This window comes from Rhodopseudomonas sp. WA056 (genome assembly GCF_010906995.1).
Lineage (GTDB): Bacteria > Pseudomonadota > Alphaproteobacteria > Rhizobiales > Xanthobacteraceae > Rhodopseudomonas > Rhodopseudomonas palustris_G.
Map to the genome: position 1 here is coordinate 55,647 of NZ_QPFS01000001.1, position 55,973 is coordinate 111,619.

The 55,973-nt window shown below is 64.9% G+C and carries 53 protein-coding genes and 1 pseudogene (1 of these 54 only partly in view); 30 read left to right on the top strand and 24 right to left on the bottom strand.

From position 1 onward, the window contains the following. Positions 1 to 111 precede the first annotated feature (111 nt). Positions 112 to 372: a hypothetical protein gene (locus tag DU475_RS00290; RefSeq protein ID WP_013500822.1), complete on the bottom strand. Its 261-nt coding sequence runs from the start codon at positions 370 to 372 to the stop codon at positions 112 to 114. Positions 373 to 578: 206 nt separating this feature from the next. On the opposite strand from DU475_RS00290, the gene DU475_RS00295 reads away from it, so the two are divergent. From DU475_RS00295 to DU475_RS00320, 6 genes are all read left to right on the top strand, one after another. Beyond that, entirely contained in the window at positions 579 to 2,669 is a 2,091-nt protein-coding gene (locus DU475_RS00295; protein WP_164630030.1) for a M3 family metallopeptidase, read from the top strand. A gap of 4 nt (positions 2,670 to 2,673) precedes the next feature. Beyond that, positions 2,674 to 3,327, top strand: coding sequence for a DUF1007 family protein (locus DU475_RS00300; RefSeq protein ID WP_013500824.1), 654 nt, complete (start codon positions 2,674 to 2,676; stop codon positions 3,325 to 3,327). Beyond that, on the top strand, positions 3,324 to 4,490 hold the full coding sequence (locus DU475_RS00305) for a nickel/cobalt transporter (protein WP_164630032.1): 1,167 nt from the start codon (positions 3,324 to 3,326) through the stop codon (positions 4,488 to 4,490). Before DU475_RS00300 ends, DU475_RS00305 begins: the two co-directional genes overlap by 4 nt. 174 nt (positions 4,491 to 4,664) lie before the next feature. Next, entirely contained in the window at positions 4,665 to 5,702 is a 1,038-nt protein-coding gene (gene hemH / locus DU475_RS00310) for a ferrochelatase (RefSeq protein WP_013500826.1), read from the top strand. Between the two features lie 207 nt (positions 5,703 to 5,909). Beyond that, positions 5,910 to 6,911 carry an SPFH domain-containing protein gene (locus DU475_RS00315; RefSeq protein WP_013500827.1) on the top strand — a complete coding sequence of 334 codons (1,002 nt, stop codon included), beginning with the start codon at positions 5,910 to 5,912 and terminating at the stop codon, positions 6,909 to 6,911. Positions 6,912 to 6,927: 16 nt separating this feature from the next. Beyond that, on the top strand, positions 6,928 to 7,377 hold the full coding sequence (locus DU475_RS00320; RefSeq protein WP_164630034.1) for an NfeD family protein: 450 nt from the start codon (positions 6,928 to 6,930) through the stop codon (positions 7,375 to 7,377). 126 nt (positions 7,378 to 7,503) lie between these two features. Here the strand turns inward: DU475_RS00320 and DU475_RS00325 are convergent, their stop codons facing one another. Together DU475_RS00325 and DU475_RS00330 are read right to left on the bottom strand one after the other, a co-directional pair. After that, on the bottom strand, positions 7,504 to 8,388 hold the full coding sequence (locus tag DU475_RS00325) for a DUF3800 domain-containing protein (protein ID WP_164630035.1): 885 nt from the start codon (positions 8,386 to 8,388) through the stop codon (positions 7,504 to 7,506). 6 nt (positions 8,389 to 8,394) lie between these two features. Continuing rightward, the gene (locus DU475_RS00330) at positions 8,395 to 9,408 is read right to left on the bottom strand and encodes a KpsF/GutQ family sugar-phosphate isomerase (protein ID WP_164630037.1); all 1,014 of its coding nucleotides are present in this window, start codon (positions 9,406 to 9,408) and stop codon (positions 8,395 to 8,397) included. A 205-nt stretch (positions 9,409 to 9,613) separates the two neighbouring features. Between DU475_RS00330 and DU475_RS00335 the strand changes: the two genes are divergently transcribed. Beyond that, positions 9,614 to 11,326, top strand: a complete 1,713-nt coding sequence (locus DU475_RS00335; protein WP_013500831.1) for an outer membrane beta-barrel protein — start codon at positions 9,614 to 9,616, stop codon at positions 11,324 to 11,326. A 68-nt stretch (positions 11,327 to 11,394) separates the two neighbouring features. Here DU475_RS00335 and DU475_RS00340 read toward each other — a convergent pair whose 3' ends face one another. Next, entirely contained in the window at positions 11,395 to 11,667 is a 273-nt protein-coding gene (locus tag DU475_RS00340) for a DUF7662 domain-containing protein (protein WP_013500832.1), read from the bottom strand. Between the two features lie 173 nt (positions 11,668 to 11,840). Between DU475_RS00340 and DU475_RS00345 the strand changes: the two genes are divergently transcribed. Beyond that, complete coding sequence (locus DU475_RS00345) at positions 11,841 to 13,349, top strand: sensor domain-containing diguanylate cyclase (RefSeq protein ID WP_164630039.1); 1,509 nt, start codon at positions 11,841 to 11,843, stop codon at positions 13,347 to 13,349. Between the two features lie 27 nt (positions 13,350 to 13,376). Here the strand turns inward: DU475_RS00345 and galU are convergent, their stop codons facing one another. Next, positions 13,377 to 14,252, bottom strand: a complete 876-nt coding sequence (galU, locus tag DU475_RS00350; RefSeq protein ID WP_013500834.1) for a UTP--glucose-1-phosphate uridylyltransferase GalU — start codon at positions 14,250 to 14,252, stop codon at positions 13,377 to 13,379. Between the two features lie 123 nt (positions 14,253 to 14,375). Continuing rightward, positions 14,376 to 15,320: an alpha/beta hydrolase gene (locus DU475_RS00355; RefSeq protein WP_164630041.1), complete on the bottom strand. Its 945-nt coding sequence runs from the start codon at positions 15,318 to 15,320 to the stop codon at positions 14,376 to 14,378. A 216-nt stretch (positions 15,321 to 15,536) separates the two neighbouring features. Between DU475_RS00355 and DU475_RS00360 the strand changes: the two genes are divergently transcribed. Next, the gene (locus DU475_RS00360; RefSeq protein WP_013500836.1) at positions 15,537 to 16,013 is read left to right on the top strand and encodes an Hsp20 family protein; all 477 of its coding nucleotides are present in this window, start codon (positions 15,537 to 15,539) and stop codon (positions 16,011 to 16,013) included. 99 nt (positions 16,014 to 16,112) lie between these two features. On the opposite strand, the gene DU475_RS00365 is transcribed toward DU475_RS00360, so the two are convergent. Beyond that, a complete protein-coding gene (locus DU475_RS00365; RefSeq protein WP_164630043.1) occupies positions 16,113 to 16,889 on the bottom strand; it encodes a hypothetical protein in 777 nt (258 codons plus the stop codon). A gap of 414 nt (positions 16,890 to 17,303) precedes the next feature. Between DU475_RS00365 and gltB the strand changes: the two genes are divergently transcribed. Next, entirely contained in the window at positions 17,304 to 22,043 is a 4,740-nt protein-coding gene (gene gltB / locus DU475_RS00370) for a glutamate synthase large subunit (RefSeq protein WP_164630044.1), read from the top strand. 197 nt (positions 22,044 to 22,240) lie between these two features. After that, positions 22,241 to 23,695 (top strand): glutamate synthase subunit beta, encoded by a 1,455-nt coding sequence (locus DU475_RS00375; RefSeq protein ID WP_142881869.1) that lies wholly within the window; start codon positions 22,241 to 22,243, stop codon positions 23,693 to 23,695. A gap of 384 nt (positions 23,696 to 24,079) precedes the next feature. On the opposite strand, the gene DU475_RS00380 is transcribed toward DU475_RS00375, so the two are convergent. The 5 genes from DU475_RS00380 to DU475_RS00400 form a co-directional block, all read right to left on the bottom strand. Next, positions 24,080 to 25,864 carry an ATP-dependent nuclease gene (locus DU475_RS00380; RefSeq protein WP_205524147.1) on the bottom strand — a complete coding sequence of 595 codons (1,785 nt, stop codon included), beginning with the start codon at positions 25,862 to 25,864 and terminating at the stop codon, positions 24,080 to 24,082. A gap of 573 nt (positions 25,865 to 26,437) precedes the next feature. Next, a complete protein-coding gene (locus tag DU475_RS00385; protein ID WP_164630046.1) occupies positions 26,438 to 26,671 on the bottom strand; it encodes a DUF6429 family protein in 234 nt (77 codons plus the stop codon). Between the two features lie 120 nt (positions 26,672 to 26,791). Beyond that, complete coding sequence (locus tag DU475_RS00390; protein ID WP_164630048.1) at positions 26,792 to 27,322, bottom strand: REP-associated tyrosine transposase; 531 nt, start codon at positions 27,320 to 27,322, stop codon at positions 26,792 to 26,794. A 63-nt stretch (positions 27,323 to 27,385) separates the two neighbouring features. Beyond that, on the bottom strand, positions 27,386 to 27,859 hold the full coding sequence (locus DU475_RS00395) for a hypothetical protein (protein WP_246700198.1): 474 nt from the start codon (positions 27,857 to 27,859) through the stop codon (positions 27,386 to 27,388). A gap of 260 nt (positions 27,860 to 28,119) precedes the next feature. Beyond that, positions 28,120 to 28,887: a class I SAM-dependent methyltransferase gene (locus tag DU475_RS00400; protein ID WP_013501529.1), complete on the bottom strand. Its 768-nt coding sequence runs from the start codon at positions 28,885 to 28,887 to the stop codon at positions 28,120 to 28,122. Positions 28,888 to 29,135: 248 nt separating this feature from the next. On the opposite strand from DU475_RS00400, the gene DU475_RS00405 reads away from it, so the two are divergent. The 3 genes from DU475_RS00405 to DU475_RS00415 all read left to right on the top strand — a co-directional run bounded on the left by DU475_RS00405 (position 29,136) and on the right by DU475_RS00415 (position 31,403). After that, positions 29,136 to 30,584 carry a hypothetical protein gene (locus DU475_RS00405; protein ID WP_164630052.1) on the top strand — a complete coding sequence of 483 codons (1,449 nt, stop codon included), beginning with the start codon at positions 29,136 to 29,138 and terminating at the stop codon, positions 30,582 to 30,584. A 161-nt stretch (positions 30,585 to 30,745) separates the two neighbouring features. Beyond that, on the top strand, positions 30,746 to 31,030 hold the full coding sequence (locus DU475_RS00410; RefSeq protein WP_164630054.1) for a hypothetical protein: 285 nt from the start codon (positions 30,746 to 30,748) through the stop codon (positions 31,028 to 31,030). Positions 31,031 to 31,214: 184 nt separating this feature from the next. Further along, on the top strand, positions 31,215 to 31,403 hold the full coding sequence (locus tag DU475_RS00415) for a hypothetical protein (RefSeq protein ID WP_047309809.1): 189 nt from the start codon (positions 31,215 to 31,217) through the stop codon (positions 31,401 to 31,403). Positions 31,404 to 31,421: 18 nt separating this feature from the next. On the opposite strand, the gene DU475_RS00420 is transcribed toward DU475_RS00415, so the two are convergent. Further along, complete coding sequence (locus tag DU475_RS00420; protein ID WP_164630055.1) at positions 31,422 to 32,702, bottom strand: flavin-dependent oxidoreductase; 1,281 nt, start codon at positions 32,700 to 32,702, stop codon at positions 31,422 to 31,424. 295 nt (positions 32,703 to 32,997) lie between these two features. Here DU475_RS00420 and DU475_RS00425 point away from each other — a divergent pair, with 295 nt between their 5' ends. Continuing rightward, a complete protein-coding gene (locus DU475_RS00425; protein WP_205524148.1) occupies positions 32,998 to 33,549 on the top strand; it encodes a hypothetical protein in 552 nt (183 codons plus the stop codon). Here the strand turns inward: DU475_RS00425 and DU475_RS00430 are convergent. Beyond that, entirely contained in the window at positions 33,542 to 33,970 is a 429-nt protein-coding gene (locus DU475_RS00430; RefSeq protein ID WP_205524149.1) for a hypothetical protein, read from the bottom strand. The genes DU475_RS00425 and DU475_RS00430 overlap by 8 nt on opposite strands. Before the next feature lie 191 nt (positions 33,971 to 34,161). Here DU475_RS00430 and DU475_RS00435 point away from each other — a divergent pair, with 191 nt between their 5' ends. After that, a complete protein-coding gene (locus tag DU475_RS00435; protein WP_164630059.1) occupies positions 34,162 to 35,112 on the top strand; it encodes a YiiG family protein in 951 nt (316 codons plus the stop codon). 140 nt (positions 35,113 to 35,252) lie between these two features. On the opposite strand, the gene DU475_RS00440 is transcribed toward DU475_RS00435, so the two are convergent. Beyond that, positions 35,253 to 35,852, bottom strand: coding sequence for a hypothetical protein (locus DU475_RS00440; protein WP_013501521.1), 600 nt, complete (start codon positions 35,850 to 35,852; stop codon positions 35,253 to 35,255). A gap of 361 nt (positions 35,853 to 36,213) precedes the next feature. Here DU475_RS00440 and DU475_RS00445 point away from each other — a divergent pair, with 361 nt between their 5' ends. The 3 genes from DU475_RS00445 to DU475_RS00455 all read left to right on the top strand — a co-directional run bounded on the left by DU475_RS00445 (position 36,214) and on the right by DU475_RS00455 (position 38,802). After that, entirely contained in the window at positions 36,214 to 37,293 is a 1,080-nt protein-coding gene (locus DU475_RS00445; protein WP_013501520.1) for a zinc ribbon domain-containing protein, read from the top strand. A gap of 87 nt (positions 37,294 to 37,380) precedes the next feature. Further along, positions 37,381 to 38,016 (top strand): collagen-like domain-containing protein, encoded by a 636-nt coding sequence (locus tag DU475_RS24425; protein ID WP_164630061.1) that lies wholly within the window; start codon positions 37,381 to 37,383, stop codon positions 38,014 to 38,016. A 156-nt stretch (positions 38,017 to 38,172) separates the two neighbouring features. After that, positions 38,173 to 38,802 carry an SOUL family heme-binding protein gene (locus tag DU475_RS00455; RefSeq protein WP_164630063.1) on the top strand — a complete coding sequence of 210 codons (630 nt, stop codon included), beginning with the start codon at positions 38,173 to 38,175 and terminating at the stop codon, positions 38,800 to 38,802. On the opposite strand, the pseudogene DU475_RS00460 reads toward DU475_RS00455, so the two are convergent. After that, positions 38,803 to 39,485: pseudogene (locus DU475_RS00460) on the bottom strand (DUF1501 domain-containing protein); the annotation flags it as partial. It lies immediately after the preceding gene. 245 nt (positions 39,486 to 39,730) lie between these two features. Here DU475_RS00460 and DU475_RS00465 point away from each other — a divergent pair. Both DU475_RS00465 and DU475_RS00470 read left to right on the top strand, forming a co-directional pair. Next, positions 39,731 to 41,434, top strand: a complete 1,704-nt coding sequence (locus DU475_RS00465) for a methyl-accepting chemotaxis protein (protein ID WP_164630065.1) — start codon at positions 39,731 to 39,733, stop codon at positions 41,432 to 41,434. Between the two features lie 139 nt (positions 41,435 to 41,573). Then, the gene (locus tag DU475_RS00470; protein ID WP_013501516.1) at positions 41,574 to 42,116 is read left to right on the top strand and encodes a hypothetical protein; all 543 of its coding nucleotides are present in this window, start codon (positions 41,574 to 41,576) and stop codon (positions 42,114 to 42,116) included. A gap of 40 nt (positions 42,117 to 42,156) precedes the next feature. Here the strand turns inward: DU475_RS00470 and bfr are convergent, their stop codons facing one another. Beyond that, on the bottom strand, positions 42,157 to 42,636 hold the full coding sequence (gene bfr / locus DU475_RS00475) for a bacterioferritin (protein WP_013501515.1): 480 nt from the start codon (positions 42,634 to 42,636) through the stop codon (positions 42,157 to 42,159). A gap of 130 nt (positions 42,637 to 42,766) precedes the next feature. Further along, the gene (locus DU475_RS00480) at positions 42,767 to 42,967 is read right to left on the bottom strand and encodes a (2Fe-2S)-binding protein (protein WP_013501514.1); all 201 of its coding nucleotides are present in this window, start codon (positions 42,965 to 42,967) and stop codon (positions 42,767 to 42,769) included. A 376-nt stretch (positions 42,968 to 43,343) separates the two neighbouring features. Here DU475_RS00480 and DU475_RS00485 point away from each other — a divergent pair, with 376 nt between their 5' ends. Together DU475_RS00485 and DU475_RS00490 are read left to right on the top strand one after the other, a co-directional pair. After that, positions 43,344 to 43,688, top strand: a complete 345-nt coding sequence (locus DU475_RS00485) for a hypothetical protein (RefSeq protein ID WP_047309742.1) — start codon at positions 43,344 to 43,346, stop codon at positions 43,686 to 43,688. A 221-nt stretch (positions 43,689 to 43,909) separates the two neighbouring features. Then, positions 43,910 to 44,194: a hypothetical protein gene (locus tag DU475_RS00490; protein ID WP_142883144.1), complete on the top strand. Its 285-nt coding sequence runs from the start codon at positions 43,910 to 43,912 to the stop codon at positions 44,192 to 44,194. 75 nt (positions 44,195 to 44,269) lie between these two features. On the opposite strand, the gene DU475_RS00495 is transcribed toward DU475_RS00490, so the two are convergent. The 3 genes from DU475_RS00495 to tam form a co-directional block, all read right to left on the bottom strand. Continuing rightward, positions 44,270 to 45,460: a lytic murein transglycosylase gene (locus DU475_RS00495; protein WP_164630088.1), complete on the bottom strand. Its 1,191-nt coding sequence runs from the start codon at positions 45,458 to 45,460 to the stop codon at positions 44,270 to 44,272. A 53-nt stretch (positions 45,461 to 45,513) separates the two neighbouring features. Continuing rightward, positions 45,514 to 46,104: a TIGR00645 family protein gene (locus DU475_RS00500; RefSeq protein WP_013501510.1), complete on the bottom strand. Its 591-nt coding sequence runs from the start codon at positions 46,102 to 46,104 to the stop codon at positions 45,514 to 45,516. 183 nt (positions 46,105 to 46,287) lie between these two features. After that, on the bottom strand, positions 46,288 to 47,058 hold the full coding sequence (gene tam, locus DU475_RS00505) for a trans-aconitate 2-methyltransferase (protein ID WP_047309743.1): 771 nt from the start codon (positions 47,056 to 47,058) through the stop codon (positions 46,288 to 46,290). Positions 47,059 to 47,216: 158 nt separating this feature from the next. On the opposite strand from tam, the gene DU475_RS00510 reads away from it, so the two are divergent. From DU475_RS00510 to DU475_RS00525, 4 genes are all read left to right on the top strand, one after another. Beyond that, positions 47,217 to 47,453: a BrnT family toxin gene (locus DU475_RS00510; RefSeq protein WP_349644080.1), complete on the top strand. Its 237-nt coding sequence runs from the start codon at positions 47,217 to 47,219 to the stop codon at positions 47,451 to 47,453. After that, positions 47,440 to 47,697, top strand: a complete 258-nt coding sequence (locus DU475_RS00515; protein WP_047309744.1) for a BrnA antitoxin family protein — start codon at positions 47,440 to 47,442, stop codon at positions 47,695 to 47,697. Before DU475_RS00510 ends, DU475_RS00515 begins: the two co-directional genes overlap by 14 nt. 125 nt (positions 47,698 to 47,822) lie before the next feature. After that, positions 47,823 to 48,077 carry an AbrB/MazE/SpoVT family DNA-binding domain-containing protein gene (locus DU475_RS00520; RefSeq protein WP_047309745.1) on the top strand — a complete coding sequence of 85 codons (255 nt, stop codon included), beginning with the start codon at positions 47,823 to 47,825 and terminating at the stop codon, positions 48,075 to 48,077. Next, positions 48,074 to 48,475, top strand: coding sequence for a type II toxin-antitoxin system VapC family toxin (locus tag DU475_RS00525; RefSeq protein ID WP_047309746.1), 402 nt, complete (start codon positions 48,074 to 48,076; stop codon positions 48,473 to 48,475). Before DU475_RS00520 ends, DU475_RS00525 begins: the two co-directional genes overlap by 4 nt. 7 nt (positions 48,476 to 48,482) lie before the next feature. Here the strand turns inward: DU475_RS00525 and ettA are convergent, their stop codons facing one another. Then, a complete protein-coding gene (gene ettA, locus DU475_RS00530) occupies positions 48,483 to 50,132 on the bottom strand; it encodes an energy-dependent translational throttle protein EttA (protein ID WP_047309747.1) in 1,650 nt (549 codons plus the stop codon). 99 nt (positions 50,133 to 50,231) lie between these two features. Here ettA and DU475_RS00535 point away from each other — a divergent pair, with 99 nt between their 5' ends. Beyond that, positions 50,232 to 52,631, top strand: coding sequence for a P-loop NTPase fold protein (locus DU475_RS00535; protein ID WP_164630067.1), 2,400 nt, complete (start codon positions 50,232 to 50,234; stop codon positions 52,629 to 52,631). Positions 52,632 to 52,797: 166 nt separating this feature from the next. Then, positions 52,798 to 53,001: a hypothetical protein gene (locus DU475_RS00540; RefSeq protein ID WP_013501504.1), complete on the top strand. Its 204-nt coding sequence runs from the start codon at positions 52,798 to 52,800 to the stop codon at positions 52,999 to 53,001. 86 nt (positions 53,002 to 53,087) lie between these two features. Here the strand turns inward: DU475_RS00540 and DU475_RS00545 are convergent, their stop codons facing one another. Then, positions 53,088 to 54,254, bottom strand: a complete 1,167-nt coding sequence (locus DU475_RS00545; RefSeq protein ID WP_041807142.1) for a L,D-transpeptidase — start codon at positions 54,252 to 54,254, stop codon at positions 53,088 to 53,090. Positions 54,255 to 54,674: 420 nt separating this feature from the next. Here DU475_RS00545 and DU475_RS00550 point away from each other — a divergent pair, with 420 nt between their 5' ends. Continuing rightward, the gene (locus tag DU475_RS00550) at positions 54,675 to 55,655 is read left to right on the top strand and encodes a hypothetical protein (RefSeq protein ID WP_013501502.1); all 981 of its coding nucleotides are present in this window, start codon (positions 54,675 to 54,677) and stop codon (positions 55,653 to 55,655) included. Between the two features lie 9 nt (positions 55,656 to 55,664). Here the strand turns inward: DU475_RS00550 and sseA are convergent, their stop codons facing one another. Continuing rightward, positions 55,665 to 55,973, bottom strand: the 3' portion of a protein-coding gene (sseA, locus tag DU475_RS00555; RefSeq protein ID WP_164630069.1) for a 3-mercaptopyruvate sulfurtransferase. Its footprint extends 549 nt past the window's final position; the window shows 309 of its 858 coding nt (coding positions 550-858); its start codon lies beyond the right edge, outside the window; the stop codon is at positions 55,665 to 55,667.

Genomic DNA, 55,973 nt, shown 5'->3' on the forward strand with positions numbered 1-55,973 from the left:
GATCCACCACACCGGCAGCTACGAAGCTGAACGTTTGTTCAAGTTTTTCAATAACGACGGGGACAATTATGACGGCGGCGCGTCGGTCCCGAGGCTCCGGGCCGGATTGGATCAGGCGCGCCTGAAGAACGGTTCGATGCGCTGAGCGTTGCGAACGAAGCCGATCATGATCACCACGCCGAGGACGAACAGCACCGCCTGCAGGATGTGGGTGGCGTTGTCACCGAGGCCGAACAGGATTGCCAATGCCCACCCCCCGGCGAACGCGGCCCCGAACACCTCGGCGCCGATCAGGATCGCGGCGCTGATGACGGTGATGACGCTCGGCCAGGCGATCTGGCGAGATCCGGTAGCGGTGGCAGGCTTGCTCATGATTGGAAGGTCCTTCTGGCGGGCGCAATCTAGCGAAATCGCCCGCATCGGCAAGCGAAAGCGGATGATCTCCTAAAGTGTCAGCAGTGGGGCGTCCGGTTCAACCTGCGCAGATTACCCGCACGGCCACGGGAAACTGGGCGCAAAAAAGCCTCACCCGATGGTATATGTCGGACGTTTCCCAGACCCGAATTCAGGATGGATCGATGTCAGAGAGCTTCGGACCGATTGCCGCACCCGCTGACGTCGGCAATCCGCTGCTGGCCGCCTGGGCCACTCCGTTCGAGACGCCGCCGTTCGCCGAGATCATGCCCGAGCACTTCATGCCGGCGTTCGAGCAGGCATTCGCCGACCACTCTGCGGAGATCGCTGCGATCGTCAACGATCCGACCGAGCCGGACTTCGACAACACCGTCACGGCGCTGGAGCGATCCGGGAAGCTGCTGAACCGGGTCGCTGCGGTGTTTTACGATCTGGTGTCGGCGCATTCGAGCCCGGAACTGTTGAAGATCGACGAAGAGGTGTCGCTGCGGATGGCGCGGCACTGGAATCCGATCATGATGAATGCGGTGCTGTTCGGCCGGATCGCGGCGCTGCGCGACAAGCGCGACAGCCTCTGCCTGACGCCGGAGCAGAGCCGGCTGCTCGACCGCACCTATACCCGCTTCCACCGTGCCGGCGCCGGCCTCGACGAGACCGCCAAGGCACGCATGGCCGAGATCAACGAACGTCTGGCGCAGCTCGGCACCAGCTTCAGCCATCATCTGCTCGGCGACGAGCAGGACTGGATGATGGAGCTCGGCGACGGCGACACCGAGGGCCTGCCCGACAGCTTCGTGGCCGCGGCGCGCGCTGCGGCTGAAGAGCGCGGCCTGTCCGGAAAGGCGGTGGTGACGCTGTCGCGGTCGTCGGTCGAGCCGTTCCTGAAGATGTCGAGCCGGCGCGACCTGCGCGAGAAGGTGTATCGGGCCTTCATCGCCCGGGGCGACAACGGCAACGGCAACGACAACAACGCGATCATCGGCGAGATTCTCAGTCTGCGCGAGGAAAGCGCCAGGTTGCTCGGCTATCCGACGTTTGCGGCTTACCGCCTTGAAGACTCGATGGCCAAGACCCCGGAGGCGGTGCGCGGCCTGCTCGAGCGGGTCTGGAAGCCGGCGCGGGCTCGTGTGCTCGCCGACCGCGATGCGCTGCAGGAGCTGGTCGCCGAAGAGGGCGGCAACTTCAAGCTGGCGCCGTGGGACTGGCGCTATTACGCCGAGAAGCTGCGTCAGCGCCGCGCCAATTTCGACGACGCCGCGATCAAACCGTATCTGACGCTGGACGGCATGATCGCCGCGGCGTTCGACACCGCCACCCGGCTGTTCGGCATCGCGTTCGAGGAGCGCAAGGACGTGCCGGTGTGGCATCCGGACGTCCGGGTGTGGGAGGTGAAGGATCAGGACGGTGCGCACCGCGGTCTGTTCTACGGCGACTATTACGCCCGGCCGTCGAAACGCTCAGGCGCCTGGATGACGTCGCTGCGCGATCAGCAGAAGCTCGATGGCGCGGTGGCGCCGCTGATCATCAACGTCTGCAACTTCGCCAAGGGCGCCGGTGGCGAGCCGTCGCTGTTGTCGCCGGACGATGCCCGCACCCTGTTTCACGAGTTCGGCCACGGCCTGCACGGCATGCTGTCGGATGTGACCTACCCGTCGCTGTCCGGCACCAGCGTGTTCACCGATTTCGTCGAACTGCCGTCGCAGCTCTACGAGCACTGGCAGGAGCAGCCGCAGGTGCTGCGGCAGTTCGCCCGGCACTATCAGACCGGCGAGCCGCTGCCCGACGATCTGCTTCAACGCTTCATCGCGGCCCGCAAGTTCGGCCAGGGCTTCGCCACCGTCGAATTCGTCTCCTCGGCGCTGCTCGATCTCGAATTCCACACCCAGCCCGCCGCCGGCATCGGCGAGATCCGCGCGTTCGAGCGCAAGGAACTCGACAAGATCGGCATGCCGGAAGAGATCGCGCTTCGGCACCGGCCGACCCAGTTCGGTCACATCTTCTCCGGCGATCACTACGCCTCGGGCTACTACAGCTACATGTGGAGCGAGGTGATGGACGCCGATGCGTTCGGCGCGTTCGAGGAGGCCGGGGATATCTTCGCAGCCGACGTGGCGAAGCGGCTGCGTGACGACATCTATGCGTCCGGCGGCTCGCGCGATCCGGAGGAAGCCTATGTGGCGTTCCGTGGCCGCAAGCCGGAGCCCGACGCGCTGCTGCGCCGCCGCGGCCTGCTCGACACGCCGGAGGCCGCGTAGCCGCATGATCGGCCTCGTTCGCGGTGTCGCCGTCCGTTCCGCGCTGGTCGCGGCCGTGCTGGCCTTGGTCGGCTTCGGCACCGCCGACGCGCACCCGCACGTCTGGGTGACCTCGACGAGCGAACTGGTCTATGCGCCGGACGGCACGTTCACCGGCGTGCGGCATTCCTGGGCGTTCGACGACATGTTCACGGCGTATGCGATCCAGGGCATCGAGCCGAAGCAGAAGGGCGTCTACACCCGAGAGGATCTGGCGCCGTTGGCGCAGACCAACGTCGAGTCGCTGAAGGAATTCGCTTACTTCACCTTCGCCAAGGCCGGCGGCAAGAAGCAGAAATTCGGCGAACCGGTCGACTATTATCTGTCCTACAAGGACAGCGTGCTGACGCTGCACTTCTTCCTGCCGCTGAAGACCCCGGTGAAGAGCAACGAATTGTCGGTCGAGGTGTTCGATCCGAGCTATTTCATCGACTTCTCGTTCGTCGAGAAGAATCCGGTCGGATTGGTCGGCGCGCCGCCCGGCTGCACGGTGAGTTTCCAGCGACCGAACGACGGCACCGCTACCGCACAGCGGATGAGCGAGGACAACTTCCTGAGCGGCGACAATTCCAACTATGGCGCGATGTTCGCCAACAAGATCGCGGTGACCTGCCCATGACGTCTCATCGCCGGTTTGCGTTTGTCACCTTGTTCGTCTGCATCGCCGCGCTCGTGCTCGGCGACGCCACGCTGCATGCGGCATTCGCGCACAACCCGTTCGGTGCGCCGAAGGGTGCGCCGGAGCCGCAGGCCGGGGGCATCGTCGGCTGGCTGCTGGCGCAGCAATCGGCGTTCTACAAGCAGATGTCGGCGACGATCCGCGCCGCCAAGGCCGATGGCAGTGCGGTGTGGACGCTGCTCGGCATTTCGTTCGCCTACGGCGTGTTCCATGCCGCCGGGCCGGGCCACGGCAAGGCGGTGATCTCGTCCTATCTGGTCGCCAATGAAGAGACCGCGCGGCGCGGCATTGCGCTGTCGTTCGTCTCGGCGATGCTGCAGGCGGTGGTCGCGGTGACGATCGTCGGAGTCTGTGCCTGGCTGCTCAACGCCACCGCCAGCACGATGTGCAGCGCCGAGCGGGCCATCGAGATCGGCAGCTACGCGCTGATCGCACTGTTCGGCGCCCGGCTGGTCTGGATCAAGGGCGGTGGCTTCTTCCGCGCGCTGCAGGCATCGATGCGCAAGCCGCAGCTCGCGATGGCCGGGGTGCCGGCGGCGCTGGTGGACCACGACCACCATCACCACGATCACGATCACCACCATGGCGCGCACGGCCATGCCCATGCCCGCGCGGCCCACGCCGACCACCATGACCACGGGCATGACCACGGTTCCGCGCACAACCATGCCCACGACGAACACCACCATCACCACGGCCCCGGCGAAGCTTGTGACCATTGCGGCCATTCGCACGGGCCGGAACCCAGTGCGCTCGCCGGCCCCGGCGGCTGGCGGCGCGGACTGGCCGCGGTGCTGACGGTCGGCATCCGCCCATGTTCCGGCGCGATCCTTCTGATGGTGTTTGCGCTGGCTCAGGGCTTGTTCTGGGCCGGGATCGTCGCCACTTTCGTCATGGCGCTGGGCACCGCGATCACGGTCGCGACCATCGCGGTGGCTGCGGTGTCGGCAAAGGGGCTGGCCCGCAAGCTCGCCGCACAGCGCGATGGCGGCGGCATGCTGGTGATGCGTGGGCTGGAGTTTGGCGCAGCCGGTGTGGTGCTGCTGCTCGGCTGCGGACTTCTCCTAGGATATGTCGCAGCCGAACGTGTGACGTGTCTTTAACCACCGGCCTGCAAATCTGCGTCTCGAGCGGCTGCGGCAAAACCCAGCGGCGTTTCGTGCGTAGATGATCAGGACACCACGGTCCGCCGAGCGGGATGCCGCGGTGCACGACGCACCGAACGTCACCGCATCGTCTTGACAACGATAGTCCAAAGCGCGAAGCCAAGCAGCAATATGAGCGTCATTGTTCCGATCCATGGACCTGCGATCGCCCTGGCGCCCGCGCCGGAGCGGGTCGGTGTGCTGTTGGTCAACCTCGGCACCCCCGACAGTTGCGACACCAAGGGCGTGCGCATTTACCTGCGCGAGTTCCTGTCCGATCCGCGGGTGATCGAAAACCAGGGTCTGTTCTGGAAGCTGGCGCTCAACGGCATCATTCTGAATACCCGTCCGGCCCGAAAGGCCAAGGACTACCAGAAGATCTGGAACCACGAAAAGAACGAGTCGCCGCTCAAGACCATCACCCGCGCCCAGGCCGAAAAGGTCGCCGCATCGCTGTCCGACCGTGGCCATCTGATCGTCGACTGGGCGATGCGCTACGGCAACCCGTCGCTGCGCGACCGGATCGAGGCGCTGGTGGCCAAGGGCTGCACCCGGCTGCTGGTGGTGCCGCTGTATCCGCAATATTCCGCCGCGACCTCGGCGACGGTGTGCGACCAGGCGTTCCGCGTGCTGCGCGAACTCCGCGCCCAGCCGACGTTGCGGGTGACGCCGCCGTATTATCGCGATCCGGCCTATATCGACGCGCTGGCGACCTCGATCAGATCGCACCTCGCTTCGCTGTCGTTCGAGCCGGAATTGATCGTGGCCTCGTTCCACGGCATGCCGCAGGCCTATATCGACAAGGGCGACCCGTATCAGGCGCAGTGCGTGGCGACCGTCGAGGCGCTGCGCGAGCGAATGGGCCTCGCCGACGACAAGCTGCTGCTGACCTTCCAGTCGCGATTCGGTTTCGACCAATGGCTGCAGCCCTACACCGACAAGACCATCGAGGCGCTGGCCAGCAAAGGCGTGCGCAAGATCGCCGTTGTGATGCCCGGATTCTCGGCCGATTGCCTGGAGACCCTCGAGGAGATCGCGCAGGAAAATGCCGAGATCTTCATGGAGCACGGCGGCGAGGAGTTCACCGCGATCCCTTGCCTCAATGATTCCGACGCAGGCATTCAGGTGATCCGCCAGCTCGTGCTGCGCGAACTGCAAGGCTGGCTCTAATCAAGGCTGGCTCGAATCAAGGCCGGCTTTGATCAAGGCCAGCCTTAGTCGAGGCTGGCTGCTGGTTGTCGGCTACAGTCAGCCTCTGCTCAATTCCGTCACTCTCGAACCTGCCTCGCTGCGGCGGCGACTCACCAGGGTTGCGTCCGGCCGGCGCAGCCATCACCATGCCGGCGCGAAAGGCGAAATCCGGCGAGGAGAGTTTGCATGTTTTATGATCTCAGCGGGTTCGATGTCTTCGTCATCGTTCTCGTCCTGCTGGTGATCCTGACGCTGTTCGCCGGCGTCAAGACGGTTCCGCAGGGGTTCGACTGGACGATCGAGCGGTTCGGCAAGTTCACCCGGACGCTGCCTCCCGGGCTCAACTTGATCATTCCGTATTTCGATCGTGTCGGCCGCAAGGTGAACATGATGGAGCAGGTGATCGAGATTCCCGAACAGGAAGTGATCACCAAGGACAACGCCACCGTGACGGTGGACGGCGTGGCGTTCTATCAGGTGTTCGATGCCGCCAAGGCGAGCTACGAGGTCGCCGATCTCAATCAGGCGATCGTGGTGCTGACCATGACCAACATTCGCTCGGTGATGGGCTCGATGGATCTCGATGCGGTGCTGTCGCATCGTGACGAGATCAACGAGCGGCTGCTGCGCGTGGTCGACGCTGCGGTGTCGCCGTGGGGATTGAAGGTCAACCGCATCGAAATCAAGGACATCGCGCCGCCGGCCGATCTGGTGCAGGCGATGGGGCGGCAGATGAAGGCCGAGCGAGAAAAGCGCGCCGACATCCTGCAGGCCGAAGGTCAGCGTCAGTCGGAGATTCTGCGCGCCGAGGGCGCCAAGCAGGCGCAGATCCTGCAGGCCGAGGGCCGTCGCGAAGCCGCGTTCCGCGACGCCGAGGCGCGCGAGCGCTCCGCCGAAGCCGAAGCGCGGGCCACCCAGATGGTGTCGGAAGCGATCGGCAAGGGCGATGTCGCGGCTCTGAACTACTTCATCGCCGACAAATACATCAAGGCGTTCGGCCAGCTCGCCGAATCGCCGAACCAGAAGGTGATCATGCTGCCGGTCGAGGCGATGAGCATGCTCGGCTCGCTTGCCGGCATCGGCGAGATCGCCAAGGCGACCTTTGGCGAGAGCGCGGCCTCCTCCGCGCAGGCTGCTGCACGCCGCGGTTCGGTGCCGCCGACGACGCCGGTGCCGCCCGCACGGTGAGACGGAGGTTGCCGCCATGACCGGAATGTTCACCGCGCTCGGGGCTTGGAACTGGCTGATTTTCGGTCTGGCGCTGATGGCCCTGGAGTTGCTGGCGCCGGGGGTGTTTCTGTTCTGGCTCGGCCTCGCTGCATTGCTGGTTGGTCTGCTGGCGCTGCTGCTGGAGCCCGGATGGCAGCTCCAGATTCTGTTGTTCGGGCTGTTCGCAGCGGCTGCGGTGCCGCTGTGGCGGCGGCTGGCGCGCGGCGGCGATGTCGAGGTTCATGCGACCAACCCGCACCTCAACCGTCGAACCGATGCTTTGGTGGGGCGCGAATTCACCCTGGAAAAGCCGATCGAAGGCGGCGTCGGCGCGGTGCGGATCGACGATACCGTCTGGCGGGTGTTCGGCCCGGATACGCCAGCCGGCAGCCGGGTGCGGATCGTGGCGGCGGATGGAGCGAAGCTGACGGTGGCTGCGGTTTAGACTCGAACGTTCTGGCCGCGAAAGATGGCCACATTGACATAGGTCGCAGCTATGATCATATTTAACACGGAGGCTCGGTCCGGTTGAAATCCCTTGCGGAGATCAGTCGGAGCATTGCCTCCTTTTCTATTTGGAGGCGTCTCCATACGGATCGAGCACGAGGACTATTCCCCGTGTCTTGAAGACCTGTTGGTCCCTGTATCCATCTCCCTCCCACTGCAAGCGAGCTAGTTTCGGACCGAACTCTCGAGCGATCTCGGAGCGGCTCGTTAGTTCTTTTCCCCATGCCACAGGGCGGAAGCCCCAGTTTATGCAATAAAGGCAGATGTCTGCAGCCTGGACGGCAACTGTCATCTCCGATGATACAAAAAGTGGCGCAGGAACGATCCAATAGGAGCGATTTCGCCCTGTTGCGGTTCTCGTGAAGTAACTCTCCATCCTTGAAACGAACTTCTTGTCGAGCGTTTTCTCGCTCTCGTCCATGACGATCAGCCCATGTTCATGCTGGGCTTCGAGAAAATAGTAGACGCGTTCGAACAGAAAGACGTGATCCTTACGGAGATAGTCAACGTGCTTGAACCCGTTCGGCTGTTTGGTCCCTCTCGGAATCGCGCAGGCGAACAGTCTGGCTTCGTGGGAGATCATCAGTTCGAACGCGCCGCGCGCCATCTCCAAACAGGCTTGTCCGTAGGCGGTGAACTCGGGCCGCGTTGGCGGCTGCCGACGAACTCCCTTATCGAGAAAAGCGCGGGCAAGCTTTCGGCGTTCCTGGCCGATCAGTGGCTCGCCCTGAGCGGCCCAATTGAAGCGGTCTCCGCTCAGCAGTTTCGCGCCCTTGGCTTCCTTCTGGTATACAGCTAGCCGTGTCCCGAAGGCGTCTTCCTCTAACCGCTGCCAGCCCTGCACGAAGCTCCAGAGTTTCCCCGTGTGGAGCGCTATCCCGCCTCTGACTTCGAGCGGCGTGTTCTTGTGATCGTGGCCGCTCTCGTCGATGAAGAACAGCCAGCTCATGGTAGCCTACGCCACCCCGGCCCGCAGCAGGTCGTGCAGATGCACGATGCCGAGCGGCTTCTTGCCTTCGGCCACCAGCAGCGCGGTGATCTTCGAGGAGTTCAGCAGTTCCAGCGCCTGACCGGCGAGCAGGTTCGGGCTGATCGTCTTCGGATTCCGCGTCATCACCTCGTCGACGGTCGCGGTCATCAGGTCCGGCCGCATGTTGCGGCGGAGGTCGCCGTCGGTGACGATGCCGGCGATCTGGCCGTTGCTGTCGATGATGCCGACGCAGCCGAAGCCTTTGGCGGACATCTCGACCAGCGCGTCCGACATTCGGGTGCCGAGCGGCTTCAGCGGCACCGCCTCGCCGGTGTGCATCAGGTCGCGGGCATATTTCAGCATCGCGCCGAGTTTGCCGCCGGGGTGCAGCACGCTGAAGTCTCTCGGGCTAAAGCCGCGACTTTCCAGAAGAGCAATGGCGAGCGCATCGCCGAGCGCCAGCATCATCAGCGACGAGGTCGTCGGCGCCAAATTGTGCGGGCAGGCCTCGCGGGCCTTCGGCAGCGTCAGCGACACATCGGCCGCGGTCGCCAGCGTCGATGTCGGATCCGAGGTCATCGCCACCAGCGCGATCTTGAACCGCTTGGCGTAGTTGATCAGGTTCTTCATTTCCGGCTGCTCGCCGGACCACGACAGCGCCAGAATGATGTCGTCGGCGGTGATCATGCCGAGGTCGCCGTGACTCGCCTCGGAGGCGTGCACGAAGAATGCCGGGGTGCCTGTCGACGCAAAGGTCGCGGCAATCTTGCGGCCGATATGGCCGGACTTGCCGAGCCCGGTGATGATCAACCGGCCCTTGGCGTTTTGAATGAGGTCGATGGTGGCGGCGAAGCGCACGCCGAGATCGGCTTGCAGCGCGGTGGCGAGCGCCGTCACCCCGCTGGCTTCGGCCTCCAGGGTGCGCAGGGCCGAGGGAATTGCTGCGGCGGCTTGCTCGCTCATTGCGTGTGTCGTGATGCGGGTTTTGGACAGTGCCATGCAGGGTCTCCGGCATGGGCCGCGATGCGGCCGGGGCCCTTCCTAGCATGGTGCCGGCCGGGATGCGACGCGGCGCGTCGCGGCTCCACCCGTTTCTCAACCGCTCCTTAACCATAGTTGTTTTAACTCCATTAACGATGAGGAGCGCCGTGCGCTCCCGCCGCCTTGGTCCAGGATTCTGATTTCGTTGGAGTTTTTTGCTGTCGTGACGTGGGCTCCAGCACCGGGCCGCCGCCCCCGCGCAAGTTTGTGCGCCGGCGCCGCATGCCTGTCGCTCGCTGCGGTTGCCACAGCTCCCGCGGGTGCGCAGAGTCTGACGCGCGATCTGTTCAATCCCCAGCGGGGCGGTTTCGTCGCAGCCCAGGACTTGCCGTTGCGGCCGACTCCGGGCAGCGCGACAGCCGGGACGCTTCGGGCCGGCAACGTCTTCGTGCAGCCGGGCGATGATGCCGGCCCGCCGCTGCGCTCGACCTCGACGACCGGATGGAAGTCCGGCTCCGACGATGCCAATCGGGGCAACACCGGCGTCGCCTATGACGCGCTCAACCGCAGGCGCCAGAAGCCGACCTACTATCCCGGCGCGCCTCGGCCGAAGTCGATCGGTCCCGCCTCGCCGATGGTGACCCCGACGCCGCCACCGGCGCGCCCGCTGCCGCCGTCGCAGACCGCCGCCAAGCCGCCATTGCCGCCCGCGCTTGCCGGCCGGGTGCCGGGCCAGCCACCCCGGCGGCAGCTCAAGCTCGACAACGATCCGTTCGGTGCTGTCGGTGACTACGCCGGCAGCTTTCTGATCAAGGGCGCGCTCGAAGTCGGGGGCGGCTACGATTCCAACCCCGCCCGCACCAACACCGCGCGCGGCTCCGGCTTCTACAAGGTGTCGCCGGAACTGATGATCACGTCGGATTGGGAACGGCATGCGCTGGTCGCAGATCTGCGCGGCGCGTTCACCGGGTACGGCCACGACTTCAATCCGCCGGCCGGCACGGTTTCGCCGGCGCCGATCAGTCTCGATCGGCCGGAATTCAACGGCCATGTCGACGGCCGGATCGATGCCAGCCGCGACACCCGCCTGATCGGCCAGGGCCGGCTGATCGTCGGCACCGACAACCCGGGCAGCCCGAACATCCAGGCTGGCCTGATGAAATATCCGGTGTTCACCACCACCGGATTTTCGGGCGGCATCGATCAGAGCTTCAACCGTCTGCAGGTCACGGTGGTCGGCAATTTCGATCGCACCATGTATCAGGATTCACAGCTCACCGACGGCACCAGCGACTCCAACAAGGACCGCAACTACAATCAATACGGAGCCGTCGGTCGGGTCAGCTATGAACTGAAGCCGGGATTGAAGCCGTTCGTCGAAGTCGAGGGCGATACCCGCGTGCACGACCTTCCGGTCGACCGCTACAAATACCTGCGTGGTTCGGAGGGCGGCTACGCCAAGGGTGGCACCAGCTTCGAGCTGACGCGGCTGTTGACCGGCGAAGTCTCGATTGGCTACGCAGCGCGGACCTATGTCGATCCGCGACTGGAAAAGCTCGGCGGCCTGCTCACTGCCGCCTCGCTGGTGTGGACGGTGACGCCGCTGACCACGGTGAAGTTCAACGCCGACACCACGATCGCCGAATCGCCTTTGCCCGGGGTCTCGGGTGTGTTCACCCACACCTATACGGCCGAGGTCGACCACGATTTGCGACGCTGGCTGACCGCGATCGGCAAATTCACCTACGCCACCTACGACTACCGGGGCTCCGGCCGCTCCGATCGGCTCAACTCGATCGAAGGCAATCTGATCTACAAGCTGAACCGGTCGTTATGGGTGAAGGGCCAGCTCCGCTACGACAAGCTGGATTCCAATGTCGTCGGGGGCAGTTACGACGCCACCGTGGTGATGCTCAGCGTCCGGCTGCAGAACTGAAGCGGCAGAGCACCCGAGACAAGCCGGGGAACTGCAAACGGGGCAGGCCTCCCGGCGCACGCGCTACATCAGCCTCGCCAGCGTGAACGATCGGTCTTCATTCGCCTGAAGCGCACGCCGGAACCGTCCGGCAGCCGGGTGGCGATGTAGCCGGCGGCGAGGCAGGCTTCCCGCTGCGGCATGTGCTCGTCCGGCGCATAGGTCGAATCCCACCAGGCGGCACGTTGCGATGCGCGCGGCAGGTCGAAGCCCAGCATCTCCTCGATCTCGGCCATGCTCAGCACAAGCTCCGGTACGGTCTGCCGGGCAAGGTACTCTCGTAATGGTTCGAAGTTCTTCATCGGCCACGTCAAGATGGTTCGGAAGGGAGGAGGGCGACCGAACGCCTCGGCGTGTCGCCGGGTTCGTTCATCGGCCAGGGCTTACGGCCCGGGGTGAAAGCGGGTGTTAACCGCACGCTATGTCAATAGCTCAACTTAAGCGCTCCGCAAGACATTGCGTAGAACCTGTTCCGATGGATACGCACGGTCTTCTCGACACCATCAAGAAAGAGATCCACCGCCGCCGCCGGATCTCGGCCAGGCTGATGGTGGGATTCTCGCTGGTGACCGTGCTGGGTTTTTCCGCGGTGTGCGGCAGCGTGCTGCTCGATATGCGGCGTGGCGCCGAAGAACTGGCGCGACAGACGCTGGAGAATCTCGCCGCCTCGATCGATGCCGACATCAATCGCAACATCGAACTGTACGACGCCTCGCTGCGTTCGGTCGCCAATAATCTGCTGCTGCCCGAACTGCGTTCCGTCTCCCCGCCGATCGATCGCTTGATCCTGTTCGATCATCTCGTTCCGGCTCCGCATCTCGGCGCGATCCGGGTCTATGACGAGCACGGCGACCTGACCCGCGATTCGGCGGTGCTGCACCCGGCAAAGGAGAACCGGAGCGACCAGCCGTTCTTCGCCGTCCATCGCGACGAGCCGTATTTCGGGCTGTACATCAGCGGCCCGCAGCAGCTCGACGGTCAATATTCGGTGGTGGTCAGCCGAAGGATCAACGGTCCCGGCGGGCAGTTCCTCGGCGTCGTCGCCGGCTCGATCAAGTTCGGCTACTTCCAGGATCTGTTCAAGCGGCTGCGGCTTCGGCCCAACGACATGATCGCGGTGATCGCCCAGGACGGCACCCTGGTGGTCCGCAACCCGTTCACCCAAGAGCTGATCGGCAAGAACATGATGTTCACGCCGGGCGTCCAGAAGATGTTCGAACGTCGCAACGGCTGGTTTGCGGGTGTGGGAACGGTGGACGGCGTGCAGCGGATGTTCGTCTGGAGCGACAGCACCAAGCCGCTGGTGGTGCTGGTGGCGAAGTCGTGGGACGACATCTACGCGATGTGGCGCCGCGAGGCGACCTGGATCGGCATCGTGCTGTTGGTTCTCGCCACTTTCGTGGCCGCCGTGACGGTGTTCTTTCTTCGCGAGATCGATCGTCGGGCTCAGGCCGAGCGCCAACTCGAGGAACTCGCCATCACTGATCCGCTGACCGGCCTGACCAACCGGCGCAAATTCGATGCGGCGATCGACACAGAATGGCGCCGCGCCATCCGGCAGAACACCCCGATCGCGCTGCTGATGATCGATGCCGATCACTTCAAGGCTTACAACGACCGCTTCGGTCATCAGGCCGGCGATCAGATGCTGGTCGGCATCGCAGTGTGCATTGCAGATACCGTACAACGCGCGGGCGACTGCGCCGCGAGATTTGGCGGCGAGGAATTTGCCGTGCTGCTGCCTGGCCTGACGGCATCGGCGGCCGAAGCCGTGGCCGAAACCATCCGGCGCAAGGTCCAGGAATGGTCGGATATCGAAGGCGGCGTGACCGTGTCGGTCGGGGTCGCCAGCACCACACCGGCTGCCGCGCATCAGTGGCACGATCTGGTCGAGGCCGCCGACCGCGCGCTGTATGCAGCCAAGGAGCTCGGCCGCAACCGCTGCGTCGTCGCCGTGCGGGGCGAGGTCACGCTGGTGGCGTAACCTCTCCGGCGCTTCGGTACCGCGCGATTATTTGTCGAGATAACGCTTCATGTCGTCGATCAGGGCGTCGCGCAGGTCGTCGCGCTGCATTGCAAACGCGATGTTGGCGCGCAGGAAGCCGGCCTTCGATCCGCAGTCGTGTCGCTCGCCCTCGAACTCCACGCCATAGAATTTCTGGGTCTTCGACAGCCCGATCATCGCGTCGGTGAGTTGAATCTCGCCGCCGGCGCCGCGCTCCTGCGTCGCCAGGATCTTGAAGATCTCGGGCTGCAGGATGTAGCGCCCGGTGATCGACAGGTTCGACGGCGCCGTGCCGGGAGCCGGTTTCTCGACCATGCCGTCGACCTCGAACACCTTGCCGGTCCGCTTGCCGACGCCGCAGATGCCGTACTGGTGGGTGCGGTCGGCCGGCACTTCTTCCACGGCGATGACGTTGGCCTTGTCGCCGAGCTTCTCGGCGGCCTGGATCATCTGCTTCAGGCAGCCCGGAGTATTGAGCACCAATTCGTCCGGCAGCACCACCGCGAACGGCTCGTTGCCGACGATGTCGCGCGCGCACCACACCGCGTGGCCGAGCCCGTGCGGCGCCTGCTGGCGGGTGAAGCTCATCGCGCCGGCCTCCGGCTGGTCCCGCGCCAGGATCTCCATCTCATTCTTCTTGTTGCGCTTCTCCAGCGTGACATCGAGTTCGAACTGACGGTCGAAGTGGTCCTCGATCATGCCCTTGTTGCGCCCGGTGACGAACACGAAGTGTTCGATGCCCGCTTCCCGCGCTTCGTCGACGACGTACTGGATCAACGGCTTGTCGACGATCGTCAGCATCTCCTTCGGCATCGCCTTGGTGGCGGGGAGAACGCGGGTGCCGAGGCCGGCGACCGGGAAGACGGCTTTGCGGATTTTCATGAGCTGGGAATCTTTCGAGAGGGACGTGACGGCGAAACCGGACGGTCTTGCAGCCTGCAACCAAGGCGGATGTGTGAAGTTCCGAAACGCGGCGCGCAGCGTCGCCGGAGACAGAATGTCACATCAGAACAGCGGCGTCCCCGGTACGAAAGCATCGAACGCGGCCCAGAACTGCTGGCGGTAACGATCCTGCTCCTGCAGGATTTCGTGCTTGGCGCCGGGAATCACCAGATGCGAGCCTGCGCGCAAATGATAGGCGAACTCTTCGATCGCAGGAGTCGAAACCACGCTGTCCATGCCGGCGGCGGTTATCAGGATCGGCTGCCGGATCTGCGACGGGTAGTCGGTGGCCTTGAAGGCGTGCATCGCGCGGAACGCGGAGTCGGCCCAGGCCACGGTCGGCGAGGCGAGGCCCAGCGTCGGGTCTTCGACGACGATCGCGGCGTTGCGGGCGTAGCGCACCGGGTCCGAGGTCAGCTTGTTGCCGACGAACGGCTCGGTGTTGGCGAGCACGTCGTTGCCGCCGGGCACGTAGCGGCCGCCCTGGCCGGCCAGCCGCATCGCGCGCAGCAGCAGCCTGATCGGCAGTGCGGTGGTGTTGCCGGCGAGGTCGATCATCGGGGCCGACAGCACCATGCGGTCGAACCAGCGCTTGCCGGAGCGCGCGATGCGCAGCATCACCGCTCCGCCCATCGAATGCGCCAGCGCGAAATGTGGCGGTGGGCAGTCCGGCAGCACCACGTCGCGGACGAAGGTTTCGACGTCGACCTCGAAGTCGGCGAAGTTGCGTACATAGCCCTTGCGATAGTCGCGCAGCCGTCGTTCCGAATGGCCCTGGCCGCGCCAGTCGAGCGCCGCGACCGCGAAGCCGCGATCGCGCAGGTCGCGCACCGTTTCGAAGTACTTTTCGATCTGCTCGGTGCGTCCGGTGAAGACGCACACGGTACCCTTGCGATGCCCCGGCGGCTCCCACCGCGCGAACCGCAAGCTCACCCCGTCGGGCGTCTTGATGAAACCGGAGACGGCGTTTTCGGGCACCGGATTGGCAGGAGTCGAGACGAGCGTCATGGACCGGTCCGGAGGGGCGCAAATGCCTGGAAAATTGGGATGAATGCGGCTGGCGCGAACAGCTTCGGGCCCCCTCTTGAACCCCGAAACACCCCTCCCATATCATCTTGGTGCAGGCCACACCAAGGGGTCAGGAACTGACTTCCCGGCTGCACGAATGGCCCGGCCCGATGGCGGGCGGGTCGTCACATAGTCGCTTCTAGGAGGACTTTGACCATGCGTAGCTTCGATCTCACCCCGTTCTATCGGTCCACCATCGGTTTCGACCGGCTGTTCAATCTGCTGGACCAGACGTCCGCCGACGCGGCGGCTCCCGGCTATCCGCCCTACAACATCGAGCGCACCGGCGAGAACGCGTATCGCATCACCGTTGCGGTCGCTGGATTCTCTCCGTCCGAACTGTCGATCGTCAGCAAGGAGAACACGCTGACCATCAAGGGCGAGAAGGGCGGTGAAGAGGCCGGCAAGGCCGAAGTGCTGTATCGCGGTATCGCCGCGCGCGCCTTCGAGCGGGCGTTCCAGCTCGCCGACTACGTCACGGTGAAGAATGCCAGCCTCGAAAATGGGCTGCTGCACGTCGACCTCGTGCGCGAGATCCCCGAGGCGAAGAAACCGCGTAGCATTCCGATCAGCATCAATGCTCAGGCGGCCCCGCAGGTGGTCACCAGCAACACCGAGAAGGCTGCCGCGTAACGCCGCGAGCCGTTCGGCGAATCCCTGTCGCTACATAGACCTCTAGCCAAGCAGGCGCCCCGGGCAACCGGGGCGCTTTTGTGTGATGGTCTGCCATCTTCACTCCAACGTCTGCACCGGCGGCAGCGGTTCGGTCGGGAGGATGGTGGCGGATGACTTTGCCTGGGCCGGTGCCGGACCCGCGGCCGATGGCGTTACGGCCGGCGAGGTCTGGACCGTGGCGGTGTCCTGCTTCGGCGCGCGGGCTCCGTCTTGCTTGGCCTGATCGAGCACCGGCTTCGAGCCGTCCTTGGCGGCGTCGGCGCCAGCGGCCTTGGCTGCCTTTTCACCCGCAGGGTGCTGCGGCGACGGCCGGGGTAGCGGGGTGGCCGGATTTCGGGCGGCGACGCGCGCGACCGGCTTCGGCGGCCGCGGCGGATTGCGTTCGATGAAGCGCGGCAGGCCCTGAATCCGGCCGTAGCTGGCGACTGTCACCTCTTCCATCCGGTCGCCCATCTGCCACGCCGGCATGAACCGGATCAGCCTGCCGGTGCGGGCGTCGATCACCAGGCGACCATCGTCGCCGTCCGGATTGATCACCGCCATGGTGTAGACGAGGCCGCGTTGGCGCGGGTAGCCGAGCGGTGCGAAACCTTCGGCGCGTGCCGCCCGGGTGACTGCGTCCGGCGACAGCACATCGAGCGCGTCGACCGGCGGCGCCGCGTGGCGCGTCTCTCGCCGCAGCGGCGGCGGCATCGCCGCGTAAGAGCCCTGAATGTCCGACACACTGGTGACGGGCGGCCTTGCGGCGCCGCCGGCCGGCAGCGGATCGGCCATCGCCGTGGTTGCGGCGGTCGCGGCTAGACCGGCCGACATCACCCACCCTTTGAATTTCATGGTTCGAAGCTCCCTGCAGCGCCCACTCCGGCGTGGCGCGGGCGGGAGCCTCACGGGGGAATTTGACCGGGGGTTGGCCCAAACGCGGCGCATTTGGCGTGAATCCGCGGCGACGGCGGATCGATCCAACGGAGGACTCGGGCGCGCTTGTGTGCTAGACAAAAATTTGGCAAAGTCGTGCTAGGACAGCATCGCTGTCTCATTTACGGTGGTATCCCGGCACGGGGTTTGCAGCGTCACGCGAGGCGATGGACGTCGCGCGCGGCACCTCATTGTCCGTTGGGCGATATGGACACCGGGGTCTGAATACGCAAATCGTGGCTCGCAGAGCGCGAGCGGTGGCCCGGAGGGTGCCGCGACCGCCTGAGCTGCGCCGACACTGGAGTATCCCCTCCCGGGATGAAGAGGACGAAGATGAGCGGGTCTGAGCTTGCGCGCGAAAACATGGTTGCCAATGCGCTGACGGCGGACTCGGCTGTCAAAACCGCCGTGCCCGAACACGCGCATGAGCACACTTGGCGCCCGGCCGCCGAAGGTCTGTACGACCTGTCGCGCGAGAAGGACGCCTGCGGCGTCGGCTTCATCGCCAACATCAAGGGCGCCAAGTCGCATCAGATCGTCTGCGACGCGCTGCGCATTCTGTGCAACCTCGAGCATCGCGGCGCGGTCGGTGCCGATCCGCGTGCCGGCGACGGCGCCGGCATTCTGGTGCAGATCCCGCACGCCTTCTTCAGCCGCAAGGCCGCCGAGCTCGGCTTCTCGCTGCCGGCGCCCGGCGAATACGCCGTCGGCGCGCTGTTCATGCCGCGCGAGACCTCGTGGCGGAAGGTGATCAAGAGCATCATCGAGGACCGCATCAAGGCCGAGGGCCTGACCTTCCTCGGCTGGCGCGACGTGCCGACCGACAATTCCTCGCTCGGCGAGACCGTCAAGCCCACCGAGCCTGCCAACATGCAGGTGTTCATCGGCCGCGGCAGTGCGATCAAGTCCGAGGACGAATTCGAGCGCAAGCTCTACATCCTGCGCAAGTCGATCTCGAACGCGATCTATCAGCGCCGCGAGCGTGGCCTGGCCGGTTACTATCCGGTGTCGCTGTCGTGCCGCACCGTGATCTACAAGGGCATGTTCCTGGCCGACCAGCTCGGCAAGTACTATCCCGACCTGCACGAGGACGATTTCGCCAGTGCGCTGGCGCTGGTGCATCAGCGGTTCTCGACCAACACCTTCCCGACCTGGTCGCTGGCGCATCCGTACCGCATGGTCGCGCACAACGGCGAGATCAACACCCTGCGCGGCAACGTCAACTGGATGGCCGCCCGGCAGGCCTCGGTGCATTCGGAGCTGTACGGCAAGGACATCAGCCGGCTGTGGCCGATCTCCTACGAGGGTCAGAGCGACACCGCCTGCTTCGACAACGCGCTCGAATTCCTGGTGCGCGGCGGCTACTCGCTGCCGCACGCGGTGATGATGATGATTCCGGAAGCGTGGGCCGGCAACCCGCTGATGGACGAGAAGCGCCGCGCGTTCTACGAGTACCATGCCGCGCTGATGGAGCCGTGGGACGGTCCGGCCGCGCTCGCCTTCACCGACGGCCGCCAGATCGGCGCCACGCTCGACCGTAACGGCCTGCGCCCGGCGCGCTATCTGGTCACCAAGGACGACCGCATCGTGATGGCGTCCGAAATGGGCGTCTTGAAGATTCCGGAAGACCAGATCGTCACCAAGTGGCGGCTGCAGCCCGGCAAGATGCTGCTGGTCGATCTCGAGCAGGGCCGGCTGATTCCCGACGAAGAGATCAAGGCGCAGCTCTCCGCCAGCCATCCTTATGCCGACTGGCTGCATCGCACCCAGATCGTGCTGGAAGAGCTGAAGGAAGCGCCGGTCAAGGGCCAGCGCTCCAACCTGCCGCTGCTCGATCGGCAGCAGGCGTTCGGCTATACGCAGGAAGACATCTCGATCCTGCTGACGCCGATGGCCTCGACCGGCGAGGAAGCCAACGGCTCGATGGGCAACGACACGCCGCTGTCGGCGCTGTCGGACAAGCCGAAGCTGCTCTACACCTATTTCAAGCAGAACTTCGCCCAGGTCACCAATCCGCCGATCGATCCGATCCGCGAGGAACTGGTGATGAGCCTGGTGTCGATCATCGGCCCGCGGCCGAATCTGTTCGACACCGCAGAGCTCGCCGGCACCAAGCGTCTGGAAGTGCGTCAGCCGATCCTCACCGACGGCGACCTCGAGAAGATCCGCTCGATCTCCGAGATCGGCGATCCGCACTTCAAGTCGCGCACGCTCGACACCACGTTCCATTCCGCGCTCGGCGCCTCTGCGATGGAGCAGGTGCTCGACGACCTCAACGCCCGCGCCGAATCCGCGGTGCGTGACGGCGTCAACATCATCATCCTGAGCGACCGCGCCGCCGGTGCCGATCGGATTCCGATCCCGGCGCTGCTGGCCTGCGCCTCCGTACATCATCATCTGATCCGCGTCGGCCTGCGCACCTCGGTCGGACTGGTGATCGAGTCGGGCGAGCCGCGCGAAGTGCATCACTTCGCCTGTCTGGCCGGTTTCGGCGCCGAGGCGATCAATCCGTATCTGGCGTTCGAGACCATCATCGCGCTGAAGGACCGGCTGCCGGCCAAGCTCGACGACTACGAGATCGTCAAGCGCTACATCAAGTCGATCGGCAAGGGCCTCTTGAAGGTGATGTCCAAGATGGGCATCTCGACCTACCAGTCGTATTGCGGCGCGCAGATCTTCGATGCCGTCGGCCTGCGCCACGACTTCATCGCCAAGTACTTTGCCGGCACCCACTCGCAGATCGAGGGCGTCGGCCTCGCCGAGATCGCCGAAGAGACCGTGCGCCGGCATCGCGACGCGTTCGGCGATGCGCTGGTGTACAAGACCGCGCTCGATGTCGGCGGCGAATACGCTTTCCGCACCCGCGGCGAAGACCACGCCTGGACGGCGGATTCTGTCGCGACGCTGCAGCATGCGGTGCGCGGCAATTCGCAGGAGCGCTACCGCGCTTTCGCCAAGCTGCTCAACGATCAGCAGGAAAAGCTGCTGACGCTGCGCGGCCTGTTCAAGATCAAGGGCGCCGAGGCCGAAGGCCGCAAGCCGGTGCCGCTCGCCGAAGTCGAACCGGCCGCCGAGATCGTCAAGCGGTTCGCGACCGGCGCGATGAGCTTCGGCTCGATCTCGCGCGAGGCGCACACCACGCTGGCGATCGCCATGAACCGGATCGGCGGCAAGTCGAACACCGGCGAGGGCGGCGAGGAGCCGGATCGCTTCAAGCCGATGGCGAACGGCGACTCGATGCGCTCGGCGATCAAGCAGGTCGCCTCGGGCCGGTTCGGTGTGACGACGGAATATCTCGCCAATTCCGACATGATCCAGATCAAGATGGCGCAGGGTGCCAAGCCCGGCGAAGGCGGTCAGTTGCCCGGCCACAAGGTCGATGCGACGATCGCGGCGGTGCGCCACTCGACCCCCGGCGTCGGCCTGATCTCGCCGCCGCCGCACCACGACATCTACTCGATCGAGGATCTGGCGCAGCTCATCTACGATCTGAAGAACGTCAATCCGTCGAGCGCGATCTCGGTGAAGCTGGTGTCGGAAATCGGCGTCGGCACCGTCGCGGCGGGTGTTGCGAAAGCGCGCGCCGACCACGTCACCATCTCGGGCTTCGAAGGCGGCACCGGCGCTTCGCCGCTGACCTCGATCAAGCACGCCGGCAGCCCGTGGGAAATCGGCCTTGCCGAAACTCACCAGACCCTGGTGCGCGAGCGGTTGCGGTCGCGTATCGCCGTGCAGGTCGACGGCGGTTTCCGCACCGGCCGTGACGTCGTGATCGGTGCGCTGCTCGGCGCCGACGAGTTCGGCTTCGCCACCGCGCCGCTGATCGCGGCCGGCTGCATCATGATGCGCAAGTGCCATCTCAACACCTGCCCGGTCGGCGTCGCGACCCAGGATCCGGTGTTGCGCAAGCGCTTCACCGGCCAGCCCGAGCACGTCATCAACTACTTCTTCTTCGTCGCCGAAGAAGTCCGCGAGCTGATGGCGAGCCTCGGCTACCGTACCTTCAACGAGATGGTCGGCCAGTCGCAGATGCTCGATCAGGCCGCGCTGGTGGCGCATTGGAAGGCCAAGGGCCTCGACTTCTCCAAGCTGTTCTTCAAGCAGAAGGCGGAGAAGGGGCAGACGATCTTCCACTCGGAATATCAGGATCATCATCTCGACAGCGTGCTCGACCGCAAGCTGATCGCCAAGTCGCAGGCGGCGATCGACCGCGGTGCGCCGGTGAAGTTCGAGATCGAGATCAACAACACCGACCGCTCGGCCGGCGCGATGCTGTCCGGCACTGTCGCCAAGCATTACGGCCACGCCGGCCTGCCGGCAGACACCATCCAGGTGCACCTCAAGGGCACCGCGGGTCAGGCGTTCGGCGCCTGGCTGGCGCGCGGCATCACCTTCGATCTCGAAGGCGAAGGCAACGACTACGTCGGCAAGGGTCTGTCGGGCGGCAAGATCATCGTCCGGCCGCCGGCGATTTCCGGCATCGTGCCGGAAGAGTCGATCATCGTCGGCAACACCGTGATGTACGGTGCGATCGAGGGCGAGTGCTACTTCCGCGGCATCGCCGGCGAGCGCTTCGCGGTGCGTAACTCGGGCGCGGTCGCGGTGGTCGAAGGCGCCGGCGATCATTGCTGCGAATACATGACCGGCGGCATCGTCGTGGTGCTCGGCAAGACCGGGCGCAATTTCGCGGCCGGCATGTCGGGCGGCGTCGCCTACGTGCTGGACGAGGACGGCTGTTTCACCAAGACCTGCAATATGGCGATGGTCGAGCTCGAGCCGGTGCTGTCGGAAGAGATGATCAACGCCGGCGCGTTCCATCAGGCCGGCGATCTCGAAGCGCACGGCAAGGTCGACGTGTTCGCCGATCTGCTCGGCGCCGACGTCGAACGGCTGCATGTCTTGATCTCGCGCCACGCCAAGTATACCGGCTCCAAGCGCGCCCAGGACATCCTGGCGAACTGGGCGAGCTACCTGCCGAAGTTCCGCAAGGTGATGCCGGTCGAGTATCGCCGCGCCCTGCGCGAGATGAAAGCTCGCGCCGCCGAGGAGCCGAAGATCGCGATCGGGGCGTAGGTTCTCGATCGCTCATCCTTCGAGACGCGCGCCGCAGGCGCGCTGCTCAGGATGAGGGCCGGACGCGCGGCGTGCCGCTGTCCGGCAACCAGCACAGTCCCCTCGAGGTGAGGAGGCGCAAAGCGCCGTCTCGAACCATGAGGGCCACGAAACGAAGACTTAAAGTCGAAGACAAGAATTCGAGGCGTCAGAGTTCGATGGGCAAGGTCACGGGGTTTCTGGAAATCGAGCGGCACGATCGCGCCTATGCGCCGGTCGCCGAGCGGATCAAGGGCTACAACGAATTCGTGGTGCCGCTCAGCGAGAAAGACCTGCGCGACCAGGCTGCCCGCTGCATGAACTGCGGCATCCCGTATTGCCACGGCACCGGCTCGCCGCAGCCGGGAGCGACCGGCTGCCCGGTCAACAACCAGATCCCGGACTGGAACGACCTAGTCTACAACGGCTATTGGCAGGAAGCCGCGCGCACCCTGCACTCGACCAACAACTTCCCGGAATTCACCGGCCGGATCTGCCCGGCGCCGTGCGAAGCGTCGTGCACGCTGAACATCGACGACAACCCGGTCACCATCAAGACGATCGAATGCGCGATCGTCGACACCGCGTTCGATAACGGCTGGGTCAAGCCGGAGATCGCCGCGGTCAAGACCGGCCAGAGCGTCGCGATCGTCGGCGCCGGCCCGGCCGGCCTTGCCTGCGCCCAGCAGCTCGCGCGCGCCGGCCACGACGTCCACGTCTATGAGAAGTTCGCCAAGGCCGGCGGCCTGCTGCGCTACGGCATCCCGGACTTCAAGATGGAGAAGCATCTGATCGACCGCCGCGTCGCGCAGATGGAGGCCGAAGGCGTCACCTTCCATTACGGCGCGCCGGTCGGCGGCAGCGCTCCGGGCGCGGTCGATCCGGCCGAGCTCCTGAAGCAGTACGACGCCGTGGCGCTGACCGGCGGCGCCGAAGCGCCGCGCGATCTGCCGATCCCGGGCCGTGAGCTTGCCGGCATCCATTTCGCGATGGACTTCCTCACCCAGCAGAACCGCCGGGTCTCCGGCGAAGCCGTGAACGGCACCGACATCCTCGCCGCCGGCAAGAACGTGGTGGTGATCGGCGGCGGCGACACCGGTTCGGACTGCATCGGCACCTCGATCCGTCAGGGCGCCAAGTCGGTGACCCAGATCGAGATCATGCCGGCGCCGCCGGAGCGCGAGAACAAGGGACTGACCTGGCCGAACTGGCCGATGAAGATGCGCACCTCCTCGAGCCAGGCCGAAGGCGCGCAGCGCGAATTCGCCGTGATGACCCAGTCGTTCGAAGGCGAGGGCGGCGTCGTCAAGAAGCTGAACTGCGTCCGCGTCGATGCCAAGTTCCAGCCGATCCCCGGCACCGAATTCGTGCTCGAAGCCGACCTCGTGCTGCTGGCGATGGGCTTCGTCTCGCCGGTCAAGGAAGGTCTCCTCACCCAGCTCGGCGTCGCGCTCGACCCGCGCGGCAACGTCGCCGCCGACCTGTCGCACTTCACCACCTCGGTCGACAAAGTCTTCGCCGCCGGCGACATGCGCCGCGGTCAGTCGCTGGTGGTCTGGGCGATCAGGGAAGGGCGCCTGTGTGCGCAGGCGATCGACCGGTTCTTGATGGGTAGCACGACGCTGCCGCGGTAAGCCCCGCATAGCAGCGCCGTAGGATGGGTTGAGCGCAGCGAAACCCATCATCACGCCGCGCGGCGATGGGTTTTGCGCTGCTCGACCCATCCTACAGACGATCACTCACGCAGGCCTCATGCGCGGGCTCGACCCGCGCATCCATCGCGCGCGCAACTAACCAACAGCACGGCCTCATCCTGAGGAGCCGCGGCGAAGCTCGAAGAGCGTAGCCGGGGCGTCTCGAAGGATGGATTGCCAGGTCAAGCCCGGCAATGACGCAGCACCGCAGGGCGGTAGGATGGGTTGAGCAAAGCGAAGCTCTCCATATGGCGTTGCCGCGAAGCGGTATGTGCCGCGCGGATCAATCCATCTCATGCGTTGGACTGCATCGTCATGTGACAGTCAGGATGGTATGCCAAGTCGGTGGGGGTCGATTAGCCAACCACGTACGTTGCAAAGAAATTGCCAAACGTCCCCTGTCGTTGGTTTCGAATAGTCCGGATGTTTGGAGTCTTCGCCCATCTTTGTAAAAATGTCGATCAGCCACGGAGGTCCATGCCCGCGAGCGCCAAGGTTAGCTAACCAACATTCCAGCTCTCCACCAGGAACGACGAAAAGTCCGTACTCCGCGAGCTGATTGAGCAGGCTTCGAGCGACGTTCGAATCGCCTTCGGTGAGTAGATTGATTCCGCCGTCGCGCTTCATGTCTTTTCCGGTAGCGGCAATTGCCGATTTTACAGAGGTGCGGAGTGACGCCAACGCGTCCCGAGCGATCTCTGGAATGTTCGCGCCGTCAAGAATGCCGGACCACTGTTTTCCACTGTCCTTTAGTACGTCGATATCGACGATACCGGCCGTTGGAATGCCGAGCCTCCGAAGCGGTGCCATGATGGTCTGAATCGTGTGCTTCCCCTGTGAGTTGAGGAACAGGCAGTTTGGAATTCCCCACTCAGGTTTGTACCGCAAAAGCCTTTCGTTGATCTCTTGGTAGAATGCACGGTCTGCGTCTGATTCTGTGACGACAACGTTCTCATAAAAAAGACCGTTGAGAACGCCGGTCGATCTGAGCAATGGATTTTTCATTAGCTCGAGAATCTCAGAGCTAGGCAAGACGCGAGCAGTTGCAACACCCGAGCGATATGTGAGCCGAATGATGTTGACGGGGGCGCCTGATTGGATACAGCCCATCACGAATTGAGGGCTGTGTGTAGAAGCAAAAACTCGCTTATTCGAGTTGACGGCTGCGCGAGAAACTTCGTCACCGAGCTTGTGGGCCAGCGATGGATGAAGGAAAGCTTCTGGCTCATCTATAAGCAGAACGTGGGGATTTCCCGCAATAAGCTCCATAATGATTCCAGTGAATGCTTTCACTCCATCGCTGGCATCCTCTATTGGAGGCGCGGCGGAATGAAACGCGACGCCCGCCTCGTGGATGTTCCGTTCTTCCATTTCATCGTATGGCGCGCGCGGAGAATATCGTATCCGTAGGTGTCCCAAATTTGTCGGGTCTACCACAAAATATGATTGAAACGCTTCGTAGCCTATTCTTCGTACCTCTTTCCGCTTTTCATTGTCCCGGAATAACGTTTGAAGTGTGGTCTGGGGGTTCTTTTGTAGGTCGCCTCCGGGGCTCTGATTAATTAGATTGATGCGGTTGTGTCCGTCCAGTTTGATAACGAAATGACGTAAGTACCATTGGATAAAGACGTCTGGCTGTTCGTTTGGCTTTTGCGGAATCTCGTAAAGTAGTTTGAGATCAACTTGCATTCTGGTTCCTCTGGAAGCGATGATCGCTCCGCCGGGCCGGATAGTCTCGTTTGGTTGTTTCTCGGATAGTATGCTGGAGAGATTGTCCCGTATTTCATCTGGAGAACGTCCTTCAAACGCAATTTTATCTATTATCAGGCCGTTCGAAGAGCTCGCTCCCTCCGTTGTGTATTTATATATTTCCAACAGCGTTCTGCTCTTTCCCGAATTGTTGGGCCCTACGAACAGATTCACCGGTTCGGCGTGAATGGGATGTGGAGGCGTGTCCGGATTGCTGCCGAACTTCAAATATACAGTGCTAATCATTCCCGTCTGCCTTGGTGCAAGAACTTTGAGCGTCGTCTCTGAGGGCTTTTGTGTTGCATACACGAGTTGACACTCAATCAATATAGGAATATAAGCCGATGCACCCTCTCCCATCGAGGGGCGCCTCCGGAGGCGTCTTGAGGCGGGGAGAGGGGCGGCGTCCTGCGTTGCGTGGTTCGCAGCCACGTGGCCCGGGAGGCCGAGGGTCGCCGTCCGCCGCTACTACGAGCGGCCGCCGCTTCAGAGGCTGGACGGGTACAGTGGAGGCCGGGGAAAGCCCGCAAGCTCGCTGTGTCCCGGAAGAACGGTCCTTCGGCCCAAAGATCGCCGCGGTGGGCGCGCCGTGAGGCGTTGCGCGAGGGATCGCAAGCCCTCGCGACAAGATCCACCCTTAGCGCCGCACGGCGCGCCCCGCCCCTCGCTGCGATAGCGACGGGCGCACAACTCGGGCTCATCGAGCCGCGAGAGCGATTGGCCGTGGCTGTTTGACAGTGTGGATCGGAGAATGGGATGAGGCGGTGCGCTCGCGCCGCGCTGCTCGGCATCGCCCGACGTGATCGGGCGACCAGCAGTTCAGCCCGTAGGGCGGATTAGCGAAGCGTAATCCGCCGCCACTTGGACGCAAGCCCAGCCGCCGCTCGGCGGGCTACGCCTTCGGCTACCCCGCCCTACGGTCACACGTCGGCGTTACGTTTTCTTCTTCGCAAACATCGTCTCGAATAGCTGTTTGGCGCGCGTGAGGCCTTGGCCGGTGAAGACGACCGACTTCACCTTACCGGCCGGGTTTCCGATCAGACCCTTGTCGTGCAGCCGGTCGAGGGTGTCCCAGTCGTGGCCTTTCCAGGCGCGGGTTCGGTCATGCAGCGTCAGATACAGCAGCGCCAGAGTCGCGTCGTCGATCTTGTCGGTGTCGAATTCCATCCTCGATCTCCTGGCCGGTTGGGCGGATGAGCGAAGCGTAATCTGTCACTCCCTCAATGAGAACACCGTTGCCACCGGCGGGTTACGCCTTTGGCTGACCCGCGCTACGGTCAAGCGACGCTAGGCTTCGCCGAACTCACCTTCGACACTGGCATCACCCGCCCAGTCGAGCGGAAACACCCCGCGTCGGACGTCGCGATGGAACGACGAATACGGCCAATCCTGCACACGGCTAACCAGCCCATGCTTCACCGGGTTGATCATGCAGTACTCGACGTGCCGGACGTAGTCCGCCTCGTCGCGGATCAAGTGCTCCCAGAACCGGCGCTGCCAGATGCCGCGTTCGCCCCGCCTGGCGCGCACCGCGCTCAGCCGCTCCGCTTTGGGCAATTCCTTTGCGAAACGCGTCTTGATCAATCGCCAGCGGGTCGAAAAATCAGCATCGCCGTGCGGCAGAGTCCACACCGCGTGAAGATGATCCGGAAGCACCACGACGGCGTCGATCTCGAACGGAAAGCGCTCCCGCGTGCGCGCGACCGCGTCACGCAGAATCGCGATGTGATCGACCAGCAGCGTGTTGCGGCGTTCGAGCAGAGTGACGGTGAAGAACCAACATCCGCCCGGAACGAAGGCACGACGGTAGTTCGGCATCGGCCACCTCGGGCGCAGATGGCGGATTACGCTTCGCTAATCCGCCCTACGATCGCCTCTCCGCTACTTCACCGCCGCCCGCATCGCTTTCCAGTCGAAGCCTTTCGCGGTCGCCAGCGCGTCGTCTTCGCCGAGCCCCTTGAACGACAGCGACAGTGCGGCGGCGGGGCCGAGCGCGATCAGGATGGTGCCGGACTTGTCGCTGGCCTGGAACGTCCGCGTCACCTTGAAGCCGTCGATGGTGGTGGTGCTGGCCGGGCCGTGGCTGGCTTCGGTCTTCATCCCGGTGCCGCCGGCCGCCAGCCGGCTCTGCGCCGGCGGGCCGGCGAGGAGCTGGACGCTGACATGGATCTCGCCGCGCGCGTAGCCACGCTGCACCACCACGATCCGGCTGCCGCCGTCCTGCATCGCCATGCCGCCGAGCTTGCCGGCTTTCCAGCCTGGCAGCTCGACCAAGAGCGGCGCATACGGATCGAGGCCGTCGCCGGCGCGCGCCGCGGACGGCGGCGCCAGCACCGCCGCGGCAAGCGCGGGCATTGCGACAGCCAAACCAGCAAGACGACGACGCGCGATCATGACAACCTCCAGTTCAAGACAGCGGCGGCAGCCTAGCAAGGCCGCAGGCCCCAGCATTGATCTGAGCGCACGATCGCCGAAGGTCGCAGGCCGTCGCCGTGCTGACCCGGGCGCGCCGGATCGGACGCGCCCCCCGTCGACCGACGCCATGCCGGACCACGGCGTTCGCCGTGCCCGGCGGAGGCGCCGCGGCAGCTTGGCCTGCGTTCCGCGCGGCCGGCTCAGCGCTGGCCGACGATGGTGCAGAACTCCACCGACTGGCCGTCGCGGAAGGTTTGATGGTGCAGGTTGGTGGTGATGGTCTCGAAGCCGAGGATCTTCAGAATCTCGATGATCGTCGCAGTCGGCAGGAACCACCAGGACTCGATCGGCTCGAGCCGGTCGGCCCGCGGCAGGAATTGCAGATAGAGCTGGCCCGACGGCGGTTCGATCGGCTCCTGGTTCCAGAAAAAGAACGGCTTGGTCAGTTCGGTGACGACGATGCGGTCGCGGCAGCGCTCGGCGGCGCGGTGCAGCGCCAGGAACGGATCGCGCAGGTGCAGCAGCATGTTCTTGACCGTCACGATGTCGAAATCACCGAGGCTGTCGTCGACATTGTAGACCGAGCCGTAGGCCATCTTGGCACGCGACTGGTACTTCTGGTGCGACAGCCACCAGGAATTGTTGATGCGCCGCAGATGCTGCTTGCGCTGCTCGATCACAGCGGCGACCTCCGCCTTCTTGTAGGGCACGATGTCCCATTCGTGCTTGTCGTCGAGATCGTAGGCCACCACCTCGGCGCCCTGTTTCTCCATCCAGAAGCACAGATGGCCGCTCGCCGAGCCGATCTCCAGCACGCGCTTGCCGCTGAGATCGATGCCGCCGACATAGTCCGCCTCGCGGCCGCGGATGTCCCATTCGCCCGGAATCAGCCCGAGCTCCGGCAGCTCGACGGTGTGGTAGAAGTAGCAGTCGTTCAGCGTCACGTCGCGCGGCGGTGCAAAGGTCATCGAACTGGTCCCGGGGGTCGGCGCGGAGGCTGCCAGATCTCCGCAGATTTGAAGCGGGCGGACTATAGTGGACCGCGGAGCGCGGTCAAATCGCGGCCGGTCGCCCGGTGAGGCCGGCGCGCGCTGCGTCCGGCGTGCCGTGTCTGCGCCCGCTGGCGCGCCGCCGCGCATCGTGGCACATCGGTCCACCGCCGATCGACACTGCCGGGAGACGCCGCGTGCCTGCCCTCGCTCCGAGACCGCCCCTCGTGAAGAGACTGGCGCTCACGCCCGGCACCCGCCTTGTCGCTGCGCTGCTGGTGCTCGTGGGTCTGTCGTTCGCGGTGACGCTTGCGACCGGCTACAATGCGGATGCGTTGTACGTCTATTCGCAGGCGAAGGACCTGATCCAGCTCGGCTCGCTGCGCGGCTGGACGTTCTCGGCGATCCCGTTCACCGTGCCCGACCTTTTGATCGCGCTGCCTTTCGCGGCGTTGGTGCAGAACCCGCGCGTCTATTATCTGGTCGCCGCGCCGGTCCAGATCGTCCTGCTCGGTGCCGCGCTGTCGGTCTGGCTTTCGCGGACGCAAGGCCGGCGGTTCGACCGGACGATGCTGCAGTTCGCGATCGGTGCCGCGTTCATCGTCCTGCTGTGTGGCGCTGCGCTCCATCCGTTCGGATATTTCGCCGTCCAGCCGCTGTTCATCCTGAACTATCACGGTCTGGCGGCGATCTGCGCCACGGTGCTGGCCGTCGTGGCCTGCGACGACGATTTCAGGATGCTCAGGAATCACCTGACGGCGACGCTGGTGGCAGTCGCGCTGCTGACCGCCTCGGATTTCTACTTCGCGTTCTATTTCGGTGCGATGCTGGGCGCGTCCCTGCTGCTGTCGCGATCGCTGGCGCTGCTGCCGCTGGTCGCCGCGGTCGGATCGCTGTCCGGCGCGGTGTTCGTCGCCTCGTATCTGCTGAACCCCTCGCTCGGCGTGCATATCGAGGCGAACGCCGCGATCAAGGCCGAGCTCGGCACCGGGCAGGTCGTGTCGCGGATGATCGGCCTGATGGTGGTGCCGACCGTCCTGGTGCTGATCCTGCGACTTCGCGGCACGCTGTCGCGGCGCAGCCTGATCCTCTACGTGGCGCTGGTCGCGACGAGTGCTGCCCTGGCCGCCGGCGGCCTGATCAAGGACCGATACGGGTTCCGCTACCTGACGATCCTGGTACCGGTCTCGCTGGTGCTGTTTCTCGAGGTCGTGCGCGCGGTGCCGCCGCGGCGCGAGGCGGCGCTTCTGGCGGCCGCGGCCGCGAGTGTCGGCGCTGCCGTGCTGGTAGTCAGCCTGAAGCCGACCGCGACGCTATCGACCTACCGCGACGAGATCGCCTGCATCGACGCGGCCGATCGCCCTGGCTCGACCATCGTCGCCGAATATTGGCCTGCCAAGATCGTGTTCGAGGGCACCGGCCGCCGCCACAATCTCGTTCAGGTGGACGGAGCGCTGCATCCCCGGGACTGGATCAGCAACGCGCGATGGCGCTCCCTGCACGCCGGCGGCCGCACGACGTTCGTCGTCACCGACCAGATCGCGCAGCAACCGCTGGCCCGCCTCGCGCGCGACACCGCGGCCGAGACCATCTGCGGCGGCAGACTCCTGAGGATCGATCGCCCTCCGGCCGAGCTGGACGACCTGAAATGGGCTGCGCCCGAAGCCGCGGATTAGCGCGCACCGATCTGGATCACAGACACTTCACTATTCATGATTCCAATCACATTGCGGAGGTGCAACAGGCGCACCCGACACCTGATGATTGTGCTCAATCAATGCTGCGCGAAGACGGCGGACTAAGCTCGCGCGCGAACTCACAGCGGAGGACGTTTGTCATGACCGCATCCGAGGTCGAAGCCCTGCATGGTTTTCTGTTCGCCAAGCTCGCCGCGATCGGCTCGAGAAGCGAGACGCCGATCTACTACCTGCAGCAATTCGACGACAGCGACCACCGCGTCGCAGTCGACGGCAAGTTGTTTCACGATGAACCGACGCTGCGACCCTATCTCGCCACCAAGGTGACGGTGACCGGCACGCAGGGACCGGAGTATTTCCAAGTCGCCTCGATCACGCGCTGCTCGCCGGAAACCGACGGCTGCGTGATCAATTGGGGCGACTGAGCCACGGCAACACTTGCGGATTCGCTCGCGAACGCGCGCCGCTTGGGCTCGGGCACGACCGGCCAATGCCCGCTTGGACGGCTACTCGCGACATTAACGTTCAGTTAACGATAACCGGACGCTGACGCGAACCAGACAATTGTCGTCGCGATTAGTATCGCATCGAAACCGATGGAGAGATGCGATGAGCGAAGCGACGTTGATACTTCCGAACATGCGCGGCGGCTGCGCCACCGCCGATGGCAAGGTGCACACGCTGTTTCGGATCAACAGCCGCGTCCGGCGCAAGATGGCGCAGCCGACGGCAGTGACGTCCGCGCCGCCGGCCGCAAACGATGATCGCACGCCGGACGATCGCGCCCGCGAAGGCTGAGTCCGTTCGCACGGCAGCTTACGCCACCGCCGGCACCTTCACCCGCGCACCGGGCGCAATCGTCGGCGGCGCGGCGTTGAGGTGATCGATCGCGAAGCCGGCGGCGGCCTTGTAGCCGGCCATGAAGGCGGCGCGCTCGGCCGGCGGGATCACGTCGTCGATGTTGTCGAAGGTGCCGCCGCAGCGCTCGTCGACCAGGTTGAGCAGGCCGAACGGGCCGGCGCCGCGATTGCGCAGGATCAGCTGCGAGATCGGGCCGCACAGCTTGGCGTCGAACGCCGCCAACGCCGCTTCGGTGGCTCCATGCGCGACCATCGCAGCGCCGAGTTCGCGCGCATCGACGATCGCCTGGGTGCCGCCGTTGGAGCCGGTCGGATACATCGCGTGCGCCAGCAGCACCGGGCCGTCGCGCCAGGTGCTAACCGGATCGCGGTCGATCATCGGATTCTCGTAAGCGGAGTCGGCCTCGCGGATCATCGCCGGCACGTCGAGCCAGTCCCAAACCCAGCCGTCGAAATGATGCGCGAACTCGGAGGTCGGCACCTGCCGGAACCAGCCCTGCTGCTTCCAGCCTTCGGCATTGTCGAGCGTGACCTCGGCGATCCAGTTCAGCATCGACAGCCCGGTCGCGGGATCCGGATGCGAGATCGGATAGATCACTACGCGGTGGCGATGGGTGCCAAGGCCGATGAACGAGGCGCCGCTGCGGGTCGGTTTGCCCCAGGTGGTGCCGCGCCACATCACCGCGCCGCCCCAATGGATCGGCGGCTGGTTCGGATGCATCTGCGCCCGCACCGCGGAGTGAATGCCGTCGGCGCCGATCAGCAGCGCGCCGGTCACTTCGGAGCTGCCGCCATCGGCATGCTCCAGCGTCGCCACGACGCCATCCGCGGTCTTGCGATAGGAGGTGACGCGGCGGCCGAGTTGCACCGCATCGGCGCCGAGCCGTTCGACCACGCGGGCGTGCAGCAGCATGTGGAAGCGGCCGCGATGCACCGCATATTGCGGCCAGCGATAGCCGGCGGCCTCGCCGCGCGGCTCCGCATAGATGTCGTTGCCGTTGAGCCCGACCAGCGCCCATTCCTTCGCCGGCAGGCCGACGCGATCGAGGTCGGCTTCCGTGATGCCGAGGTCGAGCAGTTCGCGCACCGCGTTCGGCTGCAGATTGATGCCGACGCCGAGCGGCCGCATCTCGCGCGCCGCCTCATAGACGACGCAAGGCACGCCGATCTGATGCAGCGTCAACGCCGCCGCAAGCCCGCCAATGCCGCCGCCGGCGATGATGACTCTGTCGCTCATGAGAAGGACGTCCTACCCGCTTGTGATTGCGACTTGCTGTAGCCAGCAACGCCCGGCGAGGCAAGCAAGGCAGGCTCACAGGGTGCGGGCGCGGCGCCACCGGTATTCGGCTTTCGCCGCGACGAAGGCGCTTGACGAACACGAACATATCAGGAACATTATGCAACCAGGAATTGCGTAACGATGAGCCGGGCTACGCAGGGGAGATGTCGATGCGGTGTCGTTCTAGGCTCTCGCGCAACTTCGGCGCAGCAGAGCGTCGCCCTCCCCGCCCCCGACAGGATGAGCTGTCGTGATGAGTCCGGAGGAAGGCATAACCACCAAACCAGACGCGCTGCTGGTCATTCCGGACGGCGATCAGGTCACGGGCCGCTGCGATTGCTGCGGCCAAATCAGCCGCCGTGTCTGGGGCACGATTTCAACGGCGGACGCCGCGGTCGCGGCTTACATGGTGTGGTGGACGGTCGGCCACATCGCCGAGCACGGTGCGGAGATCGACCTGATCTGCGGGCGCTGGGGCGACGACACCAGTGTGTCCGACCGCTTCGTCGTTCGGCTGCATCATTTCATCGCGGCGAGCGGGCCAGCGGTGATGGTGCAGGATGCCAGCCTCGCGGACGGCCTCGACCGGCTCGCCGCGTGCGCTTTGCGGCGCGACGACATCATCGGCACACCGCGCGCCGCGGAGGTGTTCGCGTTGTACGACGCGATCGCGCAGCAGGATGCGCGGCTGGCCGAGCTGTTCGGCGCGCCGGCTCCGTGCGGGCATTGCGGCCCGCGCACCGAGCACCGCAAGCTTCCGTCGCGGCGCAGTCGTTCGGGAGCGCGCCGTGGCCGGACTATTTGAGTCCGATCGCGAGGCCGGACAGATCGAGGTCGGCGATCAGCCCGACCTGCGATCCGCTCAGTTCGAGCACCGCGCCCTTCTCGTTGCGCAGCACGATGGCGCGGGCGCCGATCCCGATCGCCGCGCCGGCCCCGACTGCGCCGTACACACCGGCGACGTCGCGCGGCGAGCGGATGTTGCTGACCCGGCCGGCGAGCTGCGCCTTGGAGCCGCCGAACACCAGACCGTAGGACAGCCCGCCGATCGACAGCGGATAGCGCTTGCCGCGGAAGCTCAGCGTGCCCGAGCCGCCGGAACCGCCGATCACCCAGCCGCCCTTGTAGATCGTCAGCGTGATCCGTCCCTCGTCGGCATGGGCCGACGCGCCCAGTGCAAAGAGGCCGATCAGCACGGCAACCACCGTCCCCAGCAATCCACGCATCCCGCTCTCCTTCATCCCGCCCCTTACGGGCTTCATCTTTCCCGTCTAGCACTGCCATTGCGATTCGGGCGCCAAGACGGTGAAACCACCACGACCGCGACATCGGACCTGCATCTTGTACTGAACCGGCGCATCACTCGCGGCGACAACGAACCGCGACGCTGCACGAATACGACCAAAAGGAGAATCGAATGGCTGCCACCCGCCGATCCGCCGTCAGACTGCTCGTCGGCGGTCTGACGTGTCTTGTCGTCGTGGCACCCTCGCTCGCGGCCGAAACTCCGAAATCGTCCGACCTTCTCACCGAAAAGCTCAATGCCTATATCGGCTGCCTCAATCGGCTGTCGGCGCGCGCGTTCGATTCCCGCTCACGCTATTTTTCCTGGGCCGCCAAGACCGGACCGACCGGCAAGGAACGGATCGTCTACGGCACCTACACGATCTACGACACCAAGGACTGCCGCGCCGCCGTCGAGAAGGCGAACGCAATCGAGCCGCACGAACCCGACCTCGAAGCCGCCGCTTCTGCCTACGCGAACGCGGTCGGCAAGCTCGAGCCGCTGCTGAAGGAGACCGACGACTACTACACGCAGGAGAACTACAAGGACGACAAGATGGCAAAGGGCAAAGCCCTGCATCCCCGTCTGGTCGCCGCCTGGGACGCGTTCGCGGATGCCGACCGCAAATTGCGCGGCGGCGTCGAAATCATCAAGGACCGTCAGTCCGCCGAGAAGCTGACTGCGATCGAACGCAACGAAGGCCGCAAGGCGCGCTACCAGATCGAAGCGACCATGATCGACGCCAAGCGCGTGGTTCGCGCGGCCGACGCCGAAAAGCCAGATCTGACGGCGCTGACAGCGGCCATCGACGCTTATGGGAAGACCGTGGCGGCGAACGAGGCTTTTACCGAGGGCGAGCGAAACGCCAGGATCGGTTCAATGTTCATGTCGAACGCCAAGTCCTTTCTCGTCACCGCCAAGCAACTGATGCGCCGCCATCGCGACAAGACGCCGTATTCGAGCGGCGAGAAGATGATGCTGAGCAACGCCGGCTCGGGATGGATGGTGGAAGGCTCGCCGCCGCGCCTGCTGCGCGACTACAATCAGCTCGTCGACACCTACAATCGCGGGCCGGGTTTCTGAGAGGCCGACCGGGGCTCGGTCAGTCCATCAGGTTTCCTGGACGACACGGCGCGAGGCCGAACTGAATCGGTGAAGCCCCGCGCCGCATGCGATCGGCGCTTGTGCGACGGATGCGGCCGCCGCATCCGTCATCGGCACGCTCAGCGATGTCCGGCGCGACCGCGGCCGACCGCCACCAGCGACATGTAGCAGTTCACCTGCATGCCGAGCTGGAAGCCGCCGCTATCCGGCGTGAACAGATACTCCTGACAGCGTCCGCCCTTGATCGGAATCCGGTAGTCGTAGACCAGCAGTCCGGTGTTCAGCGTGCGATACACCACGACGCTGGCCGCGCGGGCGTTCGGCATGCCGTACTTCGCCTTGACCTGCTGGAATCCAGCCTGGATGTCGTAGGTGATTGCGTGGTTGGAGAATTGCGCAACGCCGATCCACGGCGGCATCTGCCGCTGGCCGAGGTTCTGCAGGACGCCGTTGAAGTGAACGATCAGACTGTTGGGCGATCCGCTCCACTGGCCGTTGATCAGGTAGAAATCGTCGAACAGGTTGACATTGGCCTGCGGTATCTTCGCCGCACTCTGCGCCGCGAGGTTGAGGACGAAGCGACTCTGCGACAGCGGCTCGAGATCGGCCGTCCTGAAGAAGATCGTAAGAGCCGGATACGGCAGGGACAGTTGTGCACGCGCCGACGATGCCGCCGCCAGCAGGATTGCGAGAACGCCGAATACCAGAGCTTTACGCATGGTCATTCTCCATGTGCGGTTGCAAATGCACGGGAACGGACCATAGTTGAGAATTCTTGCTACGCAACCCACGCGAGAATACTAGTCGGTCGGCACACCGCGGCTCGCGAGCGGTCAAAGGGCAGCTCGACCGGAACCAGCCCGGCAGCATTGCCGATCTCGACCGGCGATCGGCGGCTGCGGGGCCGCGCCGCACGATCGCATCGCCCTTGATGCAACTCAAACGCAGCTTGACGACGCGAAGACGCGACCATCGTCGAGGTCGGTTCGATGGGTAAAACCCTGCCATTTTACGGGGGCCCGCTTCCGGCGCGGCAGAATTGACGATAGGTTGAGCCAATAGGTTTCCGAGGATTAAGCGGTGCTGCGCAAAGCTTTCATGAAAGTGTTTTCGGCCCATCCGGTCGAGACCATCGCCGCCTGCACCGGTCTGTTCATGATCGTGCTCGGTTTCGCGCTCGGCACCCAATCGGGCTGGATCTGGTTCTGGGGTCAGGTGTCGGCGATCTTCGGCGCCAGCCTCGCCACGATGGCGGTGGTGTGGACGCTGCGCCAGCGCGCCGCCGAAGCGCGAATGGCCGCCAATCTCGACGTGCTGGCGCGCCAGCTCGAGACCTCGATCAGCCAGATCCACAAATCGGTGAAGGGCGGCCGCGACGAGTCGATTCCCGCCGCCGTGTACTTGGCGCAGATCGAGCAGTGCATCGACAATCTGATCGGCGTCACCCACGAGCTCGGCGAGATCACCGGCAGGCAACTGCCGTTCGACGTGATCGAGATGCTGACCGCACGTGATACGCTGCAGATCGAAGCGCGGATCACCGACGGCCGCACGCCCGAGCGCAAGCTGGTCACCGAGACCGAGAACTGCCCGGCCTGCAAGAAGCAGGTCGAATTCCAGGTCGGCAGCCTGCCGGGCGACAGCGCCAAGCCGACCTGCCCGCATTGCGGCCAGCGCTTCCATGCCCACCGCTCGACCAGCGGCAACATCTTCCTGCGGATGCCGGGCGCCTCGCAGTTCACCCGCGCGGTGTCGGTCAACTGCCCGGTGTGCGCCAGCAAGATTCCGGCGAATATCGATCAGGGCAAACAGCATTCGGAGACGCGCTACTGCTTCTCCTGCGGCGCCAAGGTGTCGATCGATCCGCTCGGCCAGCAATGCACGCTGCTCAGCAAGCAGGATCGCCTGCCCGGCCATCTAAACGGCGCCGGCACGCTGATCTGCGAGACGTGCAACGAGCCGGTGATCACGCTGACCTCGAACAGCGCCGGCACATACGGCATCTGCCGCAAGGACGACGGCCTGGTGTTCTCCGCCGCGGCCGGCACGGCGCAACCGGCCGCCGCCGGGTCGAAATCCACCGCGACCTCACCGTCGTCCGCAACCGCGACAAAACCGGCGCCGAGCGACGCGGTCGCGCGCAGCGACGCCGCCGAATAGCGTCGAGGCAGCATCAGGCTGCGGAATTGAAGCCGTCACGCAAGCTCTGGTAAAGTCGCCCGATCAGGAATCGTTTGGGGGCGTTGCGTGGCTGACGAAGAAACCACTCGCCGCGGACGTCCGGGGCCGCAGGGGCCGCGCGGGCGTCCCGGCGAACCGGGCCGACCGGGACCACAAGGACATCCGGGCCGCCCCGGCCCCGAGGGCCCGCGCGGCAAGCCGGGTCCGGTCGGCAAACCCGGTCCGCAAGGCAAGGCCGGCCCGCAAGGCAAACCCGGTGCTCCCGGCAAGGCTGGACCAGCAGGGAAACCTGGTCCCGACGGCAAGCCGGGTCCAATCGGCCCGCAGGGGCCGCGCGGCGAGCAAGGCCCCCTCGGCGAACAAGGTGTTCGTGGCGAGCAAGGGCCGCGCGGCGAACAGGGCCCGCGCGGTGAGCCCGGCCCCGCCGGCGCGCTGCCCTCGATCGAGCAGGTGATGCCCTGGCTGCACCTGATCTTCGACGCTTACGAAGACTACAAGGCGCAGCGGGCCCGCGAGGCGCGTGAGCTGGAAGAGCGGATCGCCGCCGAGGCGCTCGAACAGGCGGCCCGAGAAGCCGCCGCGCGCGAGGTCGCCGCTGCGATCGAGGCGGCTAATGCCGAAGCCGAGGCCGAGATCGCGTCGGGCGACGACGCGAGCGGCGCCGGCGGGAAGAAAAAGAAGAAGCGCAAGCACAAGGACTGATCGGCGGCGGCCGCGATGTCCTCAGCGCGCGGCACGGCCGGTGTTGCAATGCCACCGGCCACGTCGCGATACGCGGCCGATCAGACACAAAACCTTGCCGATCGCCGTGCAATGATTAGCTGACGCCGAGCAGCATCGAGCGGCGGAGACGGCGGAATGGCCTCGGCGATCTGGTACTACACGGTTCTGGTCGTCGAATCCGTCCTAGGCGTGGTCGGCCTGCGGCTGTACGAGGAACCCGCCTACACCGTGCTCGACCGGCCGGCCGAGACGATCGAGATCCGCCGCTACGCGCCGCGCCTTGCCGCCGAGGTCGATCTCGAACGCAACGGCAATGCCGACAGTCAGGCCTTCACGCTGTTGTTCAACTACATCGCCGGGGCCAATCGCGACGCTTCGGGCAGCTCAGAGCGTGTCGCAATGACAGTGCCGGTCGACGTCGCACGCTCCTCCAAGATCGCCATGACCACGCCGGTCGAAACCGCGACGCAGGGACGAATGACGCGGATGAGATTCTTCCTTCCGGCGGCGTACACCGCCGACACGGCGCCGAAGCCGGACGATGCGCGGGTGCAGATCGTCACCGTGCCGGAGCAGACCATCGCGACACTGCGCTTCTCCGGCACCGGCCGCGACTTGCGCGAGCGCGAGCAGCAACTAATCAGCGCGCTCGCCAATACGCAATGGCAGCCGGTCAGCGCGCCCTACGGACTGTTCTACGATGCGCCGTTCACGCTTCCCTTCGTCCGCCGCAACGAGGCGGCGGTGGAAGTCGCGAAGCGCTGATCATACAAGGCCGAGATCGGCCGCCCGCACGCCAGCGAAGACCCGTTGCAGCGCTGCGGCATCCAGCCCGTAGATTCGTTGTACCAGACCGGCGAACAGCGCGCGATAGTCGGTCAGCACCGGATAGTCCCGGTTCTGAAACAGCGACGGCCGCGACAGCTCGATCTGCTCACCGGCAATGCGCCCGCCATTGAGCCGCCGCCCAGCACCCAGTAGACACTGCCATGGTCGTGATCGGTGCCACGGTCGCCGTTCTCGCGAAACGTCCGGCCGAATTCGGAGATCACCACCACCACGCTGTCGCGCCACGCCGACGGCCCGATCTCCTCGCGGAAGCCCGCGAGTGCGCGACCGAGTTCGCCGAGGCGGTCGGCGAGATAGCCGGTCGCTGCGCCCTGATTGAGGTGGGCGTCCCAGCCCCCGACTTCGACGAAGCCGAGGTTGAACTGCTCACGCATCAGCCGCCCGATCCGACATGCCGACAGCTCGAAGCCGCGCGGCGACACCGCGCCGCGGTTGGCCGCGGTCATCTCGTCTGCGATCGACTTCGCCACGTCGTCGCGCACGCGGAAGCCTTCGGCGACGGCGGAGGCGAGCTTGGTCCTGACGTACATCTGCTTGATCAGTTCGGCTTGGCGATCATCGATTCCGGGCTTGCCGACATTGCCGAGCGCAGCGGGGGGCTCTGCGGTAGCCGGTCACCAAAGCGGCAGCATCCGGACAACTACGTAAGGCATCTCACGATGCGCTTTCCGACGCATCTGCCTGAATACAGGTAACTATTTGCCGCGCAAGGTAATTCCAGATTTCCAATGTTAACCGTGATTTCACGGGGGCGGCGTACTGCTGCGGGCGATGCGCTTTGGCGCACCCAGGACTTCTGCGCGGCCCAAAGAAGGTGAACCGCCCCAACACGAAGGTTCTCGACATGAGACTCAACAGTATCGGAATGAAGCTCGGCCTCGCGAGCCTGACCAGCATCGCCCTGTCGCTCGGCATGGCAGCCAATCAGTTGACCACGGAGCGGTCGATCAACGCAGTCAACGCCCGTGCCGACGCGCAGCAGATGGTCGCCGATCGTGGGCTCGAAGCCAACGTCGCGTTGCGTGGAATGCAGCTCGCCGCCGCCGAGCTTCGCCTCGCCACCACCCCGGCTCAGGTCGACACTGCCCTCACGGGTCTGCGCGGGGCCCGCGAGACGGTCGACCGCCAGATCGGCGTCGCGGTAGCCCAGATCGCCGATGGCGCCGACAAGGAACGACTACGATCGATCGGCACGTTAGCAGCCAACTACGATGGCGCGATGACACAGGCCGGTGCAGCGATCAAATCGGTGCAGAGCGGAGCCGGCAGCGACGCCGACAAGACCAAGCGCGATCAGTTGATCGCCCAGGCGCAATCGATGGCAACGCAGGCGCTCGGCCTGATGCGCGAGGCGATCGATCGCGCCGAACACTCCGCCAAATCCACCAAGACCCAGGCCGCCGACGAGTTGTCGAGCGCCAATCGGATCAACTTCGCGCTCGGCATGTTGGTGATGATGTCGCTGGTGATCTCGATGGTGTTCACCTTCTTCGGGATCTCGCGGCCGTTGATGCTGCTGAACGGCGCGCTCGGCAAGATGGCCGGCGGCCAGCTCGACGTCGAGATCCCGGGCGCGGCGCGCGGCGACGAGATCGGCGACATCGCCAAGACCGTGGTAGTGATCCGCGAGAACGCCGATCACCGGGCTCGCGAGGAAACCGAGCAGAAGGCGCACCAGGACGAGATCGCTGCGATGCAGCGCAAGCAGGAAATGCAGAAGCTCGCCGACGCCTTCGAGGGCGCGGTCGGCCGGATCGTCGAAGCAGTGTCCAGCGCCTCGACCGAACTCGAAGCCTCCGCCAGCAAGCTGGCGCACACCGCGGAGGAAGCGGAGAAACTGACGGCGGCGGTGGCCGGCGCGTCGGAAATCGCCACCAGCAACGTGCAGTCGGTCGCCTCCGCCACCGAAGAGATGGCGTCGTCGATCCACGAGATCAGCCGTCAGGTGCAGGACTCGTCGCGGATCGCCAGCTCGGCGGTGCAGCAGGCCAACAAGACCAACGATCGCATCAATCAGCTCGCCACCGCGGCGCAGCGGATCGGCGACGTCGTCGACCTGATCAACACCATCGCCGGCCAGACCAACCTGCTGGCGCTCAACGCCACGATCGAGGCGGCGCGCGCCGGTGAAGCCGGCCGCGGGTTTGCGGTGGTCGCGGCGGAAGGGAAGGCGCTCGCCGAACAGACCGCGAAAGCGACCGACGAAATCAGCCAGCAGATTTCCGGCATGCAGGCGGCGACCGAGGAGTCGGTGTCGGCCATCAAGGAGATCGGTACAACGATCAGCCAGATGTCCGAGATCTCGTCGGCGATCGCCTCTGCGGTCGAGCAGCAGGGCTCGGCCACGCAGGAGATCTCGCGCAACGTCCAGCAGGCGGCGCAGGGGACCATGCAGGTCAGCGCCAACATCACCGATGTCGAGCGCGGCGCTGCCGAGACCGGCCAGTCGTCGTCGCAGGTGCTGGCCGCGGCGCGGTCGCTGTCCAGCGACAGCAGCCAGCTCAAGACCGAAGTCGCGCGTTTCCTCAGTTCGGTGCGCGCAGCGTAGTTCGCCCCCACTCTCTTCGGAACGAACACGGCCCGGCTTCACGCGAAGCCGGGCCGTTCTTACGTCTGCCGCCGTGGTTCAATCTTGCGTCACGCACGCATTGGTTGCATGATTGTGATCACGGCCGGGGGAGGTTGCGGTGCGGGTTGCGAGTTGCGTGATCGCCGTGGTGCTGGCCGGATGCGTCAGCAATGGATCAATCAAGTCCGGCAGTTGGCGGATCGATCAGCAGCCGGACCTGATCACCGGGATGCCGGTGGCGGGAGCTTTCACCTTGACCACGCGTGCCTCGAACAGCACCGATCCGCTGATGGCAGCCCCGGCAACGCTGCAGCTCACCTGCTTCGAGAACCGGCCGATCGCCAAGGTCAATTTCGGCTTCAAGATCGGCAGCGATCGCAACACCAGCCTCGGCTACCGGTTCGACGACAAGCCGGGGCGCGACAGCGTCGAATCGCGGGTGCTACTCGGCTTGCGGGTGATTGTGATCGAAGACGCCGCACCGCTGCAGCAGTTCATTGCCGACCTGCACGGGTCGAATCAACTCGTGGTGCGGATCAGATCGCTGAATGCCGGCACCAGCACGGCCGTCTTCAAGGTCGACGGCTCGGACGCGGCGATCGAGGCAGCCTACAAGGACTGCCCTTTGCCGCCGGCGCGGGACCCGCGCCGGACGACGTGAGGGAGGCCGCCCACCGAATGGAGGCAGCCCGACTTCGCGATCAGTGATCGAGCTCGCCGATGTGGTGCTGCTGATACAGTTCGACGCCGATCCGGCCGACCAGCTCGAGCTGGGTCTCGAGGAAGTCGATGTGACCTTCCTCGTCCTTCATCAGTTCTTCGAACAGATCGCGCGACACGTAGTCCTTGACGCTGTGGCAGTAGGTCGCCGCCTCCTGATACAGCGTGCGTGCGTCGATTTCGGCCTGCAGATCGGCCTCCAGCACTTCTTTGATGTTCTGGCCGATCCGCAGCGGATCGAGCACCTGCATGTTCGGAAAACCGTCGAGGAAAAGGATGCGGTCGGTGAACTTGTCGGCGTGGACCATCTCCTCGATCGACTCCTTGCGCCAGACCTTGGCGAGGTCCTTGAGGCCCCAGTTGTCGAGCAGCCGATAGTGCAGCCAGTACTGATTGATCGCCGTCAGCTCGCTGCGCAGACCGCGGTTGAGATATTCGATGACCTTGGCATCGCCCTTCATGATTGTTCCGTCACTCCTGCAATCGGAGGGCCGCCGAAGCGACCGCTTTAGAATTAGAATAATTCTAGATCACACTGCGGGTGAAATGCAATCCCGATCGTGGGCCGGAGCAGAGGTATCAGTGAACGGATTAGGAACCGGTGTGACGATGATCGGCGCCGCACAGCGCTTCGTTCATGATGTTCTTGATGGTGTGCATGCAGCGACCACACTTGCGGCTGCAGCCGAGGCAGCGATGCACCTCGCCGGGGCTCCGAGCAGGCCCCCCTTCGGAGTGCATCGTGGCGCGGACATCGTGGTCACTGAGGACGTTGCAAGAACAAACGATCATCGGTCTCAATCCAGCAGGTCACAGCTTTCGAATAGTGAGTTGCACTCGCTGAAGCAAAAGGAAAACGTGCAAATTCAAGCTATTCCAATCTGCAATAGGCAGCTTGATTTTCGTCAACGGTCTCACGTCGTCCCCACCCTTTCGCAGGCGGAACGCGCTCTCGTCGTCTCCCCTGCCCCAACCGATCCGAGCGCGGCGGGAAAGCTGCAAGCGAAACGCGGAAAGCCCGGCACCATCGGCCGGAACCGACCATGGCAGCACTGCGGCGGCCGCATTCATGGTTCGTTCAATCGATTGGTGAAAGCTTGAGGCTCTGGACCACAGCGGGTCGCGCCCGCGCCCCATTCGGTCCGGCAGTCGATCGAAAGGTGATGCCATGAACAAGTCGATGATGGCGTTGGCCGCGGCCGCCACGCTGGCGGTTTCGGCCGTTGGATCAGCGGCGCCGGCACAGGCGCACGACGGCTTCGGCGCGGGAATCGCCGCCGGCCTGATCGGTGGAGCGCTCATCGGCGGCGCGCTGTCCTCGCCGTATTACGGCCCCGGCGGCTATTATTACGGTGGTGGGTACGGCTACGGGTACGGACCGCGCTACTACGGTTACGCGCCGGCTCCGGCCTATGTGGTGTCGCCCGGCTACTACGGCGGCTGCTACTGGCAGCGGCAGCGGTTCTGGGACGGTTATGGCTGGCGAATCCGCCGGATCCGCGTCTGCGACTGACGGTGAACCTTTTACCGCAGCGCTCGACCAAACATCAGCCTCGACGCCCGGATTCCGGGCGTCGACGGTATCGCCCGAAAAACACCGTTTTTGCGCGACACTGATCCGCCAGCCGATACGCGACAATTGACGACATTGCGCTTTTTTGATGCTGTGCCGTCGGGGAATACCGGTTCGTTCAACAGCGCCTGGCGCGGCGCGATCCCAGGAGAGCCTCTCAAATGAAGAAGACTGTCACCGTCCTGATTGCGGCCGCGACCATCGCCGGTTCGCTGGTCAGCATCGCCCCGGCCGCGAAGGCCGATGGCGGCCGGATCGCTGCCGGCGTTGCGGGCGGCCTGATCGGCGGCGCCCTGCTCGGCGGCGCCATTGCCGCCAGCCGCCCCGCCTATGCCGCCCCCGCGCCGGTCTATGTCGAAGAGCCCGACTGCCGCTGGGCTCGCGAGCGCTTCTGGGACGACTACGCTGGCGTGTGGCGCTCGCGTCGCGTCCGCGTTTGCGATTGATCGACGCGCGGGACGCCGCATCCTGCGAAGAATTCCGGAACCCGGCCGAGCGATCGGCCGGTTTTTCGTTTGGGCTCAGCGCGCCGCTTCGATCGACCTGAGCACCGCTTCGCTCGGCCAGCAATCCAGCTTCAGTCCGGCTCGCTTCTGATAGGCACCGAGCGCCGCGCGGGTCAGCATCCCGGCCTTGCCGTCGATCTTGTCGGCATACAGGCCGAGTCTGCTCAGCCCGCGCTGCATCGCCTCGACGTCCCGGGTGCGGAGCTGCTTCGAGGCCGACCATGGCGTCGCGAACGGGCGCGGATCGGTGATCCGGTCCGCGAGATGGCCGACGAACAGCACGTACAGATCGGAAAAATTGTACTGCTTGATCACGAAGTAGTTGGCCGTGGTCAGAAATGCCGGACCGTAGATTCCTTCCGGTTGCAACAGCGATGCCGGCTCGGAGAGTTCGGCAGCGCTCAGACGGCCGCCACGCGCGAGCTGAAATCCTTCACGCAGCCACTGCCCGACCGGCTTGGTGACCTCCGGCACGCCCAACGTGCAATCGGCGCGCGCCGGCGCCTTGACCTCGTAGGCCCAGCGCACGCCCGGTTTCCAGCCCTTGTTGACGAGCTGTTGCGCGGCCGAGGCCAGCGCGTCCGGCACCGAGCGCCAGATATCGACCTTGCCGTCGTCGTCGAGATCGACGCCGTGCTTGTAGTACTCAGACGGCAGGAACTGGGTCAGGCCGGTCGCGCCGGCCCAGGACGACCGCATCCCCTCCCGCGTCACGACACCGTCGCTGATGATCTTCATCGCTTCGATCAGTTCGACTCGGTACTGATCCTTGCGGCGGCCGACATAGGCCTGCGTCGCCATAACCCGGACCGCGTCGTAAGGCAGCCGGTAGCGGCCGTAGTCCGTCTCGCGCCCCCAGATCGCCAGCACGACCGTAGAAGGAACGCCGAAACGCTGCTCGATCGCGGTCAATGTCGGGCGATATTGCCGCAACAGTTTGCGGCCGTGCACGGCCAGACTCTCGATCCGCGCTTCCTTCAGATAGTCGGCGGGCACCTGAACGAATTCGGCCTGGGACGGCGCGCCTGTCTTGGGCCGCCCAGGCAGGATCAGATCCGGCAGCTTGTAGTCCGGCTCCAGCCCGCGGGTGACCGCCTCGAAGGTCGCACGCGAGACACCGGCCTGCTGCGCCTCCGGCCAGAGCGAGGCGATGAACCGGTCGAAGCCGGCATCCGCAGCTCGCGCAGCGCTCACGCCGACGGCCATCGCGGCCGCCAGCGCAACGCCGAGCGCCAGCACGCCCGAACGCACCAGCCCGATCAATGTCCGGCGTGCGCCTTGGCTTCCTCGATCGCCAGATTGGAGATCCGGTCGACCCAGGCGATGCCGATCGCCGACAGGATGAAGACGGTGTGGATGATGGTCTGCCACATCACCCCGGTCTCGGTGTAACCGCCCACCCGGCCCGGCGCACCGATGTTGCCCGCCTCGATGAAGGTGCGCAGCAGATGGATCGACGAGATGCCGATGATCGCCATCGCCAGCTTGATCTTCAGCACGCTGGCATTGACGTGGCTGAGCCATTCCGGCTCGTCCGGATGGCCGCGCAGGCCGAGCCTCGACACGAAGGTCTCGTAGCCGCCGACGATCACCATCACCAGGAGGTTCGAGATCATCACCACGTCGATCAGCCCCAGCACCGCGAGCATGATCTGCTGCTCGCTGAAGTCGAACGAGTGCTGGAACAGGTGCCACAGCTCCTTCAGGAACAGCACCACATAGATGCCCTGGGCGACGATCAGGCCGACATAAAGCGGCAGTTGCAGCCAACGTGATCCGAAGATCAACATCGGGATCGGGCGCAGCCCCAACCCCTTGGGCGGCAGCGGCGTCTCGGGTGTCATCGACATGAAGGAAAGCTCCGAACAGCAGGATAAGGCGATCAGTCAATTGGGAACTCGCTCCGATTCTGTCGAGACGCAGGGGAGCGGCGTTTAACCGCAGTTCATGACCATAAGCCGGACATCAAACGCAATACGAAACAGCACGCCTTGGCCGCGTCGCCCCACGACGACAGCGGGGCGGTGGCGCAGCTATTTCACCGCGACGATGAAGATCCGCGGAAATCGCAACAGCACCTGACCGTCGCCCTGGGCCGGATAGGCCGCGGCAATCCGCGCCGTGTAGGCCGCCAGATAGGCTTTACGCTCCGGCAGATCGAGCGGATCGATGAACGGCCGCAGCCCTGTTCCCTTGACCCATTCGACGATCGCCTCCGGGCCATCGAGCGCGTGATTGTACACTGTGTGCCAGATCTCGAGCCGGCTACACAGCGGCTTCAGCGCATCGTAATACACGCCCGGTTTCGGCAGGCCGTCGCGGAGTTCGGCCGCCTTGGACAGCTGATGGCGCCACCGCTCCTGCAGCGCGACCTCGCGCATCAGGATGTGCGACGGCTCGTCGAGGTTGTCGGGCATCTGCACCGCGAGCACGCCGCCGTCGTCGAGCCCCGACAAGAGCCGCTTGAGTTGCTTCAGATGGTCCGGCACCCACTGGAACACCGCATTGGCGAACAGCACCTCAGTACCAGGCGGCGCCGTCCAATGCGCCACATTGGCCTCGATGAACTTGTGATGCGGCAGCCGCTCGCGCGCCTGACGCAGCATGTCGGCCGAAGTATCGACGCCGATCACCGCGGCCTCCGGCCAGCGCTCCACCAGCAGCGCGGTCGAATTGCCCGGGCCGCAGCCGATGTCGGCGACCTTGCGCGGTGCCGTGGTCGGCACCTGCGCCAGCAGATCCCGCGCCGGCCGGGTCCGCTCGTCTTCGAATTTCAGATATTGCTCGGCATTCCAGTCGGCCATTCAGCGTCCCTTGCGCCCCCGAGTCTGCGAGGGGAAAGCTATTGATCGGGAAGGATTTTGCAACATCCTCGAGCGATCGTATATTTGTGACATATATAGATGATCGACCTGACCCGCGTCGTCGGTTTGATTGGGACGATGGCAATCTCCGCAAGAACGTGGAGAAACACGAGGTCGGCCAATTGGAGGCCGAAAGCGTGTTCATGCACCGACCGTTTCTGCAAGAAGACACCAAACACAGCGGCTCGGAACGTCGACTCCATGCTCTGGGTCGCACAACAGCAGGACGCCTGTTGCACGTCACCTTTAAGCTGCGAGCCGACGAGGCCTTGATCCGTATCATCTCCGCGCGCGACATGAGCCGAAGGGACAGGAGCAGTTGTGAAAAAGCTTAAGCCCATCCCTTCTTTCAAATCGGAAGCTGAGGAACGGCTGTTCTGGGAGATGCATGATTCGAGTGACTATCTCGACTGGAGCAAAGCCGAGCGCGTCACCTTCCCAAACTTGAAACCGTCAACGACGTCCATCTCGATCAGACTGCCGACGGAGCTCCTGGAGCAAATCAAAGTCGCCGCCAACAAGCGCGACGTGCCGTATCAGTCGCTGATCAAGATGTGGCTGAGCGAGAAGGTGGGGTAGCTTACCCGCATATGCTGGCTTGACTGGTCTTACCAACGGAGAGCGTGTCAAAGACACACGCTGGCATTGACGGTCGGAGAACTCAGTAATACTTTTCGTAAATTGGTAATACTAGGCGGTGAACCATGCCGACAACGATCACCAGCAAGGGCCAAGTTACGCTTCCGAAGAAGATTCGCGACGCCGCCGGGATCAAACCCGGCGACAAGGTCGAAGTTCGCAACACAGCGTCAGGCGGCATCTACATTGGAAAATCCGGGTCCGAGGCTGAGTACCTAAAGAAACTTCAGGCGCTCGCCAAACGCCACCCGATCCGCGGCAATACTGACGAAATCATGAGGGAATTAAGGGGCGATCCCGCGGACGACTACAAGTCGTGACACTCGTCGATACCAATGTCCTGATCGACATCCTGACAGTGGATCGGACATGGCAACCATGGTCAGCGGCGGCACTACGGCAACAATCGCTGCATGGCGCTCTCTTGATCAACGAGATCATCTACGCCGAGCTGTCGAGCCGCTATTCCACTCAGAAAGCGCTCGACGCTGTCGTGCACACGCTCGGCCTCGATTTGGAGTGGCTTCCAAAGACGGCGCTGTATATCGCTGGGAGAACATTCAGTGACTATCGACGCGCCGGCGGCACGCGGACCAGCGTGCTAGCCGACTTCTTCATCGGCGCACACGCTGCCGCAGCCGGACTGCCGATCCTGACTCGCGACACCGGGCGCTATCGCAGCTACTTCCCCGACGTCACGTTGATCACGCCGGACTGACGCCCCCTCAGCGCGTCAGCTTCTTGTACTTGGCGCGGTGCGGGATGATGGCATCCTGGCCGAGACGGCGCATCTTGTCCTTCTCGTAGTCCTGGAAGTTGCCTTCGAACCACTCGACGTGGCTGTCGTCTTCGAACGCCAGGATGTGGGTGGCGATACGATCGAGGAACCAGCGGTCGTGGCTGATGATCACGGCGCAGCCGGCGAAATCCTCCAGCGCCTCTTCGAGCGCGCGCAGCGTGTCGACATCGAGGTCGTTGGTCGGTTCGTCGAGCAGCAGAACATTGGCGCCGCTCTTGAGCATCTTGGCGAGATGGACGCGGTTGCGCTCACCGCCGGACAGCGAGCCGACCTTCTTCTGCTGATCGCCGCCCTTGAAATTGAACGCCGAGCAATAGCCGCGGGAATTGACTTCCTTCTTGCCGAGCAGGATCAGCTCGTTGCCTTCCGAGATTTCCTCCCAGACGGTCTTCTTCGGATCGAGCGCGTCGCGCGACTGATCGACATAGCCGAGCCGCACCGTCTCGCCGACCGTGATGGTGCCAGAATCCGGCTTCTCCTGCCCGGTGATCATCCGGAACAGCGTGGTCTTGCCGGCGCCGTTCGGTCCGATCACGCCGACGATGCCGCCCGGCGGCAGTTTGAAGGTGAGATCGTCGATCAGCAGGCGGTCGCCGAAGCCCTTGGTCAGGTGCTCGAAATCGACCACATTGTTGCCGAGCCGCTCCGCCACCGGGATAATGATCTGGGCGGTCTGGGTCTGCTTCTCCGACGCCTTGGCGAGCAGTTCCTCGTAGCGCTGATAGCGCGCCTTGGATTTGGCCTGGCGTGCTTTCGGCGACGACGCGATCCACTCCTGCTCGCGCTCGAGGGTCTTCTGATGGGCCGCATCCTCGCGGCCTTCCTGCAGCAGCCGCTTCTGCTTCTGCACCAGCCAGGACGAGTAGTTGCCCTCGTAGGGAATGCCACGGCCGCGGTCGAGCTCGAGGATCCAGCTCGTGACGTTGTCGAGGAAGTAGCGATCGTGGGTGACGATCAGGATCGCACCAGGATAGTTGCGCAGATGGCTTTCCAGCCACGACACGCTCTCGGCGTCGAGATGGTTGGTCGGTTCGTCGAGCAGGAGGAGATCGGGCTGGTCGAGCAACAGCTTGCACAGCGCGACGCGGCGGCGTTCGCCGCCCGACAGTTTGCTGACATCGGCGTCGTCTGGCGGGCAGCGCAGCGCGTCCATCGCCTGGTCGACCTTGCTGTCGAGATCCCACAGCCCCGCGGACTCGATCTGGTCCTGCAGCGCCGTCATCTCGTCGGCAGTCTCCTCGGAGTAGTTCATCGCCAGCTCGTTGTAGCGATCGAGGATCGCCTTCTGCTTGGCGACGCCCAGCATGACGTTCTCGCGCACGGTGAGCGCCGGATCAAGCTGCGGCTCCTGTTCGAGATAGCCGACGCGGGCGCCCTCGGCGACCCAGGCCTCGCCGGTATATTCCTTGTCGATCCCCGCCATGATCTTCAGCAGGGTCGATTTACCAGCGCCGTTGACGCCGAGCACGCCGATCTTGGCGTCCGGATAGAACGACAGATGGACGTTATCCAGCACCTTGCGGGTCGGATAGGCCTTGGTCAGACCCTGCATGAAATAGACGAACTGGCGAGCCATTTTGGCCTTGCAACCTTCACGAGCTTTGAGAGAGGATGCCTCTTCTAGCGAAACAAACCGCATTTCACAATCGACGATGCGGTTGCTGCGGGGCCGACAATGGTGGCCACAGAGCAGACGGAAGCTGGTGAGGCCACCTCCGATACAGTTCCGTCCAGTCGCGGCGATCCGCTCGACATCCGGGCCGATGTGAGGGCCTTCGCGCGGATGACCTGCCCCGAACAGGCGTCGCCGCCGCTGTCGATCTGCCTGCTGGGCGAATGGGGATCCGGCAAGTCGACCTTCATGGAAGGCATCCAGAGCGAGGTTAAACGACTCACCGCGCTGCCGCCCGAGGGCCACGCCTCCCCTGCACCGGCAGAGGACGAACCCAATTTCGTCGACGACATCGTCCAGATCCGGTTCAATGCCTGGCATTTCGCCGACGCCAATCTGTGGGCGAGCCTCACCGCGGTGTTCTTCGATCAGCTCCGCCGCGGCGGACATGACGGCGGCCGGCAGCGCGACTATCAAGAGCTGATCACCAAGGTCGCCGACAAGGTGAGAAGCCTGGAAGCGAGCGCCGCTCAGGCGGCCGGCAAGGTGGACGAGGCGAAGCGCAAACTGGAGACGGCAAACGCGGCCCTGACCGCAGCGGAGAAGCAGCTCGCCGCCAGCGAACTGGCTCTGGCTTGGGACCAGTTGCAGGCGGATTTCGAGACCATCCGCAACGACAATCAGGCCAAGCTGAAAGAGATCGGGCGCCGCGTCTATCGCGACGATCTCGCCGCAGACACCAAGACGTTCGCGGCCGCCGTCGCCGACGCAGCCTCGGCGCCGGGAAAGCTGGCCTTGATCGGACGCATCCTGATCGGCGGCGGCCCGGCCACCTGGCTCGGCATCGTCGCGATCTTGGCGATCGGATGGATCAGCGTCGTCCTGCCCGCATTCGACACGACCGATGCCGCGACCTTGTATCAGCGGATCGGCGCCTGGGGCGCTGGCACCTTCGCGGCGCTTGGTGCGCTGTGGCAGACGTTCAGGATGGCCAAGCCGATCATGGACGGCGCCTGGAAATACGCCAAGGCGGTCGAAGGCGCGCGCGAAAAGGCCGCCAAGGATCTCGAAACCAAACGCAAGCAAGCTGCCGAGGCCGCCGCCGCATTGACCGCCGCGGAGGCAGAACTCGCAACCTCCCGAGAGCCGCTGACCGGTTTCCTGCACGGCCAGCCGGCGGACGCGCCCGCCACCATCCTGCGCTACTTCCTGTTCGAAGACAGCGACGTGCGCGACTACGACAAGCACGTCGGCATCGTCAGCCGGGCGCGGCGATCATTCGAGCAGCTCGACGCCATCGTTGCCACCGCCCGGCTCGGCCGCAAGGCGGATGAGAAATCCCGGCAAGGTAAAAAGCTGTCCAAGGACGAAGCGGCGTTGCGCGACAAATGGCTGGCGACCGGCGATGGCAGCGGGCTGCGCGTGCCCGACCGCATCGTGCTGTATATCGACGATCTCGACCGCTGCACCCACGATCAGGTCTACGCGGTGCTGCAGGCGATTCACCTGCTGCTGTCGTTCGAACTGTTCGTCGTCGTGGTCGGAGTCGACGTCCGCTGGATCGAAGCGGCGATCGCGAGATCGTTCGACAAGGTCGGCGCCGCCGGCAACGACGCGCCGCACGTCCCGAGCATCGCACGGCGCAAGCAGGCGCTCGATTATCTGGAGAAGATCTTCCAGATCGCGTTCTGGCTGGAACGTCTGACGCCCGGCAACGGCACCGCCGAAGGCAGTTACGGCGCTTACGTACGGACGCTCCTGAAAGAGAACGAGCGCGCGACACCGGGTCCAAGCATCTTCAAGTCGGTGCTGGCGTCGACGTCGCTACGGCTGGACGCTGACTTTGCCCGGAAGCTCGCCATGGACGAGCTGGAAGCTCCTGACGGCACCGTGTGCCTGCCGGACGAGCCGTTGCCGGAGGAAGACGAGTTCAGCGCGGTGAGCGCGGCTCTGGCCTCGCTCAAACTGGAGAAGCAAGAGGTCGAGCTCTTGGCAAGCCCTCTGATCGGGGCGCTCGCCTGTCAATCACCGCGCGCCGTGAAGCGGCTGGTGAACATGTATCGGATCGTGCGGGCGCGGCTGTCCGACCGCGAGCTGGAGCAGTTCCTCGGCAGGTCGGACGGTCCGCCGCGCTACCCGATCGTCACGCTGCTGGCGGCGATCGAAACCGGACAGCCGCTCGAGCTGGCCGAGCTGTTCTACCCGGCGCTCGACGCTCTGCCGCGCGCGGCTTCACTCGCCGAAGCGCTGCCCGATGCGGCCTGCGACGAAGCCCAGACGCAGGCCGCATTCGGCGGCATGCGTGCAGGATACGATCTGCTGAAGCAGGCCATCGCGTTGGAGCCCGCACTGGCGACCGCGATCCGCACCCTCGACAAACAGCATCCGCAGGAATTCACGGTCGAGGTGTATTCGCAGATGGCCAGGCGGGTGCGCCGCTATTCGTTCAAGCGCTCCTACTAACGGCGCGCCCGATCCTCGTTAACACCTCGTTCAGCCTGTTCTCGCGCGATTCCGAGATGCGAACGATTCGAAGACAATTTTAACGACCTCGTCCAACACTCGTGGCTCACGGCGGTGACGGGTGCGCCGACGCGACGGCGCTGCACCGACCCACGGGGCGACAAGCATGGCAAGCCTCACCACGACCAACGAAGTACGTCACGAGCAGCAGGCCGCGCCCGACACCAGCGTGCTGGCCGAAATCCGGCTGTTCTGGCGGCAGTTCTTCGTCCAGGCGTTCGCGCCGTATCGGCCGGAACTGCACTATATGCGCGGTCCTGGTCCGGCGTGGCGGGCCAAGCACGCCCACAAGCCACCGCCGCGGGGCTGACAGCCGCCCCCTCTTCATCTCGGCAAAACGCCCGCCGATGGCTTGCACCGGCGGGCGTCGATTTCGTTGCAAAGAGCGCAGTTCGGTCAGCGGATCGTTACGGGCGCCGGCAGCGGCTGGACGGATGTCGGCTGTGCGCCCGGCAGCGGCGCCGGAGGCTGGGGCAACGACTGTCCGGTGGCCATGGTCCCGGCGGGTTGCGCCTGCGCGGTCGCGGTCGGCTTCGGCGGCGACCCCGGCATCACCACGACGCGGGTGCCGACCTTGGCGCGCTCGAACAGATCTTCAACGTCTTCGTTCAGCATGCCGATGCAGCCGGAGGACACGAACTTGCCGATCGTCGACGGCTGGTTGGTGCCGTGAATGCGATAGACGGTCGAACCGAGATACATCGCCCGGGCGCCCATCGGATTGCCCGGACCACCGGCCATGAAGCGCGGCAGATAGGGCTGGCGTTCGATCATCTCGGCCGGCGGATGCCAGTCCGGCCACTCCGCCTTGCGGGTGATCTTCTGGACGCCGTTCCAGGTGAAGCCGTCGCGGCCGACGCGGACGCCGTAGCGGACCGCACGACCGTTGCCGAGCACGTAGTACAAATGGGTATTGGCGGTGTCGACCACGATGGTGCCGGCGGGCTCCTTGGTGGCGAAGTCGACCTCCTGTCGGCGCAGATTCGGCGGCAATTGCACGCTCTGGTCGGCATCCGGCTGCTCTTCCGGCGGCAACGCCGAGACTTGCAGCGGCCTGCCGTCGGCACCGAGCTGAGGCGATGGCGATGCGCCGCTGACACCGGCCGGCGGACGCACGCCATCGTTGCCGCGATCGGAATAGATCACCGCAGGCGGCCCCATCGGGCGGCCGTAACGCGGATCGTCCGGCGACATCACCGGACCTTGCGGTGCCGCGTTGGAATAGGCGGGCGGCGCCATCGGACGGCCGTAGCGCGGATCGTCAGGCGACATCACCGGCCCCTGCGGAGCCGCATTGGAATACATCGGCGCGGCCGGACGGCCATAGCGCGGATCGTCCGGCGAGAGCACGGGGCCGGGCGGCGGCAGCGTCGCGGAATGACGAGCGGCGGGCGCATCCTCGTCGTCGATGCTGTCGAAGTTCGGCAGCCCCGGACGATCCTCCCCGGCTTGCCCGACATAGGCGCCGGGGGTCGAGGGATAGTTCTGCGCGAGCGCGGCGGAAGTTCCCGCGGCGGCCATGGCGGCGGACGCCAGCAACGTCAGTAAGCGCTTGTTCATCATAACCCGTTTGTAAATCGGAGCCGCAACCGGACCGTTAACGGCGTCGGGATGCCGGAGGATCGCGGCGCATTCAAGACGATGCCGGCACAATCACGCGAATTTTGGCAATCTTTGCAGCGCACGAGCGCTTATGGCCGCGGAAAACTCGACAGGCGCGGTCGTCGGTCGCAGATTCGAGATTTCCGTTCGCTCCCGGCACACCTCGGAAAGCGTCCGCCAGCAACCATCGGCCGCACCCGCTGAATGATGTCCTGAGTCGTTTCGCGGCGCGTGATGCGACTCGTTTTGCGCTATTGTCGGATGGCTTTGATTCGCGGCAGGTTTTGTCGGCCGCGAAGCAGAATGTCGTAGTGGTCGCCGCGTTGGTGTTGGTCAAAAAGTGCCGTCGCGCTCGATGCGCGATGATGGAATGAATCCGAGATGCTTCCCGGTTTCCGGTTTCTGTTCGCGGCGATTACGCTTGCGGTTTCGTTGCTGGTGTTCGGCCTCGGCGCTGCCGCCCTGCTTCGGGCGACGCACGAGCAGTTCGTCAACGTGCATACGGTCCGGCCTGCGGCAATCACGCTGCTGGCACGGTCACCCGAGGCGCCGATGCCGAGCCTGAGCATGCTTCGGATCGATTCGCCGCCGCCCCCGGCAGTCATCGCACAGCCGGCAGCAATCGCGCCGCTCGCTGCGCAAGCGCCGATGCAAGCAGCTCCGGCCGAACCGGCGCCAGTTGCCATCGACTCAGCCTCACCGAGCAGCGGCAGCGCGAGCGCCACCCCGGAGACCGACTACCCTTCCCTCATCGCGGCGCTACAGCCTGACGCCCCTGCCATGCCCGAGGCCGCACCGCCGGCCGAGCTGACGCAGTCGGCGTGGCCGGCCGCGCCGACGCCGGAGACGCAAGCGCCTGACACCTCGATCGCCGCCATCCCCGCGACTCCGGAGCCGCAGGCGACCGTGACCGATGCGGCGAATCAGAACGGCCCGCAGGCCGGGGCGGAAGTGCCGTCCGCCGCGACGCCCGCCGCCGAGACCAGATCGGCCGCCGCCCCCGAGCCGGTCGCAGAGCCACTGCCCGAAGTGGAGCCTCTGACAGGGCCGATCCCCACCCCGCGGCGTGATCCACGCGTCAGAACCAGGACCGCGGCGACCGCCCCCGCCGCCAACGAGCCCGCGCCGGCCGCAGCCGCTTCGCCCGACATCGCTTCGCCCGCCAGCGCTTCGCCTACCGCAAGTTCACCTGCCGCCGACACGCCCGATATCACCGGCTCGATCGGCGACACGCTGCCACCGCCGGGCGCGACGCCGCTGCCGGTGGCACGGCCGAATCCCGAAGCTCGTCGTCCTGCCAAGCAGCGTCGTCAGATCGTGCGGCGGCGGACCGTGCAGCCGCAATCCGATTCAGGTCTGTAAGCCAGCCGGTTACGGCGCGCCGGTGGCGATCGGCGGACCGTCCTGCAACCCCCATTCCGACCATGAGCCGTCGTAGAGCGCCGAGCCGCGCACGCCGAGCCGATAGAGCCCCAGCGTCAGCACCGCGGCGGACACGCCGGAGCCGCAGGTGGTGACCACCGGCAGCGCCAGATCGAGCCCCGCCCGTTCGAAGATCTGCCGCAGCTCGTCGAGCGGCTTCATGGTGCCGCTCGCCGCATCGATCAGGTCGTTGTACGGCAGATTGCGGCTGCCCGGAATGTGGCCGGCGCGCAGGCCCGGACGCGGCTCAGCCACGCT

Bases quoted from the DNA above. Each gene is read 5' to 3' on its own strand.
- DU475_RS00290 (WP_013500822.1), bottom strand. From the start codon at position 372: ATGAGCAAGCCTGCCACCGCTACCGGATCTCGCCAGATCGCCTGGCCG.
- DU475_RS00295 (WP_164630030.1), top strand. From the start codon at position 579: ATGTCAGAGAGCTTCGGACCGATTGCCGCACCCGCTGACGTCGGCAAT.
- DU475_RS00300 (WP_013500824.1), top strand. From the start codon at position 2,674: ATGATCGGCCTCGTTCGCGGTGTCGCCGTCCGTTCCGCGCTGGTCGCG.
- DU475_RS00305 (WP_164630032.1), top strand. From the start codon at position 3,324: ATGACGTCTCATCGCCGGTTTGCGTTTGTCACCTTGTTCGTCTGCATC.
- hemH (WP_013500826.1), top strand. From the start codon at position 4,665: ATGAGCGTCATTGTTCCGATCCATGGACCTGCGATCGCCCTGGCGCCC.
- DU475_RS00315 (WP_013500827.1), top strand. From the start codon at position 5,910: ATGTTTTATGATCTCAGCGGGTTCGATGTCTTCGTCATCGTTCTCGTC.
- DU475_RS00320 (WP_164630034.1), top strand. From the start codon at position 6,928: ATGACCGGAATGTTCACCGCGCTCGGGGCTTGGAACTGGCTGATTTTC.
- DU475_RS00325 (WP_164630035.1), bottom strand. From the start codon at position 8,388: ATGAGCTGGCTGTTCTTCATCGACGAGAGCGGCCACGATCACAAGAAC.
- DU475_RS00330 (WP_164630037.1), bottom strand. From the start codon at position 9,408: ATGGCACTGTCCAAAACCCGCATCACGACACACGCAATGAGCGAGCAA.
- DU475_RS00340 (WP_013500832.1), bottom strand. From the start codon at position 11,667: ATGAAGAACTTCGAACCATTACGAGAGTACCTTGCCCGGCAGACCGTA.
- DU475_RS00345 (WP_164630039.1), top strand. From the start codon at position 11,841: ATGGATACGCACGGTCTTCTCGACACCATCAAGAAAGAGATCCACCGC.
- galU (WP_013500834.1), bottom strand. From the start codon at position 14,252: ATGAAAATCCGCAAAGCCGTCTTCCCGGTCGCCGGCCTCGGCACCCGC.
- DU475_RS00355 (WP_164630041.1), bottom strand. From the start codon at position 15,320: ATGACGCTCGTCTCGACTCCTGCCAATCCGGTGCCCGAAAACGCCGTC.
- DU475_RS00360 (WP_013500836.1), top strand. From the start codon at position 15,537: ATGCGTAGCTTCGATCTCACCCCGTTCTATCGGTCCACCATCGGTTTC.
- DU475_RS00365 (WP_164630043.1), bottom strand. From the start codon at position 16,889: ATGAAATTCAAAGGGTGGGTGATGTCGGCCGGTCTAGCCGCGACCGCC.
- gltB (WP_164630044.1), top strand. From the start codon at position 17,304: ATGAGCGGGTCTGAGCTTGCGCGCGAAAACATGGTTGCCAATGCGCTG.
- DU475_RS00375 (WP_142881869.1), top strand. From the start codon at position 22,241: ATGGGCAAGGTCACGGGGTTTCTGGAAATCGAGCGGCACGATCGCGCC.
- DU475_RS00380 (WP_205524147.1), bottom strand. From the start codon at position 25,864: ATGGGAGAGGGTGCATCGGCTTATATTCCTATATTGATTGAGTGTCAA.
- DU475_RS00385 (WP_164630046.1), bottom strand. From the start codon at position 26,671: ATGGAATTCGACACCGACAAGATCGACGACGCGACTCTGGCGCTGCTG.
- DU475_RS00390 (WP_164630048.1), bottom strand. From the start codon at position 27,322: ATGCCGAACTACCGTCGTGCCTTCGTTCCGGGCGGATGTTGGTTCTTC.
- DU475_RS00395 (WP_246700198.1), bottom strand. From the start codon at position 27,859: ATGCCCGCGCTTGCCGCGGCGGTGCTGGCGCCGCCGTCCGCGGCGCGC.
- DU475_RS00400 (WP_013501529.1), bottom strand. From the start codon at position 28,887: ATGACCTTTGCACCGCCGCGCGACGTGACGCTGAACGACTGCTACTTC.
- DU475_RS00410 (WP_164630054.1), top strand. From the start codon at position 30,746: ATGACCGCATCCGAGGTCGAAGCCCTGCATGGTTTTCTGTTCGCCAAG.
- DU475_RS00415 (WP_047309809.1), top strand. From the start codon at position 31,215: ATGAGCGAAGCGACGTTGATACTTCCGAACATGCGCGGCGGCTGCGCC.
- DU475_RS00420 (WP_164630055.1), bottom strand. From the start codon at position 32,702: ATGAGCGACAGAGTCATCATCGCCGGCGGCGGCATTGGCGGGCTTGCG.
- DU475_RS00425 (WP_205524148.1), top strand. From the start codon at position 32,998: ATGAGTCCGGAGGAAGGCATAACCACCAAACCAGACGCGCTGCTGGTC.
- DU475_RS00430 (WP_205524149.1), bottom strand. From the start codon at position 33,970: ATGCGTGGATTGCTGGGGACGGTGGTTGCCGTGCTGATCGGCCTCTTT.
- DU475_RS00435 (WP_164630059.1), top strand. From the start codon at position 34,162: ATGGCTGCCACCCGCCGATCCGCCGTCAGACTGCTCGTCGGCGGTCTG.
- DU475_RS00440 (WP_013501521.1), bottom strand. From the start codon at position 35,852: ATGCGTAAAGCTCTGGTATTCGGCGTTCTCGCAATCCTGCTGGCGGCG.
- DU475_RS00455 (WP_164630063.1), top strand. From the start codon at position 38,173: ATGGCCTCGGCGATCTGGTACTACACGGTTCTGGTCGTCGAATCCGTC.
- DU475_RS00465 (WP_164630065.1), top strand. From the start codon at position 39,731: ATGAGACTCAACAGTATCGGAATGAAGCTCGGCCTCGCGAGCCTGACC.
- bfr (WP_013501515.1), bottom strand. From the start codon at position 42,636: ATGAAGGGCGATGCCAAGGTCATCGAATATCTCAACCGCGGTCTGCGC.
- DU475_RS00480 (WP_013501514.1), bottom strand. From the start codon at position 42,967: ATGATCGTTTGTTCTTGCAACGTCCTCAGTGACCACGATGTCCGCGCC.
- DU475_RS00485 (WP_047309742.1), top strand. From the start codon at position 43,344: ATGAACAAGTCGATGATGGCGTTGGCCGCGGCCGCCACGCTGGCGGTT.
- DU475_RS00490 (WP_142883144.1), top strand. From the start codon at position 43,910: ATGAAGAAGACTGTCACCGTCCTGATTGCGGCCGCGACCATCGCCGGT.
- DU475_RS00495 (WP_164630088.1), bottom strand. From the start codon at position 45,460: ATGGCCGTCGGCGTGAGCGCTGCGCGAGCTGCGGATGCCGGCTTCGAC.
- DU475_RS00500 (WP_013501510.1), bottom strand. From the start codon at position 46,104: ATGTCGATGACACCCGAGACGCCGCTGCCGCCCAAGGGGTTGGGGCTG.
- tam (WP_047309743.1), bottom strand. From the start codon at position 47,058: ATGGCCGACTGGAATGCCGAGCAATATCTGAAATTCGAAGACGAGCGG.
- DU475_RS00520 (WP_047309745.1), top strand. From the start codon at position 47,823: ATGCCGACAACGATCACCAGCAAGGGCCAAGTTACGCTTCCGAAGAAG.
- ettA (WP_047309747.1), bottom strand. From the start codon at position 50,132: ATGGCTCGCCAGTTCGTCTATTTCATGCAGGGTCTGACCAAGGCCTAT.
- DU475_RS00535 (WP_164630067.1), top strand. From the start codon at position 50,232: ATGGTGGCCACAGAGCAGACGGAAGCTGGTGAGGCCACCTCCGATACA.
- DU475_RS00540 (WP_013501504.1), top strand. From the start codon at position 52,798: ATGGCAAGCCTCACCACGACCAACGAAGTACGTCACGAGCAGCAGGCC.
- DU475_RS00545 (WP_041807142.1), bottom strand. From the start codon at position 54,254: ATGATGAACAAGCGCTTACTGACGTTGCTGGCGTCCGCCGCCATGGCC.
- DU475_RS00550 (WP_013501502.1), top strand. From the start codon at position 54,675: ATGCTTCCCGGTTTCCGGTTTCTGTTCGCGGCGATTACGCTTGCGGTT.